This is a genomic window from Pseudomonas sp. C5pp, from assembly GCF_000814065.1.
GTDB lineage: Bacteria > Pseudomonadota > Gammaproteobacteria > Pseudomonadales > Pseudomonadaceae > Aquipseudomonas > Aquipseudomonas asiatica.
This window is the reverse complement of record NZ_JWLN01000023.1, coordinates 1-53,498: the sequence shown is the minus strand read 5'-3', so window position 1 is coordinate 53,498 and position 53,498 is coordinate 1. Positions and strand designations below refer to the sequence as shown.

The 53,498-nt window shown below is 54.6% G+C and carries 73 protein-coding genes and 2 pseudogenes (1 of these 75 running past the window's edge); 59 read left to right on the top strand and 16 right to left on the bottom strand.

Annotation, left to right across the window (positions count from 1 at the left end; all coding sequences use genetic code 11):
- The 5 genes from RR51_RS31600 to RR51_RS18740 all read left to right on the top strand — a co-directional run.
- Positions 1-89: the 3' end of a hypothetical protein gene (locus tag RR51_RS31600; protein WP_039614375.1), read on the top strand. The gene continues 643 nt to the left of window position 1, outside the view; only the last 89 of its 732 coding nucleotides appear in the window; its start codon lies off the left edge, out of view; its stop codon occupies positions 87-89.
- A gap of 11 nt (positions 90-100) precedes the next feature.
- Entirely contained in the window at positions 101-343 is a 243-nt protein-coding gene (locus RR51_RS18755) for a hypothetical protein (protein WP_023662185.1), read from the top strand.
- Between the two features lie 12 nt (positions 344-355).
- Entirely contained in the window at positions 356-871 is a 516-nt protein-coding gene (locus RR51_RS18750) for a hypothetical protein (protein WP_039614374.1), read from the top strand.
- Between the two features lie 18 nt (positions 872-889).
- Complete coding sequence (locus RR51_RS18745) at positions 890-1,342, top strand: hypothetical protein (protein ID WP_023662183.1); 453 nt, start codon at positions 890-892, stop codon at positions 1,340-1,342.
- Between the two features lie 273 nt (positions 1,343-1,615).
- Positions 1,616-2,098 carry a hypothetical protein gene (locus RR51_RS18740; RefSeq protein ID WP_223817442.1) on the top strand — a complete coding sequence of 161 codons (483 nt, stop codon included), beginning with the start codon at positions 1,616-1,618 and terminating at the stop codon, positions 2,096-2,098.
- Positions 2,099-2,182: 84 nt separating this feature from the next.
- Here the strand turns inward: RR51_RS18740 and RR51_RS31280 are convergent, their stop codons facing one another.
- Positions 2,183-2,959 (bottom strand): hypothetical protein, encoded by a 777-nt coding sequence (locus RR51_RS31280; RefSeq protein ID WP_039614372.1) that lies wholly within the window; start codon positions 2,957-2,959, stop codon positions 2,183-2,185.
- On the bottom strand, positions 2,947-3,966 hold the full coding sequence (locus tag RR51_RS18730; protein WP_023662180.1) for a hypothetical protein: 1,020 nt from the start codon (positions 3,964-3,966) through the stop codon (positions 2,947-2,949). Before RR51_RS18730 ends, RR51_RS31280 begins: the two co-directional genes overlap by 13 nt.
- A gap of 301 nt (positions 3,967-4,267) precedes the next feature.
- On the opposite strand from RR51_RS18730, the gene RR51_RS18725 reads away from it, so the two are divergent.
- Positions 4,268-4,510: a hypothetical protein gene (locus RR51_RS18725; RefSeq protein WP_039614371.1), complete on the top strand. Its 243-nt coding sequence runs from the start codon at positions 4,268-4,270 to the stop codon at positions 4,508-4,510.
- Between the two features lie 56 nt (positions 4,511-4,566).
- On the opposite strand, the gene RR51_RS18720 is transcribed toward RR51_RS18725, so the two are convergent.
- A complete protein-coding gene (locus RR51_RS18720; RefSeq protein ID WP_039614370.1) occupies positions 4,567-5,826 on the bottom strand; it encodes a hypothetical protein in 1,260 nt (419 codons plus the stop codon).
- Between the two features lie 299 nt (positions 5,827-6,125).
- Positions 6,126-7,478: a hypothetical protein gene (locus tag RR51_RS18715; protein WP_039614369.1), complete on the bottom strand. Its 1,353-nt coding sequence runs from the start codon at positions 7,476-7,478 to the stop codon at positions 6,126-6,128.
- Between the two features lie 365 nt (positions 7,479-7,843).
- Here RR51_RS18715 and RR51_RS18710 point away from each other — a divergent pair, with 365 nt between their 5' ends.
- A complete protein-coding gene (locus RR51_RS18710) occupies positions 7,844-8,611 on the top strand; it encodes a hypothetical protein (protein ID WP_039614368.1) in 768 nt (255 codons plus the stop codon).
- 148 nt (positions 8,612-8,759) lie between these two features.
- Here RR51_RS18710 and RR51_RS18705 read toward each other — a convergent pair whose 3' ends face one another.
- Positions 8,760-9,161, bottom strand: coding sequence for a hypothetical protein (locus RR51_RS18705; protein ID WP_039614367.1), 402 nt, complete (start codon positions 9,159-9,161; stop codon positions 8,760-8,762).
- 145 nt (positions 9,162-9,306) lie between these two features.
- Here RR51_RS18705 and RR51_RS18700 point away from each other — a divergent pair, with 145 nt between their 5' ends.
- From RR51_RS18700 to RR51_RS18535, 35 genes are all read left to right on the top strand, one after another.
- Entirely contained in the window at positions 9,307-9,606 is a 300-nt protein-coding gene (locus RR51_RS18700; RefSeq protein WP_177328672.1) for a hypothetical protein, read from the top strand.
- Between the two features lie 1,230 nt (positions 9,607-10,836).
- A complete protein-coding gene (locus RR51_RS18685; protein WP_039614366.1) occupies positions 10,837-11,367 on the top strand; it encodes a hypothetical protein in 531 nt (176 codons plus the stop codon).
- A 228-nt stretch (positions 11,368-11,595) separates the two neighbouring features.
- Positions 11,596-11,850, top strand: coding sequence for a hypothetical protein (locus tag RR51_RS18680; RefSeq protein ID WP_039614365.1), 255 nt, complete (start codon positions 11,596-11,598; stop codon positions 11,848-11,850).
- A gap of 163 nt (positions 11,851-12,013) precedes the next feature.
- A complete protein-coding gene (gene dnaB / locus RR51_RS18675) occupies positions 12,014-13,543 on the top strand; it encodes a replicative DNA helicase (RefSeq protein WP_039614364.1) in 1,530 nt (509 codons plus the stop codon).
- 58 nt (positions 13,544-13,601) lie between these two features.
- Entirely contained in the window at positions 13,602-14,999 is a 1,398-nt protein-coding gene (gene dnaB, locus RR51_RS18670) for a replicative DNA helicase (protein WP_004575970.1), read from the top strand.
- Between the two features lie 115 nt (positions 15,000-15,114).
- Entirely contained in the window at positions 15,115-15,369 is a 255-nt protein-coding gene (locus RR51_RS18665; protein ID WP_023662165.1) for a hypothetical protein, read from the top strand.
- A 366-nt stretch (positions 15,370-15,735) separates the two neighbouring features.
- The gene (locus tag RR51_RS31070; RefSeq protein WP_023662164.1) at positions 15,736-15,879 is read left to right on the top strand and encodes a hypothetical protein; all 144 of its coding nucleotides are present in this window, start codon (positions 15,736-15,738) and stop codon (positions 15,877-15,879) included.
- A gap of 286 nt (positions 15,880-16,165) precedes the next feature.
- The gene (locus RR51_RS30625; protein WP_152619909.1) at positions 16,166-16,363 is read left to right on the top strand and encodes a hypothetical protein; all 198 of its coding nucleotides are present in this window, start codon (positions 16,166-16,168) and stop codon (positions 16,361-16,363) included.
- A 92-nt stretch (positions 16,364-16,455) separates the two neighbouring features.
- The gene (locus RR51_RS18655) at positions 16,456-16,863 is read left to right on the top strand and encodes a hypothetical protein (RefSeq protein WP_023662162.1); all 408 of its coding nucleotides are present in this window, start codon (positions 16,456-16,458) and stop codon (positions 16,861-16,863) included.
- A gap of 141 nt (positions 16,864-17,004) precedes the next feature.
- Positions 17,005-17,223, top strand: coding sequence for a hypothetical protein (locus RR51_RS18650; RefSeq protein WP_023662161.1), 219 nt, complete (start codon positions 17,005-17,007; stop codon positions 17,221-17,223).
- Positions 17,224-17,602: 379 nt separating this feature from the next.
- Positions 17,603-17,800 (top strand): hypothetical protein, encoded by a 198-nt coding sequence (locus tag RR51_RS30620; protein WP_063977588.1) that lies wholly within the window; start codon positions 17,603-17,605, stop codon positions 17,798-17,800.
- Between the two features lie 19 nt (positions 17,801-17,819).
- On the top strand, positions 17,820-18,011 hold the full coding sequence (locus RR51_RS18640; protein WP_128637239.1) for a hypothetical protein: 192 nt from the start codon (positions 17,820-17,822) through the stop codon (positions 18,009-18,011).
- Positions 18,012-18,030: 19 nt separating this feature from the next.
- Positions 18,031-18,297 carry a hypothetical protein gene (locus tag RR51_RS18635; protein WP_039614363.1) on the top strand — a complete coding sequence of 89 codons (267 nt, stop codon included), beginning with the start codon at positions 18,031-18,033 and terminating at the stop codon, positions 18,295-18,297.
- Positions 18,298-18,309: 12 nt separating this feature from the next.
- On the top strand, positions 18,310-18,561 hold the full coding sequence (locus tag RR51_RS18630; RefSeq protein ID WP_023662156.1) for a hypothetical protein: 252 nt from the start codon (positions 18,310-18,312) through the stop codon (positions 18,559-18,561).
- An 88-nt stretch (positions 18,562-18,649) separates the two neighbouring features.
- Positions 18,650-18,913: a hypothetical protein gene (locus RR51_RS18625; RefSeq protein ID WP_172688331.1), complete on the top strand. Its 264-nt coding sequence runs from the start codon at positions 18,650-18,652 to the stop codon at positions 18,911-18,913.
- A gap of 309 nt (positions 18,914-19,222) precedes the next feature.
- A complete protein-coding gene (locus RR51_RS18615) occupies positions 19,223-19,459 on the top strand; it encodes a hypothetical protein (protein ID WP_039614361.1) in 237 nt (78 codons plus the stop codon).
- Between the two features lie 93 nt (positions 19,460-19,552).
- The gene (locus RR51_RS18610; protein WP_039614360.1) at positions 19,553-20,062 is read left to right on the top strand and encodes a hypothetical protein; all 510 of its coding nucleotides are present in this window, start codon (positions 19,553-19,555) and stop codon (positions 20,060-20,062) included.
- Positions 20,063-20,433: 371 nt separating this feature from the next.
- Positions 20,434-20,751, top strand: coding sequence for a hypothetical protein (locus tag RR51_RS18605; protein ID WP_039614359.1), 318 nt, complete (start codon positions 20,434-20,436; stop codon positions 20,749-20,751).
- Between the two features lie 57 nt (positions 20,752-20,808).
- Entirely contained in the window at positions 20,809-21,030 is a 222-nt protein-coding gene (locus RR51_RS18600) for a hypothetical protein (RefSeq protein ID WP_023383640.1), read from the top strand.
- Between the two features lie 156 nt (positions 21,031-21,186).
- Positions 21,187-21,522 carry a hypothetical protein gene (locus tag RR51_RS30615; protein WP_128637215.1) on the top strand — a complete coding sequence of 112 codons (336 nt, stop codon included), beginning with the start codon at positions 21,187-21,189 and terminating at the stop codon, positions 21,520-21,522.
- Between the two features lie 32 nt (positions 21,523-21,554).
- Positions 21,555-21,965, top strand: coding sequence for a phage protein NinX family protein (locus RR51_RS18595; RefSeq protein ID WP_023662033.1), 411 nt, complete (start codon positions 21,555-21,557; stop codon positions 21,963-21,965).
- Between the two features lie 9 nt (positions 21,966-21,974).
- A complete protein-coding gene (locus tag RR51_RS18590; RefSeq protein WP_023662034.1) occupies positions 21,975-22,265 on the top strand; it encodes a hypothetical protein in 291 nt (96 codons plus the stop codon).
- A 9-nt stretch (positions 22,266-22,274) separates the two neighbouring features.
- On the top strand, positions 22,275-22,592 hold the full coding sequence (locus tag RR51_RS18585; RefSeq protein ID WP_039614358.1) for a hypothetical protein: 318 nt from the start codon (positions 22,275-22,277) through the stop codon (positions 22,590-22,592).
- 9 nt (positions 22,593-22,601) lie between these two features.
- Positions 22,602-22,937 carry a hypothetical protein gene (locus RR51_RS30610; RefSeq protein WP_152619908.1) on the top strand — a complete coding sequence of 112 codons (336 nt, stop codon included), beginning with the start codon at positions 22,602-22,604 and terminating at the stop codon, positions 22,935-22,937.
- 39 nt (positions 22,938-22,976) lie between these two features.
- Positions 22,977-23,273 (top strand): hypothetical protein, encoded by a 297-nt coding sequence (locus RR51_RS18575; RefSeq protein ID WP_052261079.1) that lies wholly within the window; start codon positions 22,977-22,979, stop codon positions 23,271-23,273.
- A gap of 33 nt (positions 23,274-23,306) precedes the next feature.
- Positions 23,307-23,810, top strand: coding sequence for a hypothetical protein (locus tag RR51_RS18570; RefSeq protein ID WP_039614355.1), 504 nt, complete (start codon positions 23,307-23,309; stop codon positions 23,808-23,810).
- Positions 23,811-23,921: 111 nt separating this feature from the next.
- The gene (locus tag RR51_RS31275; protein WP_177328671.1) at positions 23,922-24,065 is read left to right on the top strand and encodes a hypothetical protein; all 144 of its coding nucleotides are present in this window, start codon (positions 23,922-23,924) and stop codon (positions 24,063-24,065) included.
- A gap of 10 nt (positions 24,066-24,075) precedes the next feature.
- On the top strand, positions 24,076-24,312 hold the full coding sequence (locus RR51_RS18565; RefSeq protein ID WP_039614354.1) for a hypothetical protein: 237 nt from the start codon (positions 24,076-24,078) through the stop codon (positions 24,310-24,312).
- Positions 24,313-25,052: 740 nt separating this feature from the next.
- Entirely contained in the window at positions 25,053-25,448 is a 396-nt protein-coding gene (locus RR51_RS31595; RefSeq protein WP_231115677.1) for a hypothetical protein, read from the top strand.
- Positions 25,445-26,494, top strand: coding sequence for a hypothetical protein (locus tag RR51_RS31420; RefSeq protein ID WP_039614352.1), 1,050 nt, complete (start codon positions 25,445-25,447; stop codon positions 26,492-26,494). The genes RR51_RS31595 and RR51_RS31420 overlap by 4 nt, the downstream gene beginning before the upstream one ends.
- 38 nt (positions 26,495-26,532) lie before the next feature.
- Positions 26,533-27,075 carry a hypothetical protein gene (locus tag RR51_RS30605; RefSeq protein WP_128637217.1) on the top strand — a complete coding sequence of 181 codons (543 nt, stop codon included), beginning with the start codon at positions 26,533-26,535 and terminating at the stop codon, positions 27,073-27,075.
- Positions 27,076-27,077: 2 nt separating this feature from the next.
- Positions 27,078-27,305, top strand: coding sequence for a hypothetical protein (locus tag RR51_RS30600; protein WP_128637219.1), 228 nt, complete (start codon positions 27,078-27,080; stop codon positions 27,303-27,305).
- Entirely contained in the window at positions 27,302-27,499 is a 198-nt protein-coding gene (locus RR51_RS31270; RefSeq protein ID WP_039614351.1) for a hypothetical protein, read from the top strand. Before RR51_RS30600 ends, RR51_RS31270 begins: the two co-directional genes overlap by 4 nt.
- Positions 27,500-27,507: 8 nt before the next feature.
- On the top strand, positions 27,508-27,894 hold the full coding sequence (locus RR51_RS18540) for a hypothetical protein (protein WP_023662039.1): 387 nt from the start codon (positions 27,508-27,510) through the stop codon (positions 27,892-27,894).
- A gap of 407 nt (positions 27,895-28,301) precedes the next feature.
- Positions 28,302-28,820: a hypothetical protein gene (locus RR51_RS18535; RefSeq protein ID WP_039614350.1), complete on the top strand. Its 519-nt coding sequence runs from the start codon at positions 28,302-28,304 to the stop codon at positions 28,818-28,820.
- 74 nt (positions 28,821-28,894) lie between these two features.
- Here the strand turns inward: RR51_RS18535 and RR51_RS18530 are convergent, their stop codons facing one another.
- Positions 28,895-29,455, bottom strand: coding sequence for a hypothetical protein (locus RR51_RS18530; protein WP_031324879.1), 561 nt, complete (start codon positions 29,453-29,455; stop codon positions 28,895-28,897).
- A 278-nt stretch (positions 29,456-29,733) separates the two neighbouring features.
- Here RR51_RS18530 and RR51_RS18525 point away from each other — a divergent pair, with 278 nt between their 5' ends.
- From RR51_RS18525 to RR51_RS31590, 3 genes are all read left to right on the top strand, one after another.
- Entirely contained in the window at positions 29,734-30,477 is a 744-nt protein-coding gene (locus tag RR51_RS18525) for a hypothetical protein (RefSeq protein ID WP_023662042.1), read from the top strand.
- Positions 30,478-30,798: 321 nt separating this feature from the next.
- Positions 30,799-31,173, top strand: coding sequence for a hypothetical protein (locus tag RR51_RS30595; RefSeq protein WP_023662043.1), 375 nt, complete (start codon positions 30,799-30,801; stop codon positions 31,171-31,173).
- A gap of 536 nt (positions 31,174-31,709) precedes the next feature.
- On the top strand, positions 31,710-32,306 hold the full coding sequence (locus RR51_RS31590) for an HNH endonuclease (RefSeq protein ID WP_223817450.1): 597 nt from the start codon (positions 31,710-31,712) through the stop codon (positions 32,304-32,306).
- Between the two features lie 342 nt (positions 32,307-32,648).
- Here RR51_RS31590 and RR51_RS18515 read toward each other — a convergent pair whose 3' ends face one another.
- Positions 32,649-33,074 carry a hypothetical protein gene (locus RR51_RS18515; RefSeq protein ID WP_039614349.1) on the bottom strand — a complete coding sequence of 142 codons (426 nt, stop codon included), beginning with the start codon at positions 33,072-33,074 and terminating at the stop codon, positions 32,649-32,651.
- Positions 33,075-33,301: 227 nt separating this feature from the next.
- On the bottom strand, positions 33,302-33,631 hold the full coding sequence (locus RR51_RS18510) for a DUF6388 family protein (protein ID WP_023662045.1): 330 nt from the start codon (positions 33,629-33,631) through the stop codon (positions 33,302-33,304).
- A gap of 278 nt (positions 33,632-33,909) precedes the next feature.
- On the opposite strand from RR51_RS18510, the gene RR51_RS18505 reads away from it, so the two are divergent.
- Both RR51_RS18505 and RR51_RS18500 read left to right on the top strand, forming a co-directional pair.
- A complete protein-coding gene (locus RR51_RS18505) occupies positions 33,910-34,140 on the top strand; it encodes a hypothetical protein (RefSeq protein WP_023662046.1) in 231 nt (76 codons plus the stop codon).
- A 90-nt stretch (positions 34,141-34,230) separates the two neighbouring features.
- Positions 34,231-34,701, top strand: a complete 471-nt coding sequence (locus RR51_RS18500) for a hypothetical protein (RefSeq protein ID WP_023662047.1) — start codon at positions 34,231-34,233, stop codon at positions 34,699-34,701.
- A gap of 174 nt (positions 34,702-34,875) precedes the next feature.
- On the opposite strand, the gene RR51_RS18495 is transcribed toward RR51_RS18500, so the two are convergent.
- Positions 34,876-35,856 (bottom strand): IS5 family transposase, encoded by a 981-nt coding sequence (locus RR51_RS18495; RefSeq protein WP_039614348.1) that lies wholly within the window; start codon positions 35,854-35,856, stop codon positions 34,876-34,878.
- A gap of 218 nt (positions 35,857-36,074) precedes the next feature.
- Here RR51_RS18495 and RR51_RS18490 point away from each other — a divergent pair, with 218 nt between their 5' ends.
- A complete protein-coding gene (locus tag RR51_RS18490; protein ID WP_023662048.1) occupies positions 36,075-36,326 on the top strand; it encodes a hypothetical protein in 252 nt (83 codons plus the stop codon).
- Between the two features lie 135 nt (positions 36,327-36,461).
- On the opposite strand, the gene RR51_RS18485 is transcribed toward RR51_RS18490, so the two are convergent.
- Positions 36,462-36,743: a hypothetical protein gene (locus RR51_RS18485; protein ID WP_023662049.1), complete on the bottom strand. Its 282-nt coding sequence runs from the start codon at positions 36,741-36,743 to the stop codon at positions 36,462-36,464.
- Positions 36,744-37,117: 374 nt separating this feature from the next.
- Here RR51_RS18485 and RR51_RS18480 point away from each other — a divergent pair, with 374 nt between their 5' ends.
- Positions 37,118-37,402, top strand: a complete 285-nt coding sequence (locus RR51_RS18480) for a hypothetical protein (protein WP_004577594.1) — start codon at positions 37,118-37,120, stop codon at positions 37,400-37,402.
- 194 nt (positions 37,403-37,596) lie between these two features.
- Here RR51_RS18480 and RR51_RS18475 read toward each other — a convergent pair whose 3' ends face one another.
- The 3 genes from RR51_RS18475 to RR51_RS18465 form a co-directional block, all read right to left on the bottom strand.
- On the bottom strand, positions 37,597-37,779 hold the full coding sequence (locus RR51_RS18475) for a hypothetical protein (RefSeq protein WP_004577593.1): 183 nt from the start codon (positions 37,777-37,779) through the stop codon (positions 37,597-37,599).
- Positions 37,780-37,817: 38 nt separating this feature from the next.
- Entirely contained in the window at positions 37,818-38,003 is a 186-nt protein-coding gene (locus tag RR51_RS18470; protein WP_023662050.1) for a hypothetical protein, read from the bottom strand.
- 128 nt (positions 38,004-38,131) lie between these two features.
- A complete protein-coding gene (locus RR51_RS18465; protein WP_039614347.1) occupies positions 38,132-38,776 on the bottom strand; it encodes a hypothetical protein in 645 nt (214 codons plus the stop codon).
- Between the two features lie 139 nt (positions 38,777-38,915).
- On the opposite strand from RR51_RS18465, the gene RR51_RS18460 reads away from it, so the two are divergent.
- The 5 genes from RR51_RS18460 to RR51_RS30590 all read left to right on the top strand — a co-directional run bounded on the left by RR51_RS18460 (position 38,916) and on the right by RR51_RS30590 (position 44,326).
- The gene (locus tag RR51_RS18460; protein ID WP_023662056.1) at positions 38,916-39,188 is read left to right on the top strand and encodes a hypothetical protein; all 273 of its coding nucleotides are present in this window, start codon (positions 38,916-38,918) and stop codon (positions 39,186-39,188) included.
- Positions 39,189-39,450: 262 nt separating this feature from the next.
- On the top strand, positions 39,451-39,750 hold the full coding sequence (locus RR51_RS18455) for a hypothetical protein (protein ID WP_023662057.1): 300 nt from the start codon (positions 39,451-39,453) through the stop codon (positions 39,748-39,750).
- A 472-nt stretch (positions 39,751-40,222) separates the two neighbouring features.
- Positions 40,223-41,644, top strand: coding sequence for a group II intron reverse transcriptase/maturase (gene ltrA / locus RR51_RS18450; protein WP_010952386.1), 1,422 nt, complete (start codon positions 40,223-40,225; stop codon positions 41,642-41,644).
- Positions 41,645-42,011: 367 nt separating this feature from the next.
- Positions 42,012-42,416, top strand: a complete 405-nt coding sequence (locus RR51_RS31585; protein WP_004577588.1) for a hypothetical protein — start codon at positions 42,012-42,014, stop codon at positions 42,414-42,416.
- Between the two features lie 959 nt (positions 42,417-43,375).
- Positions 43,376-44,326 (top strand): hypothetical protein, encoded by a 951-nt coding sequence (locus tag RR51_RS30590; protein WP_152619907.1) that lies wholly within the window; start codon positions 43,376-43,378, stop codon positions 44,324-44,326.
- Positions 44,327-44,353: 27 nt separating this feature from the next.
- On the opposite strand, the gene RR51_RS31415 is transcribed toward RR51_RS30590, so the two are convergent.
- Both RR51_RS31415 and RR51_RS31995 read right to left on the bottom strand, forming a co-directional pair.
- Positions 44,354-45,352: a TnsD family Tn7-like transposition protein gene (locus RR51_RS31415; RefSeq protein ID WP_152619906.1), complete on the bottom strand. Its 999-nt coding sequence runs from the start codon at positions 45,350-45,352 to the stop codon at positions 44,354-44,356.
- 153 nt (positions 45,353-45,505) lie between these two features.
- Positions 45,506-45,634: pseudogene (locus RR51_RS31995) on the bottom strand (TniQ family protein); the annotation flags it as partial.
- Positions 45,635-46,616: 982 nt separating this feature from the next.
- Here RR51_RS31995 and RR51_RS18430 point away from each other — a divergent pair.
- From RR51_RS18430 to RR51_RS29455, 5 genes are all read left to right on the top strand, one after another.
- Positions 46,617-47,579, top strand: a complete 963-nt coding sequence (locus RR51_RS18430) for a hypothetical protein (protein ID WP_039614345.1) — start codon at positions 46,617-46,619, stop codon at positions 47,577-47,579.
- A complete protein-coding gene (locus RR51_RS31580) occupies positions 47,576-49,585 on the top strand; it encodes a hypothetical protein (RefSeq protein WP_039614344.1) in 2,010 nt (669 codons plus the stop codon). The genes RR51_RS18430 and RR51_RS31580 overlap by 4 nt, the downstream gene beginning before the upstream one ends.
- Entirely contained in the window at positions 49,582-50,913 is a 1,332-nt protein-coding gene (locus RR51_RS29460; protein ID WP_039614343.1) for a hypothetical protein, read from the top strand. Before RR51_RS31580 ends, RR51_RS29460 begins: the two co-directional genes overlap by 4 nt.
- 263 nt (positions 50,914-51,176) lie before the next feature.
- Positions 51,177-52,475, top strand: a complete 1,299-nt coding sequence (locus tag RR51_RS18415; protein ID WP_039614342.1) for a HEPN/Toprim-associated domain-containing protein — start codon at positions 51,177-51,179, stop codon at positions 52,473-52,475.
- A 192-nt stretch (positions 52,476-52,667) separates the two neighbouring features.
- On the top strand, positions 52,668-53,144 hold the full coding sequence (locus tag RR51_RS29455) for a DUF488 domain-containing protein (protein WP_082044723.1): 477 nt from the start codon (positions 52,668-52,670) through the stop codon (positions 53,142-53,144).
- Here RR51_RS29455 and RR51_RS18410 read toward each other — a convergent pair.
- Positions 53,101-53,498: pseudogene (locus RR51_RS18410) on the bottom strand (hypothetical protein); the annotation flags it as partial. The gene RR51_RS29455 and the pseudogene RR51_RS18410 overlap by 44 nt on opposite strands.

Sequence of the window (53,498 nt, the reverse complement as noted above, 5' to 3'; positions counted from 1 at the left end):
CAAATATCGCCAAGTACGAGGCATTCAGTGCTGAGCATGGCAATGACAAGCTCATGACCGAGCGCGTTCCTATGACCCCATTCTGGTAGGGATATCGACCGTGACCACCAAGCTCAGTGAGCCGATGAAAACCGTACTGATGAAGCTGGGGACCGGCTGGGGCTGGGATGACTTCGGCGTGCATGGCCCATTGTCCTACGCTGCGCGGGTGCGTACCTGCGAAGCGCTGCGAAAGCGAGGGCTGGTGTCATTCGCGCACGGTGACTACGACCTGACGGCAGCCGGCGAGGCGCTGGCCAAGCAACTTAATGACCGGGCCAAAGCCGCCCAGGTCGCGCACTAGGGAAAATGAGCCATGAACTATTTGGATCGAGCGACCGACGAAGCGGGGTATCCGGTAATGGGGTTTGAGGCCTTCTACCAGCAAGGCATTTCCTGCTTTGTATGGGGCCTGCCAAAGCCATTGGTGCGTAAGGCTTTCCAGCGCGTCTGTGCCGATCAGAAAGCACAAGGCCGCGTGGTGGCGATGTGGCAGGTGCGTGCGTTCGTATACGGCCTTTCAGGGCGCTTTGAAGGCGGGCAACGTGAACGCAAAGCGCCAGCAGGGTATCAGTGGCCAACGCCGCCTGATGCGTCTTGGGAGCTGATCGTGTGCATCTATCCAGGCGGCTCATTCGACCTCGATCTGTTGCACCCGGTCAGTTGCCGCTTCTGGTCAGAGGACAACGGATTCTTCGACGTACCAACCGAAGCCCGTTCGCTGATGAATCGCGAGTGGTTTGAGTCGATGGGCTTCGATGTGATGACCATGCAACCAGCGATGCTAGTGCAGATTGCCGACTCAAAAACGCCTCACCTGAAACCGGTGTGAGATTCAAGGAAGGTCACGATGAGAACCGTTGAGAAGATGGTACGCATGCCGGTCTGCATCGGCCAGGAACCACTGGTGGGAAACTACTACACCGTCGAGTGCAAGCTTTGCGGTTGGGTCGGTAGTTCGGAAGTGCTGACCGACGACTGCCAATGCACCCAGGATGAGGGCGACCGGCTCTGCTTGGGTGATACCGACGAAATCGGCACAGACCGCTTGCTCGAAATCGTCCAGGCCATGGACCGGCGCCATGGTGAGTCGCAAAAGGCTTACCAACAGCTTATCGAGCACACCAACGAAACCGAGCAGCACCTGGACAAGGCCGCCGAGCTGCTTAAGGAAATAGTCCAGAGTGGCCAAGCCTACCGCGAGTGCACCGACAAGGGGAGCGCGACCGGCCGGCGGGTCGCGGCCGTGCTTGGCTACGTCGCCCAGTTCCAACCAGATCCGCACCCGGTCGAGCCGGATTAAATGCCCGTGACCGAGCCCCAATGGCGCGAGTTTCGCCCCAGTAGTTGGACTCGCAGTGACTTGGCCGGTGTCGCGCAACCGCACGGCGCAGACGACCAGCCCGAGGCGGCTTATTGGCTGGCTTGGGCGCCGTACATAACAGGTGATCGAAGTGACCCAGGCCATCCCGATCAGGTGATGCGCCGGCGCTTCAAAACCAAGGAAGCGGCCATGGCTCACGTCGACAAGACCTGGCCCAAGGGCCGCTGGCAACTGAACTGTTAGCGGAATCGCATGGCCGCTGGCTTAGCACTGCTGACTTTTGACACCCATTCTCAAACTGGAAAAAGTATGTCACCACTTCGAAATCTTGCCGTGTACGGTTGTATCGCTCTGTCGCTGGCAGGGTGCAATGACAAAAAGATCAACGTGACCATCCCAATGGGCGCTGTCATCTACGCAAAACTCTATCACCTCGGTGATCCTGCGCTTGGCACTGTTCTGCCGACCGAGTACCGCGCAGGTGGGGCTGGCAAGGTGGATTATGATTTTTCTCAGGTCCTGGCCGGCGGCGACTGCGCTCTGGGCATCCCCCTCGAATGGAACAACAGCATGAAGAAGCATGTGGCTGCGACCGCCACACTGTCGTGCGACGGAGTTGAGCAGCGAGAGCTGAAAGGCTATGTGGTCGACAAAGATGGGAAGCAAGGCCTGGACGGCGTTGCGTTGGGCGGTGTGGTCTCGTTCGTGGTGACCGAATCCGTTTCCGTGAAGTAATGAGGATCACGGATTGATCGAACTAGGGGAGGGCAATGGCGCCCGACTTGAACGTCGAGCGCGAATTGTGCGGGGCGATTCGCTTTAAGCGGTCACCTGAAGGCCGAAGGACTCTGCAATACGGCCGACAATGGTCGGGAGGTCACCCTGGATCTTGAGTGCTTTGAAGTCGAGATCCTCGGTAGCCAGGCGGTCTAGGAACAGCTGCATGTCCGCGGTGATGCTTTCGGGCAGCTCGATCACTTCGCCGGTCAGCAGACTGGTCAGGGCCAGGACATCGTTCCGGTGCTTTCTGATGTCCTTACTGTCTGCCCCGCCTTCACCGTTTTCTTTGCGCTGAGACAAGTCGAGCCAGGCTTTAGCCTTGAAGGGGATAAGGCGATCGGCGCCGATATAGGTCAGCTCCTCACCCTGCTGGCGGCCGGACAGTAGGAACTGGTAATAGTCCTCGTTCAGCAAAATGGCGCTTAAGCTCGAAACCGATTCGTCTGTTGGGATGGGGGTCAGCGTCGCGTTCTCTTCGTGCTCCAGGCCTTCCGGCGCCCGCGAGAATAGTTCGATCATGACGGGGTAGGAGGGATCTGTAGGTTTTTGGAACCGATAGAAAATGGGTTCTGGACGCTCGCCGCCTCTCTGCTTGATCTCGTAACCGCCACTTTTTATGAACGCCCAGAACCTTGCAACAAAGTCGGCATTCAGTGCTTCGATTACCAAGACAACGTCCAGGTCCTTAGTGACCCTGAAATCCTCGCCCGCGTCCTCCATTGCGAGAGCTGAGGCAACGCCTCCGATCAGGACGTAGCTATCACGAAAATCATGGAAGTGTTTGCCGAAGACATCCAGGCCTATTACGCTAACCAATTGACTTGCTCCTTGAGTTCATCCAACGCAATCTGAATGCGTTCGTCAGGGTTTTCATCCAAGCTCAGATACAGCGATGCCGCATCTGCTATGTAGTGTCTTTCGGTGAGCGACGGATACGTCCAGATCTCCACCCACTCCTCGATCCCGTCCAACGAATCTATGACTTTGAACGCATCAAGCGCCAGCATGTCGTTGAACACTTTCTTGGTCATTCCCCACACGGCCTGTTTAGGCTCCGCCAGCATCGTGTATTTGGCCAGGGCAGTTTCCCCGGCGAGACACACACCGGGCGCCATGGGGAGAGTGTTGCGGGTTATGCCAACTCTCTTTCTGACGGGGGACCGTAGGTATTGCTTGGCCTTTCGGAACACCTCAGCTGGTGTCCCGTTGAAGGCGTAGGTCTTCCAGTGAAGGTCGCTCTTTGCAGGGGTGATCACCTCAAGGGAGGTCAGCTGTTCCACCGCCTTCGAGAGTGTTACCCGGCTGTAATTGAGACCGCCCAGGAGGGCGTTCGTCGTAAAATAGGCTTCGTCGGTTTTGCCGGCATACAGGCATGAGAGCAGCATGGCTTGGGCTGCCGGGAGGAGGGCGGCCACCTCGCTTTGCTCTCGACGCAGGCGGAAGCTTTCGCGCAGGTCCAGCGCCATTTCTGGTATGAACATCTGAAAGCTGGGCTGGATGAAGTTGACCTGATGCGTGATCAGGCTGCGGCGGTCTTGAACCGACAATGATCTGCAGACGTAGACGACCACCTGTTTGGTGGCCTTGTGCACGAGCTCGATGTGCTTCTGCAGCTTCACGATGCCCGGATAAGCAACCTCATCACGCGAGACCAGCAGCATCATATTGAGCGCCGAGCTTTTCCCCATCGGCATGCTCAATTCGTAGGTCTTGTAGCTATCCCGGATGGTGTAGGGGACCCGGAGTGGCACCGGCGTCAGGTGCGCTGTCACACCTAGAACGGACTCGATGTAGGCCTTAGCTTCGTCTTGTAAATTCGGCATATCCTGGCTCCGTGTTAACCACTTTTTTTCACTGTAAACCACAGAGGTTTACAAGTCAAAAAAGTGGTTTACAAGCCAGTGTTTATGGGGGTTAAAAGGATTCCATTCTGCCTATGCTGCAACTGATGCAGCGCGCATCTCAGTATGCGCTGCGCACTGCACAGTGTGAAGCGCATACTGGGCGTTTCAGCCGCCATGGCTTGGCCTGCTGACTTTTCCTACAGCCGTGACGGAGCCGTCTGATCGACACCAATGACTCAGCAGGGGAAGGTCTGGTTTTTACCGAGCAATGGACAGGAAAATGGCTATACCAACCACCAGCGATCTGAAGCTGCCTCTCAGCTTGCACCTGGATCAGAACACCCTTGACGCGATCGAGCGCTTCAGGGACGCACGTGCGGAACACTTGAAGTATGCGCACGATGAGACGGCTACCAGCGCAGAATTGTTTCTGGCGCTACAGCGAGCTGAGTTCGACCTGGCCACGGCGGTTGACAGGCTTTTGGTCGAACACTCCAGCATGTCGAACTGTCGGGGCTTCTAGGGCTTCGTTCTGACCGGCTCGTAGGGTGGCATGGAGGGCGGGGAGGCCTACCCGCCTCAGCCTGGAGAGCAATATTCCACCGAGATCCACAGCTCATTCACCAAGATGTTTGCCTTGGTAATGTCATGGCCAAAGACTCTGTTTTCCTTGATGGCAGGTCGATTGCTGAACTCCCCGAAACGATCGTTGCTGATGATGTAAGCGTTCGGGGAATATGCCAATTCGATGATCATTTCATCGGCGCTGCGGCCTCTGCCGACGCGGTACGTCTCTACTGACGCTGGGAAGGTGCGTTGAATGTCCTCCCACGAAACCTGAAGCTTTCTCGTGATGCCTGGGTCAAAGACCAGAATGATCTCACTGCCAGGCCAGTTTGAAAGCAGTGCCGGAACGAGTGCACTCAAAGCGTTCAGTCCGATGAACTGTTGATTCTTGCCCCGGCCACGATTGCATAGGTTGCTCCCGTCAATGATCAGCCGCTCGATGACCCGACTATCGCGCTGCCGGAGCGACGCCATTCGCTGCTCCCATTTTGCGAGCTCACGCTCAAGGTCCTCAACATCGCTGGTTTTGTGCCTGACGACCTGGGCAATGTCATCTGTTCCGAAATAGTTACTACAAGCCCCCTTAACTTTCGCGGCCTCCTCTGACCGTGGTGGTGCGTTTCGGTGGTCATCTCGGAAAATGATCGCTTGGGCCAGCTTCTCCTTGGCCACAATCAGACGCTCGCGATATTTGAGGCACTGTGCCTGCGGCACACGAATATGCTCTTCAAACCTGGCAATTTTGGCTGCAAGACTTTCAACGGCTGGCTGCAGTCTTGCGATCTGCGAACTGTAGGTGGCGTAGTCGGAATCGGTTTCGAGCCAGTCCAGGGTAGAGTGGAACTGAACATCGTATCGAAGCCTCTGTACCAGATGCTGCTGGGTGGCTATCTCTCCATTTTCGCAAATCAATGCATCCAACCGTGCAGCTTTCTCGGCTAGCTTGGCTTCCTCTGCCTCGGACATTTTTTGGGGGGGAGGAACCCGCCCCGTTACAGCGTCGAATGCTTGCCCGAGCAACGAGCGGTGCGCACGATAGACTGCCTCGTGGACTGTGGCACGATCGATCAGGGTTAATCCACCCAATTCGGAACTCTCCCGTTCGAGCTCCTCTAGTTTCACCTCGGCATTTTTGAGCGCCAACTTGGCCTGAGCTTCATCAAAGCGAGACAAGTGGCCGTAGAGTTCGTACTGCTCCCGCAAGCCCACTTCAGCCGCGGCAAGGGCGGCGACAGCAGCTTCGTACTGCGCACTGTAGGGGTTGTGATCCATTGCGTTTCCAAATGATGGAGTTCTGCGTACAACCGATGCGCACCGTGGCACCTGCCTCTTAACGCAGTTGAGCGGCCACTTTAAGGGGAAGCGGTTGGAGAGTGAAGAGCAATGGGCCGCGACGGTGGGCCTTCGGCGATCTGAGAGACGCAACCGGGGACGCCACGCATAGGCACACCCCGGCATTCCACTGGCGCATTTTCTGCTGGGGCACGTACGCGAGGCGGGTCATTGGGGTGTCGCTTCCACGCCGAGATCCGTGCCCGCCACTCACATGCTAGTTTATGTAGCTATTAGAGTCAGTTCTTAAGGCCATCCATCGAGGCGTGCAGCATTTTTTCAACCATATCTAAAATTAGGGTGCAGATACCTTTTATGTTGAACTCAGGCAGTCTCTCAACCCAATAAGACAGCGCCGCGAATCCCGCGTGACCAATGTCAAGGTCATCCTCTTTACAGAAAAGCGCGCTCTTCAGCATTGGCCCATCAGCCATGCTGCCAACCTGGATTACTATCAAAAAAATTCCTGTAGTAGGTGCATTGCCGGCAAAAAACCGGAATTTATGGCTTGAGTGTTCACCTCCTGTTAGCTCGAAAATATACTTGCAGTGCCCATGGCGAGTTATACATCCGAAGGCGGCTGTGCACTCCTCAACTGTCTTTGGATAAATGACAATTGGTAGTGATTTAACTAAGTGCAGGAGGTCTTTGGTCATGATTTTCGATAGGGGTACCCGCCCCTTCATGAATGACCTAAGTGCCCGACTTGAAATGTGCTCAGGCAAATACTCTACGATGGGGTACGCCAAAGCGTTTAGCGTGGCAATTAAGCCCTCAGTTTCGGGAGACCAATAATGTCTGGTTTCGTCAATAAGTTTATATTGGTCAACGTCATTTGGCTCCTCATCTTCGTCCTGGAGGAACAGCCAATGTATCCAGCGATGATCGTCATTTTCCTCGCTATAGCAGTACGCTTTGCCTATGGCCGGCATGGGTACCTGCCAGCTTTCTTTGGTTACCCAGTCGGTATCAAGACGAAAATATTCGTCTGGGCTTAAAGAGATTGATGGTAATGAGGGTGATATCGCCAAGTGTTTTTCAAGTAGATGATCTCTGCTTTTGTCATGAGGGGAGGATTCTACAAGGATGCCTTGGCGTTCAGAAACCATCTTGCCAATAATGTTCAGTAGGGACTCTACTGACGCTGGCTTTCTCAATAGTTCGAAATCCTCCCAGTAAATTATTGATTGCTCGTGCGCCTGAACCTTGCTAGCGCCGAAAGTGGCGTCAGTATCGGTCACAATTTCCTTGAGTTGGCCATCAGGATCAATTAGCTGAAGGATGCCCTTCAGGGGAACGACACTCAGTAGCTCTTCGTCAATGCATAATTGGTCTGGAATGCCTTTGAGGAAAGGGTTTGATGCCCAAGCTTCGTATAGAAAATTAGCTATCGAGATTTTATCATTGTGTTTGAAGAACCTCTGGTGATAGAGGTCAAGGCCCGGAACATTCAGCGTCAGCGCAATTACTGGAATCAATGCAAGGCCTTCTGCTTCTGAAGGGTTTAGGCCTTCACTTACCCAGAACGCTTCACGCTCTTCGCTCACAAAAAGATATTTATGCTGAACTATGGTGAAATGATGAGTGAGCATGTCAGCCTCTGGATGGCACTGAAATATTTTCGGCTTGAGCAGTAAAGTTTCAGCTCATGAATTTCGGTTTATGTTACACCAATAATTGGATTCTGCAACTTCTCTAAGATCCGGTCACTTAGCTATGCCTATCCACTCACGGGCGCGATTTAATATTTTAAATTTATAGATTCTACTGGCGTATCTATACTTGATGGGTAGAAGTGTTCCCCTGCGGTGGCGCCTCGCACTTCTCCGAGAGGGGTATGTGAGCCGTTTTGGGCTTGATTGCTGGATGGCGGTGGCTCCCCCAGAGCACAAAGCGGCGTAGGAATCCCCTGAATGGTTGTAATACTAGGAAGTGACGGCACTCGAAAGGATGAGCGATGAATCAGTATAAAATTGTTGAGCGAGAAGTAGCGCGAGCCGAGGCTCTGATTGCTGGTTACCTTGGTTTTTACGCAGGCAGCATTGACCTGGCCTACTTCAACGCAGCCTCACTCAAGCGGGTAACCCCAGAGTTCAAGCGTTGTGTGCAGGTCATCCAGGATCTCGCTGCCATGCCGGTGGTGAGTCAATCTGCGAGACGCAACATGGTGACCGCAGTGGACCGATTGGCCGACCTGGTTCGGGCACCTCAAATGAAGCCTTCAACTCGTACCCTCTGGGCTATTGAGGATTGGATTCGTCGCACCCCGCTGGCCGTGGTGCGCCATCTGGCCGCGATTGTAGGGCCTGTGGCAGCGGGTATCTGGGGAACCATCGATAGTAGTGCAGAAGCGGATGTAGGCGTGGCGATTGCTGCGGCCCTGGTGATGCTGTCTTTCGGCTGCAGCCTGAGCCATCTCCGCGACCCAGATCACTCTATTCAGAAGGGGGTGCTGGCGTTCCTTGGAGCCGGTGCCTTGATCCTCGTGACGAAGGGCGTCCTGCTCACATTCTTTGCTTTCGCAGTCATCTCCGCGGGCTTCTTCATTCGAGATGTCGCAGTGTGGTGCCGCAGATCGAAGTCGGGCGCTGGAGCTGGAAATCGTGGTGGTGATGAGCTGTTTGAGGGCAATGACAGCCTCTATACGCCGGAGGAGCTCTACGACATTGGTGGTGGGCCTGGGCCTGCACTTAGTGAGTACGGCCTTGCCAAGGACGATGATTGAGCCCGTCACCTTCGACACAGGGCGGTTGCGCCGTGAAGTTGAGGTCTAGGGCCTAGGCTAGGCCTGGCAGCTACTTGAGGGGCAATGGCTTCAATGACGCTCGGCCTCGACTTACAGGCTGGGACTAGGCCGAGCAGATGATACGGTTTTACTTACCTTCGCCGTTTGCCCGGGCGAACTGCGCAATGTCCAGTGCCGACCCATCGTAGAGGTCGATCGGCGTGTAACACCACTCGACGAACCATTCCTGGACCTGCCGGCGGGTGAGGGGGCCATACGATCGCTGGATTTTGTTGAGGCTGACGAGCCCGCAGATAGGATTGATGATCCAAAAGCCAATGTGCTTGGCGCTGAGGAAATAGGTTGCGGCGTAGAAAATGGCTGACGCGGTGTTCCCGTACAGCTCACGGATCTGAAGCATCGGGTAAAAGAACACAGCTGACGTGACCAGTGCGCAGATAGCCACAAGGAGCCACTGATTCCACAGCTTTAAGGCCATAAAGCCTGTAACCCACCATTGCTGTCGCTTGTCCAAATCGTCCCATTTCATTCTGTTTGGTGTCCTTATGCAGGGGCCTGAGGGCTGTAGAAATGTAAGGCAATGGGCCTTGATGTTCGTTTTCGATACTAAATGACTTATCTGTACGCGTTATATGTTATTTTCTCGCCATGCAAACCATGTCGGGAGATCAATGGTGACTTCAGCAAAACACACCCGCAGACGTGCGGTTTTTTGGGGGGTAGCTTTGCTGGCCCTGGTCGGCGGGCCGTTGGCTTATAAGGGCCTTGGGTTGAACAATCTGAGGACCAGTTTTTCCTCGGCGACGAGCGAGGAAATTCAGGCGGCGGCCCGTGATTCCAAATGCGCGACTCGGCTCCTGGTGGATGCCAATCGGAGTGCGCAAGACATCCGGGTCAGGGATCTGGATTGGGTCAAGGAGCGCTGTGCATTAGTTGAGCGCCAGGCAGCGGCGTTCGAGGGAACGGCACAATGAGTAGCTCCAAAACCGCGGCCTGCCGGCGGACCTCCAAAATTCAGATTCGGCGCAACTATGTGGTGGGCGCCGTCTGCCTTCTCGCGTTTCTCGCTTCGTCGTTCGCATATCAATTGCCAGGCCTTACCGCTAAGGCCGCTTCCTTTGTGGTTGGGTACTGGGCGGCACTGCCGTTTGTACACCTGGCTACAGGGCATGGGTTCGGCTTCAAGAAGAAACGGGCAGCACCTTGCGGCGGCGCTTGCGTAGATGTCCACGAGCGCTGTGATGCTCAACGCGAGGATGAGGAGGCTTCCCAGGAGCAAGCTGACGGTGCTCCGCATACCGGTCCGGCAATCTCGCGTTCACCGTCCGTCCAGTCCCAGTAATCAGTACAGGTCGAATCGAGATGAAACGAAAATTCAAGAATGGTGATTCTGGCTGGAAGACAAACTGGCTCGGAGTTTGTGAGCGACCTCGGTTTTTCACAATCCACACACTCAAAGCGCTCGCAATGATAGTTGTATTCACGATTCTCAGCTTATTGCGCTCAGCAGCGGTTTTAGTGCTGGTTGCCCTGCTAGTCTCCTTGGTTGGCAAATTATTCACTCCTCTTGAGCTATTGGACGCTCAAAGTCGTGCGGTCCTGGGTGGGCCGCGAGACTATTTTGTACTGACAATTATGGGCCTGATTTGGCATGGACTGGTGTGTGATTCATTCGCTGCATTTCGGAAGTGGCGGCAGCAGCGGAGTCGAAATGAAATTAAAATGAGCTGATTTCTGGGGCTGCTCATAAACCGAAATCATATTTAGGAATATGGTAAATTTCCTATGCTTGTCGAAAAATGGAAAGCTCTTGATCCGACAGTTAGGGATCATCTTATCACCGTACCTATAGTGCTACTGTTGTTGGCCTTGGTTATATGGGCTGTCTACCATTACGCTCCGGAGAAAGTTACGCGGCCTGCTGGAGAGGTGAAGTCTCTTGTGCTGCATGACTCTGCTTTCTCGACCATTACGACCCTGGAAACAACTGATGGCTGGTATCAGCTTGAAGGGGCAGTCTCGGGGGGCTAAGGGCGATAACGTGAGTATTCAAGCTCAGGGCGCATACAGGAAAGCGTGCATTGCATCCCAGGATAGCAAGGCGTGTTACGATATTCGCTGAGTAAAATTTAAATAGTAATGCCCAATCAGTGAAATCAAGAGACCGATAGCTCCATTAAGCAAGACCGAGGAATTTAGGTTACATGAACGTCCAGGAGAAATTGCGCCACTACGAAGCCACGCTCATCGCTGCCCCGCGGCGAATTTTGGCCGGTAAACATGACTGGAAAAATGACATCACAAGTGACGCTGGGGTTTACGTGATCTGGGAGGCCGGTATTGCACGATACGTCGGTGAGACATCGGCACTACGCGCCCGAATGGGCGACCTTACCTCGTTTAAAAACCACTCATTTGCGAAGGGCACTTGTGTGCGCTTCAATATTGACGCCAGCGACAAAGAGGGTCTAGTCAAAGCGTATTCGAGTAACTACGAACTGTCCTTCTGCGCAATTCCATTAGGTCGCAAGGAAGTTGAGGAGTACCTGATCTTGCGCTGGCGCTCTAGTCTATGGAATAAGGTGACATCACGGCTGCTCGATGGGCACCAATACAATTGGGTTGTTCCTGCAGCATCCACCTCCGAGAATGAAGCCGGCGGTACAACTGCCATCCAGGCGCTGCAAAGCAATCAGACGAAAGAGCTCGATACTGAGCTGGCGGAAGAGCTTTAGGGCTTACCCCGTGCTCTGTATTCCGGGGTGTCCGGCCGACCTGATGGTTTCGCAGGAATAATAGAAAATCAGTAAATTATGAGTTGTTTTCTGGCTTTAGGCATTGAATTGACATTCGATACGGCTTTCATGATTATAGGTACGTGTTACGATTTTTTCGGTTGTATCACGCCGCTAAGGATGTGAGTTCAGCCGCAGTAGCCCCGAGTCCCTCTCTGGAGATTTTCAATGTTGAACCCAACAACGAATGCCGAACCCGTAGACCAGACCTTCGATGGTGCTGGTCTGAAGGCCGCGTTGCAGGAGTTCGGCGACAAGATCCAGGCCGCTACTGGCCGTTCACTGCTGCCGCTTGAGCTCAAAGCATTCCGCGCCCAGGTCGCTACTTGCATCGCTCATCGGCAGCCACGGGTGGTTCAGTTGGGCCTTTGCGACTTTCAGACCCGCAGTGGGCGGGCTGAGTTGATTGAGGTCAAGTTCTAACCAGAATGGCCACCCAGCGCAAGGTAGTTGCGTTCATGGCACCCAAACAACGAACATCGTGCCCGAAACCCAGCTGTCAGCTCGCACCAGAGCCTCTATGAGGTACTGCTCGCAGCTGTCGGCCCGGTCCACCCCCAGCATTTCCATTAGTAAGGCCTGAGGCTTGAAAGACCATTTCCATCTAGCGGCTGAATACGAACAGACCCCGAGCCGGGAGCTGCCGCATTCTGTTGAAGCCGAGCAGGCCATTCTAGGGGGATTGCTGAATGACCCGCGTGCTTGGGTTCGAGTCTCTGACCTGGTCGTCGAATCTGACTTCTTCCGCTCTGACCACAGGCTCATTTTCAAGGCTATTGCCAGGTTGCTTGAAGAGGGCCGGGCGCTTGATGTCGTCACGGTACAGGAGGCCTTGGAACGTGCAGGTGAGCTCTCGAATGCAGGTGGCTTGGCCTATCTGAAAGAGCTTTCCGATAACACCCCGTCCGTCGCCAACATCGCCTCCTTTGCCCGCGTAGTCAGCGAGCGTTCGCAGTTCCGGAAGATCATCGGTGTGTGCGAGGAGATCGAGCAGAGCGCCAACTCCCCAGCCGGTCGCTCCGTGGAAGATCTGGTGCATGATGCCGAAGCGAAAATGCTGTCTGTGGCCGGTCAACGGCCGAAGGAGGGCGGTCCGGTTGGCATCGAAACCCTGCTCAGAAAGGCCGTCGAGAAGATCGAAACCGCCCATGAGTCAGGGCTTGAGTCCTTGGGCCTATCGACAGGTTTCGTCGACCTCGATAGCAAACTGAGCCTGTTGCGTCCTGCTGACCTGGTCATCGTGGCCGGCCGGCCATCCATGGGCAAAACCACTTTTGCCATGAACATTGTGGAAGAGGCCGTTCTGCGGTCGGATAAAGTGGTCGTGGTCTACTCCATGGAGATGCCAGGCGATGCACTGCTAACGCGCATGCTCTCCTCGATGGGTAGCATTGACCAGTCGCGAGTCCGATCCGGGAAGCTGTTGAACGAGGACTGGACCAAGCTGACCAAGGCTGCCAACGCGCTCAACAAAAACGATCGCTTCTTCATTGACGACACGCCGGCGCTGAGCCCATCGGAGATGCGTAGCCGCACGCGGAGACTTCGACGTGTGCACGGCGAGATAGGACTGATCATGGTGGACTACCTGCAGCTGATGCAGATCCCCGGATACGGCGGTCTCAATCGGACCAACGAGATTTCGGCCATCTCCAGGTCACTCAAGGCTTTGGCCAAGGAATTTGATTGCCCCGTGATTGCACTCTCGCAGCTCAATCGCTCGGTGGAACAGCGCAAGGACAAGCGACCTGTGAATTCCGACCTGCGCGAGTCCGGCGCTATCGAGCAAGACGCAGACGTGATCATGTTTGTGTATCGAGATGAGGTGTACAACCCCGACTCCCGTTTTGCTGGTACCGCAGAGATCATCATCGGCAAGCAGCGAGAAGGCCCGACCGGTTTCGTCCGGCTTGGTTTCGAGGGTCGATACACACGCTTCGTTAATTTGGAGCCGGGTACGCACGACTTCACTGAACAAGAGATGGGGGTAGAGAGGATTGACCCTAACCCACGCCTTGGCCGCATGCCCGTCCAGAAGCTCGCAGAAGGGGCGGCGAACAAAGTCGAGAGCAAGGGTAGGGGGCGGCGCCGAAAAGGCGCGAGAAAGCCGCCATAAAGCCCGCTGACGCCTCTCCACTCGCAAGCGCCCTCAACTTACTGAACAAGATGCCCACATGAACGAAGACTACGCTTCAGAGCAGCTCGACCTACAGACTTCCTCGCTGAAGGTGCCACCGCACTCTATCGAGGCAGAGCAATCCGTGCTCGGTGGTCTCATGCTCGATAACAATGCCTGGGAGCGCGTGCTCGATCAGGTCTCCGACGGCGATTTCTACCGGCACGATCACCGGCTTATTTTCCGCGCCATTCACAAGCTGGCGGACCTGAACGAGCCATTCGATATCGTCACGCTGCATGAGCGCCTGGACAAGGAAGGGCTGAGCAGCCAGGTTGGCGGGCTGGCCTATCTGGCAGAGCTGGCCAAGAACACCCCTTCGGTGGCCAACATCAAAGCCTATGCTGCGATCATCAGGGAGCGGGCGACCCTGCGCCAGCTGATCAGCATCAGCACGGACATCGCAGACAGTGCCTTCAACCCTGAAGGCAGGAACGCTTCGGAGATCCTCGACGAGGCCGAACGGCAGATTTTCCAGATTGCTGAAGCCCGGCCAAAAACCGGCGGGCCGGTTGGTGTCAAAGACCTCCTGACGATGGCCATCGATCGCATCGACACGCTATTCAACTCTGACAGCGACATCACCGGCGTGTCGACCGGCTTCACCGATCTGGACGAGAAGACCAGCGGCCTGCAGGCGGCCGACCTCATCATCGTGGCCGGCCGGCCGTCGATGGGTAAGACTACCTTCGCCATGAACCTGGTGGAAAACGCTGTGCTGCGGTCCGAGAAAGCGGTGCTCGTGTTCTCCCTCGAAATGCCAGGTGAATCGCTGATCATGCGTATGCTGTCATCGCTCGGCCGCATCGACCAAACCAAGGTGCGTTCCGGCCAGCTGGATGACGATGACTGGCCGCGATTGACCTCGGCGGTGAATCTGCTCAACAACCGCAAACTGTTCATCGACGACACCGCCGGTATCAGTCCCTCGGAGATGCGTGCACGGACCCGGCGCCTGGCCCGCGAGCACGGTGAGATTGGCATGATCATGGTCGACTACCTGCAGTTGATGCAGATCCCGGGCTCCGCCGGCGACAACCGGACCAATGAGATTTCCGAGATCTCCCGTTCCCTCAAGGCCCTGGCCAAGGAATTCAACTGCCCAGTGATCGCCTTGTCGCAGCTGAACCGCTCCCTGGAGCAGCGGCCGAACAAGCGCCCAGTGAACTCCGACTTGCGTGAGTCCGGTGCGATCGAGCAGGACGCCGACGTGATCATGTTCGTGTACCGGGATGAGGTGTATCACCCCGAGACCGAGCACAAGGGTGTGGCGGAAATCATCATCGGCAAGCAGCGTAACGGCCCCATCGGCTTCGTGCGCCTGGCGTTCATTGGCAAGTACACCCGCTTCGAGAATCTCGCGCCGGGCATGTACAACTTCGACGATGATGAGTAGTGAGTGGCGATAGCCTGCGCCGGTAGGATTGGGATGTCGTTATGCAGAGCAGATTTCATGCTCGGTGTTGAGCATCTCCAGGATACGAAGCCTACATCCTCCTGGAGATGCCAACATGAATCAGCTGCCCGTATCCGAACTCACCTGGCCACAACAGGTCGCCCTAAACGACTACACCCTGTTCGCCCAACGCCTGCCCATTGAGGGCGCCGACAAGGCCGAGCATTGGCTTGAGCGCAAGCGCAAAGATTTCCTCGCTTGCATCATGCACATCAACGAACAGGCCAGTTACACCGCCTTCCTTGCCCGCCTAATCAAGGAAACTCCATCGCCCGCCGCCCGGGCTGCTAAACTGGCCTCTCGCCAGTGAGGCCGCGGTTGCTGGTCCTGGTCTTGATCAAAGGAAAACCCCGGCTGACTGATGTTCAGGGGCTTTTCCGGTTAGCCATCACCGCACGCAGCTCTGACGAGTGCGCATGTTGCGTGGTCAGCTTTCAGTAAATGCTCCACACACCCCGGCCAAGGCTGGGGTTTTTCCGTTTGGCGGCCCACACTAACTGCTTCCTTCTAACCAAACAGTCCGGTCACCAGCCCGCCTCATGCCAGCTGCGCTTGCAGTAAAGCCATTTGTACTTTGCAGTATTATGCGTACGCGTTATGATTTTGCAAGTCAGCCCTGGGCGGCGCATTACCGGCCGGGCGATCCGAGATCGAAGCCAATGAACAGGAAATTGTGATGTTCAAGAAGAAACCAACGAAAGAGCTTAGTGCAGAGGACGAACGCTTTTATCGTTCTGCAAGCCACGTCATGGCGATGGTTTGGATGGTAGGTGCATTGACTGCGGTCTTCACTGGGATGGCCGAGTCTGCAAATGTCTAGAAATCCCAAGAATTTACGAGTGATAACGGGCGGTAAGCCGTCGGGGCAGTCCCTCGACACAGCTGAACGCCGCAAGCAGTTAGGCCGGATACGGACTTGCTCGCGTTTTTTCTTTGAGCCCCCTTTTCTCGGGCCGCGCATGGCTCTTGCGGTAGCTGCTGCTATGGCGGTCGGAGCCCTCTCCGTGGCGGCCGTAGGCACGGGCTGGACTTCGATGCTGGCGTCGTGCGCAACATTTGCGGCAGTGCTTCGCTTCGGAAAAGCAGCAAAGACATGGGGAGCTAGGATGGATGCCTTCCTGGCTGAGTATGACCCGCTGGACAAAGAAGCATACAGACGGTTGCAGGCTATTACTGAGAAGGAAGGGTTATCGCCGTGCTTGCTGGATGAGTGGTTAAGCAGCGAATACGCTGCCATTGATTCTGCTGATGGAGTTCAACCCGCATCGGCACGCAGGGGTCGCTTTCTGCGAAAAAAGATTTAGGAACAATCGCGGTACCGCCCAAGCCCAGCCACCCGCTGAGCCGAGGCCGTAGAGGACACCGTACCCCTGACACCTGAACCAAGGACAGACTCATGAACGAATCACCATTTGCGACTCACCGCGCCATATTGGTCGACGGTAACTACTCAGCTGCTGGGTTTCTCCAGTCTTTCGCTATGGCCATGTACGCCGGCGCCGCTTTCCCGATGGATGCCAATGGGTTGCGTAACCTGGATGACAAGCACATGCAGATATTCCAGGACATGGCGGCTTCCTACCGTCGCCATGGTGAAGGCGATCCGGATTTCGTCGACGTGTGCAAGGCGATCCAAGCGAAGCGTGCCGCTTATGGCTTGCGCATCAAGGCTAAATTGGACGAGATCCGCGCATGCGACCCAGACCAGTTCGAAGGTGGTCGTCGTGAACATTCTCAATCGGTGGACTTCTACGAGCGCGAGCATCAGCTGAACATCGAACGGCGCTGGATCGACCGGACCTAGGAAAACCCGGCAGCCCACAGGGGCTGCATTGGAGAGTCGCCCGGAGTACCGATCACCCGCGATAGCCAGGCTGTCAGAAGGTAATCAAACGTCAGACCGGGCGGCTCTACCAATGTAGCAACGAGCCAAAGGAATCGCGCCATGCGTAGCAAGGATCAAGAGTTTACAGTCGGTAAAGGCCAGCAGATGTGGGGCGGCAAGTCCCATTACCCGGATCTTGTTCGTTTGGTTATTCCGAAGGACCAAGCTCTGGCTCTGGCTCAGAAGATTCTGCGTGAGCTGGAGCACGCGAAGCCAGACCAAACCCACTTGGGCGAAATCGCACTGTTCGGCCAGCTTGAAGACTTTGACGACGAGTAACGGGAAAACGCCATGCAAAAAGCTGACTGGCAAATCGTACAAATCTGGCCGGATTTCGTCGTTGAGGTGAACTGCAACGGCGGTGGCCATCGCCGGGTGTACCACGATGGTCGCATTGAGCTGATCGACTAAGGAAAACTCCATGAAATCGGGTATCCAAACATTCCAGTGCCTCCTAATCTATCTGTTTTTCTTGGGCGTAATGACCGCATGCCTTGTGACGGCTGTTCCAGCCCTGATCTACCAAGGGGTAGGGTTGTGGTACGTGCTCTTTACTTCTATCACCTGGATCATCCTATGTCTGCTCTCAATCAACTGTTACAAAGCAGTCTCAGCGTGTGCCAAGAAACGATTCGACTAACTGTTAACGGAATTCGCCATGAAGTATTGGATTGCTCAATGCGAGTCCTGTGGGACCGTTAAGCGTGCTCAAAAATCAAAGCCGACCAGCTGCACGGAAGAGATCCGCACGGGCGAGCGTTCGATTCGTCGTTGCGGGAATGAACTCACCAACCATCAGGACATCACCGCAAAGGTCGAGGCTGCGAAAGCAGCTCAGGCCCATGCAGCCGGGTAACAAGGAAAACGACGCTCAGATGATCGACGATCCAAACGTTACGAAAATAGTCAACCGGGCGATTCTTGAGCATATGGCACAGGTGTTTGGGCCAGACTCGACAGCCGCAGCTGTGCTTGCGGAAGCTGCAGAGCTTGAACGCGATGGACACGAGGTCGTGTTTTATCGTCGCGGTCGTGAGCTGTGGGTTGACCCCAAGACTAACCACTGATTTGTTCGAGGAAAAGAGCATGCAGATCAAAGTTAGAGAGGGGGACGTATTCCCCCTGAATCGGCCTCAACAGGTCTGGTGGGGGGATAGCCCCGACGTGATGCAAGTCGCCCGTTTCGCGGGTCAGGAAATGATGGCCATCACCGACGATGCCGGCGCTTTCGAGTTGGATTATTTGGGCCACATTGGTAGCGGGTTTGCCAGCATCGAGGACGCCAATGCGGCAGCGCCTGAGTTCGCTCGGGCCGTGCTGGAGCGGCTACGCAATCTCATTCAGGACGTGTAGGAAAACGTGACCATGGCACAACTGATCGAGGCGCTGCGCTCGACCGCCGCGAAGTGGCGAGCAGGCAACCAGGAACACCGTGAAGGCGTCGTGCTGGTGTGGGACGGCGACGTGTACGGCTGGAAGGATCAACTGCGCGACCCGGCCAGCGAGCGCCCAGGTGCGTACGCCGTGGACAAGGCCGGGGTGGTCTTCAAGGCCGAGGGCGGCGACGACTACAACGGTGCAAAAGCGTGGGTCGCGGTTGACCCTGATGCGCAATAGGAAACCGCCGCCGATCATCAGCCCGCCGAGTGCGGGCTTTGGCAGTACCAGGAGGCGCGTTTTGCGGCTCAATTCATGGAGATAGGGAATGGGTATTTTGGGTGGCAAGGTAGCGTCCGTACACGTTTGGACTGAAGGGGACCGTTCAGTCGGCCTCGATGGCGAGGGCGCAGAAATCCATGCGGCGGGTGATTTCTTGATCGACCTCGATGCCCTGGCTCCTGAGGATCGCCAAGCAACACTTGAGGCGTTCCGGCAGAAGATCATCGAAGCCTTCTCGCTGGCTTGGGATAAACCAGCCAAGGCAATTTTTGACATTGAGTTGGCCGACGATACGCAGGCCGCCAGTTAAGGGAAAACGTCGCCCAGGTACGCCCAAGCCCAGCCATCGATCTGGGCAGCGGCAGTAGAGGGGCACGGTAAGCGTGCCAAGGATCGAGTAGGAGAAGATAAATGACCAGCCCAGCACAGAAAGTCCCAGTTCTCGGTGCCAACTACTTGCCCAGGAACCCCGCTTCGGATGACCTCAAAGAGCGCCCCGAGGGTGAACCAGTAAGCTTTTTCGATCCGAAGGGTGACTCTTGCGGGTTTGAGAGGCTTCAGGCTCTAACCGATGCTATGGCCATGAAGCTCAACCATTCGAAGTAGCAGGGAAAACGCCATGTTGAGTCTCGTTACAGATCAGCGCCCAGGAGAGCCGGAATTGCTTGCCACGGTGAAGCACCAGGCTTTCGAAATCCGCTCGCTCGCCGGCAACGTGCTGGCAACGGTGACAGCGCCGGTATCCGGTTGGACGCATGAGCAGCTGCTGGAAGTTGCCACGCAGCATGAAGCGATTACCCGTGACGGCGCCGATGGCTACCTTGGCGCCCACTGGGTTGGTAGCACCGAAATCTGACCAAGGAAAATCCCGCTGCACAGCACGGCCCTTGATTGGGCCTTTTGCAGTACCAGGGTGCGAGTTTCGCGCCCGCGAAATCAAGGAATGCCGATGGACCGCGAAAAACCAGACTATCAAGAAGTCTTCCCCCAGGTGCTGCAATCCGCATCGTGGGAGAAGCGTGCCACGACCATGTTTGCCGGTGCCCAGGATCAACTGCCGGTGTTCGGTCAGTATGTGCGGACTGGGCCAGGCCCGGTGCCGCTGGTGAACCAGATCGGCTACGTGGTCCAGATCCGCCGTCGTCAGGGCATTTTCGGGTCCGATATCTACCTGCTGCGTCACTGCAACGGCGAGCTGGTCCAGCATTCCAACAACATGTACCTGCCACTGACCCCGGAAGAAATTGAAGCAGTGCTGCCTTGCTTTGGCAGTGTGAAACCGAGCGCTGAAGGCGAAAACCCGGTCTACGGCATTGGCGACCCAACCACACGCACAGCCGGGTTCCTGATCGAGCCACCCGAGGGCTTCGAGCTGCGCGGCGGCGAGGGGGCACGTATGCGCATGACCACCATCGGCGCCGATGGCGGCAAGACCGTCACTGACACCGTTTTCTTGTAGGAAATCACGGTACCGCCCAAGCCCAGCCCCTGCTGGGCAGCGGCAGTAGAGGGGCACGGCAAGCGTGCCCAGGATCGAGCAGGGAATGAAATGAGTCTAGGCGGGGCAATATTTTTTACGGCAGTTCTCGCGGTATTACTCGGATGGTGTGCTTCTGCATGTCGGGAAACTGAGGGGGCCTGGAAATTATGGCTGTTGTTCTTTGTGGTGACTGTTGGGCTGACGTGGTTCATCTACTTTTGCTCTGTCATGGCTGATCAACAGTAACTGTTCGAGGAAATCGCCGCGACACCCCCAGCCCCGCCAGTCGGGGCTAAGCCAGTGAAAGGGTGCCGAAGCTTTGGCATCCACCACCACATGAGGTAGTACCGATGATAGCGATTCTTCAGTTGTTGATTTTTGTGCTCCTGCTCCCGTACATCCTATTTGGCGTAGTGCTCGCCAAGATAGCGGAAGCGGTCTGCACGGTCTTCCAGCCTGTGCTTCTGCTACTTGCGGTGTGGATTGCTTCGCTCGGTGTCTTTCTCGTTCCGAGCATGATGCCAAACGACCGGCCTTGGCTGTCGCTGGTTGATTCCATCGCACAAAGCCATGTGTTGGGCGTACCAACACCGTTTGGCATTCTCGGGGTGGCAGTGTGTGTTTTGATTGTGTCCGTTATCGCAAGACAACGGCGCCCTGCGAACTGATCACAGTAATCTAGGAATTCAGGATGGCCATTAACGATAACGCTGGCGGAGGCTGCGATGAACGTTGACTACTTCGCTTGGGTGTTCAGACGTTCTCTGGTAGTGACTTTGCTGTACGTCATTGCCTGCCTGGTCGGCTGGCTGCTGTTCGGGGTCGGAAACGGCTGGAGCGCGATTGTTGTTTCGAGCCTGACCTGGGTGATGTTTTTCTGGTTGTACGCCAAAGACCCTCGCACTGAGCGGACGCACTACAACGAAACCCGAGAACGAGACGAATAGGAAATATCGAGTACAACCAACGCCTCGGCCAGTGGCGGGGCTCGGTTAGTAGAAGCGCCAGATCGGCCAGCGCAGAAAATCCAGACATGCGTTGGACTGATACCGTAACAGAGGCGCGCTTTTGGCGCGTCCATAGAGCATGAGGAAGCATTGTTTATGGGACAGGCAAAAAACCGTGGTTCTCGGGAGCAACGAATAGCAGAGGCTCAAGACAGTCGAAAGATGACTAGCAGACTGCATGCGATCATCAATGAAACGCGCATGGAAAGCGTGATTTTGCCTAAATTTCCCTGCGCAGAATGTGGTACCTGGATTACGCCAGACCCCTCGAAAAATGAAGAGCTTGTTGTTCCTGTGCGTCATGGCGTCCAGTTCGGTGAGTGCCAGCATTGTAATGCTCGGCATTTGGTTGTTTCAGCCTCAAATAAACAGGATTGCATAGCTCTTGAACCAATTCTTGCAAGCATGAAGCGCTCAATGAGTTGGGTTTGATCCAAGCACTGAACGTCTAGGAAAACGAGGCCATGACCACTACTGTGGAAGCAAAAGCTGCCGAATTGGCTGGGGCAGCCTTGGATTGGGCTGTGGCTAAGGCCAATGGTGAGAAACTGGTTGAGGTTGAAGGCAAGCACTCCGTAATCACCGGTTTCCGCCTGAATCCTATCCGTGTTCCAGGGGGTTACACGCCGTCCACCGATTGGAATCAGGGCGGCTCGCTCATCTTTGAGTACCGCGTGAATTTGATCGAGGTAAGCGAGGACTGCTGGGAGGCTTGGGTTTCTGGCCAAGAAGATCAACGCTACCAGGGTGGCGATAGCCCTCTGGTTGCCATCTGCCGCGCAGTCGTGGCTTCGCAACTGGGCGATACCGTTATGCTTCCAGAAGCACTTTTAGACGCAGAGACGCCAGCAATCAAATCACCTGCCCAGGCATAGGAAACCGACATGGAAGCCTGGGTAGCACATCAGCAATACATCCGCAGGTTCAACATGGCTATGGTCGCCCTGCTGGTGATTGGTTTGGTTCTGGCCGGGGCTGTTGGCGGCCCGCGGATGGTGGGAATCTTCTTCTTGGTTGAACTGGTGGCCGGTGGGCTGCTCGTTGGCATGGCCAACGTCGCATTACTGCTCGGTACGCCTCCTATCAACGCCACAGAAGAAGAGATTCGGGCGGCGGCCGTGGCCGGTCCCAAGTGGCTGAAGCGCCTAGTCGCCAAGCTGGATGTTCAGGCGTAGGGAAACTGTATGCCTTGGTTACAAGCGAAGGACGTCACAACCGATCCAGTTGAAGGCGAAGTCAGAAGCGCTGTTGCAGCCTACAAAATGGCCTTGGTGATGACCCATCATCAGAACTGGGCACATCGCCTGGCCTGCTGGGCGCAAGATCAGGAAGCGCTTCGGCGTGAGGCTATTCTGAACAGCACGAAGAAACGTGCTCAAGAAGTGCTTGGCAAGTCACCGGAGCATCGCGTGGTGCTAGAGAATATCGTGAAGTCGCAGCCGAGAGATATTGCTGAAAAAGACAATCTGCTTTCGCTTATGACCGGCAGCTTAAAAATATAGGAAACCAGCATGGCGAGTAAGAATTTGATGCGGCTGGGCCTCGCTGAAGCTAATTTCGGTTTTCCTTTTGAACCGCTGTATTGCGCGATGGACGATGGTATCGACTGCCCCGGTGGTTGCTGGCATTTGTTCGAGGATTTTCCCTCCTTCGACCCACTTACGCTTTCCTGGCGGAACGAAGGCAATGCTTGGGAGATCGGTGTAGACGACTCTGAAGACCTGCATGATACGCCCGCGTTTCAGCGCTGGGTGAAACCCGGTCATTCGCTTGTACGTATTGTGAAGGTTGCTAGCGCAGATCCTCAATATCATCCGCTCGCATACATGGCTCGGGTATTTTCCTGATTATATACTTTGTCAAAGGCACCTAAAAGAATGTCGCCTATGCATACCCAAGAACATGTGGCCATTGAGTTGCGTGTGGATGAGCTTTACGGCGTAGCTGCTGCCCGCTCACCTACCTATGAGACAGTGATTCATCGGGAATTTTGCGAGTCAATGCTTGAGTCGTTCCCGTATCAAGAGGGCGATATAGAGAAGTGGGCTTTTGAGTATGCGAGAGAAAAGTACGGTTACCTCACGCCGGAGGAAATAGCGGAAGAAGACTCAGAAAATAGTGAAGATGGAATATGCTCTCACGGGCTTGATTTCTGGACATGCCCAAGAGGATGCTTTGGTTGAGTCTTAAAACATCCAATTTATCGGAGCACGAGCATGGCCACTGAAACTAATGTAAGCGAGCGGATCAAGCGGGCCGAAAAGCGTGTCAATGAGCAGTTGAGCTATGGCGGAATTTTCTCCAGCACTGGGCCTCTCGGTAGCACTTTGGAATATCGCTACCATGACGGAGACTTGGATGATGAAATCGGCCAGATGCGACGCATTGCGGACGCGTTGGGTAACCTCGCTGATGCACTTGAATCTGAAGCAGCTAAGGAGTTGGCTGTGAAAGAAAGTGAAGAAGTTCAAGTGATAATGCTCCCGCTGCGAAAAATCGCAATGGGCGGTGTCTCATCGTTAATAGCTGGCGCTTATATGTTCTGGCTAGAGAGTGACGTAAGATCAAATCCCGCAGGCCGTGCAACAGTTGACCTGGTTAATGGACTTGCTGGTACTTACTTGGGCTTGACGTTCATGGTGCTGGGTGGCTCGGCGCTGCTCCTGGCTGGTCTATCTGCCAATGATCGTAGAAAGTCCGCTACGGAAAACGGAAAATGATACTGGCACGTAAAAAATAAAATGTCGCAAATTATATTAATTTGATTGGAAGTGTGTGCGGGGTTCAGTGATTCTAGGCACCTCATGGCGCAACTGTGAAGGAAAAGTCTGATGCGATATATGCTTTGCGTTGTTCAGCATTACTTAACCGGGAAACTCACCATCACGCATGCGGTTTATGCCCTTCGCAAGATGCCGTTGGCTGTCACCAGTAAAGGCAAAACATGGGTCGTCGACCCTGATTTCAAAGGTTGAGAACAATTCCATGTTGAATCTAATTACCGATCAGCGCGAAGGCGAGCCGGATTTGTTGACATCGGTCAAGCATGCGAATTTTGAAGTCCGCTCACTCGCCGGCGTCGTGCTCAAAACAATTACCGCCCCTGAAGGAGGGTGGACTCACGAACAGTTGGTTGCTGTTGCGGTAGCAAATGAGCAGATCACCCGCGACGGCGCCGATGGATACCTCGGAGGGCAGTGGATTGGCAGTACCGAACTCTGACGAAGGACAAGACAGGGCCAGCCATAAGCCGAAAGTGGTTAGATTGATTTTGACTACTTGCGCGGGACTGCTAGTCGGGGTGTGCTGGGTGATTTGGGGCATCCCTTACCTTGTAGCAAATATGTCCCCATAAAACATTTCATCGCTACACCATGTGCAAGGCCGCACACTCAACAAAGGATCCCTGCAATGAGAGAAGCCCCGAATGTTAAGGCCATTTGGTCGCTGAGCCTAAGCGTTGCTTGTCCCGCATGCTCGCACGACTTTGATGTGTTGGAAACGCACGACCTGGCTGCTGATGGTATTGAAACCTGCGAGCACGACACGGAAGCCAGTCGGAATGTAGAGCTGTGTTGCCCTGAGTGTCAGCATGAGTTTTATGCAGACTTGGCGTACTGACCGAAGCAAGGGGAAGTACCTTTGTTGCCAGTTCAATCGCCCGCATGTAACGTATGCATACGTGTTATGAATCCATTGAGCATGAGGATGATATGAGTATGGACTGCAGTGCTGAAGCAGCATCAGCCACGAGCCTGACTGTAGAGCGTTCTGTGGTAACAAAGCTAGTCATCACGGGAGCCGTGAACCTTGACCCGATCACAGTTTTCTTGGAAGACCTTGGCGTTAGGGCCTCGCCACAAGATCACAACCCAGACTACATTTCCGGTCAGGGGAATCTGACTATCGCTTGTGCGGGAGAGAGCTGGACAGCCTACTGGGGAGGAATGGGTCAGAGGACAGTGACCCAATTCGTCGCCAAATGCGCTGACGAGTACGTCCTGAATTGCCTGAGCCGCGGCCTGAGCAGCACACGCTTCAGCGCAAAGGCTCTCAGACAGCTTTCAGTGAAGTGCATCATCGATCGCCGGCGGGAGCGCAGTGGTACCGATTGGGAGCTGGGGTATCTCAGCGCAGAGGAAGCCCGTTCGCTGTATAGGCGCCTTGATGAGCTCCGCGATGTTGATTCATTGCGGGAGTGCTGGAACCATTCCGAACTCTTGTCCCTTCTGTTCGGTGATGAGTGGCATTACCCCGTTGACCGCGCAACAGAAGACAATCCGGACTACCTGTACCTGCTCCGGATCGTCCAAGCCGTCCAGCAAGCGCTCACACAACCGGTCGAGGTAGCAGCATGAGTCGTCACGGACAACTGGCTAGCCTGCCGCCCTTCGCTAATCTGGTCATTCGGAAGCTGCAGCGCTTCGACGAGTGCGCCAGCGACGGCCAGGGAGCCGACATCGGTAACCACTGGTTTGATGTGCTCACTAAGCTGGGGTTGCTCAAGCGAGTTCAGCGAAGCCCTGGCCTGTGGGAGTTAACAGACCAAGGGGAGCAGCTGCTGGAGCCGCAATCACAGGCCCTGGGCAGCGAGGATCCAATCCGTGTTCAAGCGGATGAGGAGGAGGGCCTTCGACTGGAGTGGTTACTGGAAGGGGGCATCGCGGCTCTGGAGCATGCTGGCCAGGTCTTGCTGATTGCCCATGACACGATTACGGACGAGGAGGGTGGAGGTGAGGTCTATCTGAAGGCTCCATCTGTTTCGTCCGCTGAACAACGCGACATGGCCCGGGTGTACGACGTAATCGGCGTGCACCATGGGCAGTCTCTGAGTGTGCTTCTGACAAACTTGGAAAACATCAAGCGCTTCTCGGACTACCTGGGGGCCGTGGAGCGCGAGTTTTTCATGGTTCCAGGTGAACCGTCAGAAGAGGCCGAAGATACAGACGCTGCTGTCGACGACGAGTGCTTGCTGAGCAAGTTCCCGGCGACCAGCGTTGGGCATTACGTTGATCAGTTTCGTGAAGCGCTGGTCACGATCGGGGCCTTGCAGAGGAGCAAGCTCAGTTCGGATGACATTGACGCGCTCAAAGCTGAGTGCGGCTCGTTAAGGGCCCAACTGGCTGAGTTGCCTGCGTATATGGCTGCGCTCGAAAAATACCAGGCTGACGACGGCGAATTCGTCCGCCTGGCTGATGTGCATGCGGCACTGTCCGCCTGCGCTGGTCGGACCGAGGCAACTGGGTATCGCCTGCTGGCGCCAGGCGAGACGATGCAAGCAGATGACCAGTTCTTGGGGGATGACGCTACAACATGGCGCCAGCTGGCCGACTGCCCCGTTTTTATTGGCATGCATTATAAACGCGGGTTGCTACCCGTGCGCCGGGTAGTCCCTCCGGTGTAAGTCGTCGCCTACCTTCACCCGGCTCCGCCGGTTTTTTTTTGTCGATTCTGATCCGCGCCAATGGCCTGGTACTGCTCACCATCCTCCTGCAGCAGGGCGGCGGATCTTCATGCTGGGTGTGGCTCATCCCTCAAGCGTTAGGACAACATCGAGGTAATGCCATGCCCAGTTTTATCGCCATCAAAGCTAACTGTACCGTTCCTGAGGAAACGCATGTCCAAGCCGTGCTGAAGGAGCACGGTCGTACAGGCTTGCTATACCCGCGGATTATCGAAGATGTGGCCCGCTCTGTTCGGCAGTACTTTGAACCTATCCCGTTGGGTTCTGATGCTGTGAGTGTGTTTTCAAACGAAGTAGAGCCGCTATCGGCCCGGAGAGGCGCTGCAGCGTCACTCGGCAAGGCTCTTGAGGGACTTCAAGAATCAGCAGTACGAGGCCCCGTAAGAACGGCTCGCATCAAATGTGAGTTGGCAGCGCAATTTGGCAAGTCACACGGGGAGTTGAGCGACCGTTACTGCGAAGTAAGCGAGCTGCTCCATAAGGGTGGTGTGAATGTTTACTCCGGCAATAAATGGATCTGACAATGAAAAACTGGATGCGCCCACTCTGCATCATGGTATCGCAAGAGCTGCGTGATCTGCCTGTAGGGCTTCCACTGAATGCTACTGCAGACGGCTGGGAAGCACTGGGCCGTGCGATTACTGAAGAGAGCCTCCGTCTGGAGATTAGTGGACTTGTCTACTACCCGCGTTCTGCGACGGCTGCTTTCACGGCGATTAGCTGCGGGAAATCGGACGGAAATACACCATGACCAACTACGACACAGTTAAAACTCACATCGACATGATTCGTGCTGGCGATACAGTTCAACATAACGGCGAATTACGCACCGTTTGCAAATCGGATCTCAAATACGGTGGTTTTATGGGTACTTCACTGTTCGGTGACAGCTATCGATTGGGTACTGTGCCCGTTCAGCTGGTCCGATTCCGTCACGCTGTCTAACGAGAAGAATGAGCGCTCTGCGCTTGATTGGAACCAAGACTAAATTGAGGGGTGAATTTCATATGCAATACAAAGTGTCCTACTTGCTTGGTGACAAAATGCGTGATGCCATTATGGCGCAGAAAGAACTGGATGAATGCCGAACTCGTTGTGAGGTTGTCGAGGCTGTCGCGGTCAGCGATCAGGAGGCAGCTCCCGCGGACTCTAATTCTCAGGACCAAGCGAACGATGATTGGACTGAGTTCACCCACGGCGGCAAGCGTTGGGCGTTCGACTCGGATCAGTTGGCCTTGTGGGAAGAAGAGGAGCAGGATTTTCATTTCCATGCGTACCATGGGCTTGTTGATCCCACCATTGAGTCGGTCACCGGCTTCATTAAACGTCAAGGTTATTGACACTAGCCCCCGTGCACGCCAGCAGCGCTCGGCGTGTCGGGATTCGACATCAAAGCGATACCTACCCGGCTTCGGCCGGGTTTTTTGTGCCCAGTATTTTGGCTACCCAGTTAACGCTCTTGTTGGAGTCGACCCCGTGGTACCAGCCCTATCAAGAGCCGTGTAAACGTGCTTCACTCCCACTCTCGCTGGTCTGCTCACCGAGCACTGGGGTATCGTCGTGATCGGCGAGCCGCAGAGCCTGAGAGTGATGACATCCAAGAGCGCTACCAGGATGCCCGCCTGTACGAACTCCACCCAACCATGATCAGCAACGGAGGCTTGGTTGCGTTCAGCGTTAAGGTGCGTGCTATGTCCGAATTGCGAAAGCTACCCTGGGTGGCTAAGCCGATCTCTAAGGAAAAAATGTGGAACTGACGACCGCTGCGGTAGCAGTCACTGAAACCTCCTACTCAGTCATATGCGAAATGCTCAGGCCCGGGTTTGACAGCCTGACTGGTACCAAAATCGAACTGACGCATGAGCCGAGTGACGGGGAATCTCTGATTGAGGCTCGTTGCAAACAGGATGTGGAGAGTGAACGGAAAACGCTCGTTCTCAGGCTCCATTTCTTACACGGCGCCAGACAGATGCTTATTCCGAATATCTTCATGCCAGAGACGATGAGACATCAGCGTCTTGGCAAGAGGTTAATCGGGGCGTTGTACCAAGTTGCAGTCGCACACGATTACACGCTGTTTGTCGTCGATATGGTTCCATCCTTTTATGATCGGTTGACATTGCGAGGCGCTGTGCCGATCGATCCTGAAACGGTCCAGATCACTGCGACCACGGATCTAATAGGCGATGTCGGAAGCCCAAAGCTCAGTGCCGGTGAAGATGACCAGCACTTCGATATCTTTGCGCTTATGAGAGGTTCGTCTTGAACCTTTTTCTGCTGCATTGGGCACTGCTCTCCAGCGACTCGAACTGAACGGCGGTCAGTTGGCGCAGAGGGTAGTCAGCCCTGACGGTATGGACTGGGCCCTGCGTCATTGCTGGCTTTTATTGCCGGCCACTCTGGGGTGCTCATCACTTCCTGGGTCAGTCGCATGTGCTCCGGTTCCGGTACCAGGTGCTGCCATCTCTGCTGTTCGGCGGACAGGTCATAGCGGCGAAGATCGCGCAGCAGGTGGACACCAGCAGCAGCGAGGCGGGCTTCTGCTTTAGTCCAGAAGCCCTTAGAACTTTTGACCTCATGCACGGTGGCCAATGGCATGCTGTGGACTCGGCTGAGGCACCACAGCGCCGCCATACCGAGGCCTTGGTTGCGGTGACTGCCAAGGACCTGATAGTTGCTGATGTACAGTCGGTCGTTCAGCGGGCTAATACCATAAGCGACGTGGCCGATGCGGAGGCCACGATGCTCGATAGCCGCAGTGATGTTGAGCCCAGGAAACACAAAATGGTCGCGTGCGGACTCGCTGTGCAGGTGCACCAACTGCAAGCCGATCGCCCGCGCATCGAGTCGTGCCGCCTGGCGGCGTTGAAGGAACTCGCGAAATCTCGCAATCAAAGGCATGGTCAGCTCCAAGGGGGCGATACATGTGGGGCAGGGCAGTTCCCATCCTGGACCACGGGTAGATATTGGTGTGCCATTTGACCGCCCTCTGTCAGCGTTCGCATGAAGTGCCAGGGCAGGCATAAATGTCCGCAATCTGCAGTGAGGAATCAACGCCAACTTGTGAGAGATAAGCTGGGCGCCATGGCTCTAAGGTAAAAGTAGAGCGTTGCATGTCGTTGAAAATAGTTGCCCTATAGTTTAATCTTTTCAGCATCCAAACCCCTTAGGAGCCGATCATGGATGTTGCGAATTCGCGTGCTGCTTACATCGAGCAACGCCGGCAGAATGAAGACGAGCGCAAAGCCCGTGCTGCTGAAAAGCTCAAGAATCATCGTTATACGTGTTTGGTGAACCAGGACGACGCAGAGATCTGGCGATGCAAAGCCGAGGGCACTACGGCTTATGCCTTCGACATCATGATGACTCGCTTCGGTATCGCGGTAGTCGGCGATATTGGTCACCTAACGTTCGGTGTCGGTTTGAGCTATGGCATGAAATTCCTGGCCGGCGATGACGTCACCTACTACCTGCACACCAAGCTGAACGAGTCCCACAAGAAGAAGGTGTTCAGCCAGGACCTGTTCCGGCAGGTGTTAGTGTCGTGCATCTGCCGTGAGCTGCACAATGACTGTTCTGAGGCGATTTGGGATACCCTGCCGGCATGGGCGCAGGACTCGGACTTGGTTCGAGGCGCGCACTGGGCTGAATTCCGCGCTCTGACCGCCACGCATCGCCGAGACATGTCGAATGGAGATGATCGCTGGATGCACTGGGACGATCTCTTCGACCAAGCCGAGGATATTGGCTTCACCGAAGAAGCCCATAGCTTCATGAAGGACAACTCCGCGGTGCTGTGCCTGGGAGACGAGTGGTACGAGCATCGCATAACTGAGACGTGCGACAGCCTCTATGCGCAACTGTACATGATCAACCATGCGGCCAAGGCAATCATGTCCCAGACGGATCAGCCTGCGGCTTGAGGGCACCAAGCATGACAACTGTTACCAAAGCACAGCTTGACCTGATCTATCGCAGTACGCACAGCGACTACAAGGGTGTGTCTGCAGATGGTGTTCGTATGATTCTGGTTTGTCGTGGCGCGACTTGTCTTGTCCCTCTGGAGGACCTAACCCCAGAGGAAGTTGCGCAACGCCTTCCGAAACACAAAAAGTAATTAAAGCTTGCTGAAACCAGATCTCTTGTGATCCTGATTCCAGCAGGGCCGAGCATTCCTTTGTAAAAACGCCCGCACAAACGTGTGAGAATGATCCATAGAAAACAGCCAAGGGCGGAAATCGAACATGGTAACCCACTACGAAATTGGCCCGGACCAAGTTGCCTGTGGTCGAAACAATCACAATCTGGTTTCGATCACGAAGCCCAATGGGGTCACCTGCAAAACCTGCCGGTCGACCGAAGCGCATCGTGCAGCACTAGCTGCAGCGCCGGCAGAAATGGCAGAGCCAAAAGCGGCTGTTGGGCTGCAGATCATCAAAAGTATTCGCGCTGCAGTGCGCCACGACGCTGGGCTGCGTCAAAGCAGATTGTCGTGGAAAGAAGCATGGCGGCTGCGACTCACAATGTTGGGGCCGGGTAACCGGCTGCCTCGGGGCTTCGAACAGCAGCCGTTCACCAAGCTGTTCAGACCGCTGCAGGATGAGTTGCCCCAGTACTAGCTTGGCTCGTAGTAAATCACCACCCTGTGCACGCCCCAAGCCCCGGTCTCCCGGGGCTTGTCCATTAAAAGGACCGAGCAGGCCGGTGAGCTATGAGCCAGACTGGACTGCGTCCATGCACTTGAGCAGCCATGATCAGTTGTGAGCTCGAAGGGAGAGTTCCGGTGTCCAAGTCATCACCCCGACAGTTTCGAGGCACTGACAGTCTCGCCGCGGAACAGCGCTCACGCGATGCAGTCAGTCCATTCCTGGAGGCCTGCGGCTTCAGTGTAATTGCAGACCAGCGAATCCCCACTGGCTCAGCATCCCAGCAGCTTGTCACGTTCCTCAACAATGATGGTGAGGAGGTCAAAGCCCGGGTTCGCCTATGCTGGCGCCGAGATGGTCGCAACTCGAATGAGCAGAGATATTCAGCTGCTCAGCTGACGGCCCACCTTCGGCCTGGTGGCTGGGATGCCACATTGGAGCATGTGGTGGGGAGAGACCTAGCCCTTGGCGTCAGTCACAACCTCCTGTTTCAGCGTGAAGGTGAGGTCGTGGTCTATGCCGCCCTGATCCCTACAGATGCGTTGCACCAGATCTGGAATCGGCAGCGGGAGGTGAGCGATGAGCTCTTGCGCATGGGGCTGAAAGGTCGCATCAGGAAGAACCATGCCCAAAACGGAACAAGCCCAACGCTGTGGCTTCAAGATGATCGGTTGCCAGATACCCACCAGGTAGCCGATGTATTGTGGGAATGGCCAGGGGTTGTTGATCTCGCGAAGCTGGCTGTGGCGGGTCAGATACCGCCAGCCCTTGACGACACATTAGACGATTGCCCAGTGCCGGATTATTCGGCTCTAGGGCGTGACCTCGGGGAGAGGGTGAGCAATATCCGGTCACACGTGAAGCGAGATCCTAAGGTGCGACTTGCGGTGCTGGAGCGGGCTCAGTACCGATGTGAAAGATGCGCCGAGAGTCGGACATTCCCCGGCTTCCTGGACGTGCACCACGTGCTGGGTGCGGACGTGTCGGATCGCTTCTACAACTGCGTGGCGCTATGCCCGAACTGCCATCGAGAAGCTCACTATGGTGAGAACCGAGATGAACTGAACGCGCAGCTTTTGGCGTACGCCCTTCAGTTCCGAGCGTGAGCTCACTCTGCCGATGGTCGTGACGCCATTCTAGGACCTCCAATATCAAGCAGGTCCAATCATGAGAGCAGCACCAGAAGCAATTTTTCGGCAGGTGGATGAGGAGCAAGTCGTGTTCTGGGTCTCAGTCGACGGGCGTTCCTATCGAGCGTGGGGCATGTTCAGGGGGCGGCATATCGACGCCCGGGAACGTTCCCGGTCTGCGGCGGTAGAGGGGTGGCTTCGAAAGGCTAATTTCGCTGCAGATAGGTGAGGGCTGGGCAGAGGGGCGCCGGGTGGACGTTATCCGGCGGCCTCATCCCTGACTACGCACTCAGGGGGCGCGACGTGGGGCTGCGCAGCTTAATCGAAGGTGGGTAGCCCGGCATGTTCGATGAACCTTTCCAACACCGCTCGTTCGTCATTCGATGTGCAGGTTCCGCCGTGTGAAGCCTTGCCACGCAGATCGACTTCCCAGCCGGCGTACCAGGCGTCCTCTGGCCCCACATACACCGCCGAACGTCCGTCAGGGAACTGGTCTGCAGTTAGGTCAACGATCAGCGAATTCACCACGAACCACATGTGAGGCTTGCCGTCTCGCATAGCGCTAACGGTTTCCGCTTCCAGGCCCCCAGGTATGCTGTTGAGGTAGTCGCCGAGCAGTTCGGACGTCACCGCGCAGCAGGCATGTGGAAAACCTGCCATGTGCCGCGGGAGAATGCCCAAGGCTTTCTGTTCCTCGATCGATGCGCGAAAGTCATGCGCGATCTTGTGTACGTCAATCACCATGTTGTGAACCATCGTCATGATAGGAGAGAGGTCGCCGCTTCTGAGGCGCCCACAAAAAAGCCCCGGAAAAATCCGAGGCTCTTCACTTTCCTAGCCGTAACGCCATGAAAGGAGCAGCTGAGGTGAAACCACGAAGCGGCTGTTACGAACCGCAACCTGGAATCCCCCGCGCATCGAGCGCCAACTTACCTCACCAGAGAATCCGGTTCAACGAAATATCGTTTGGACTACTCAGTAATTCGGTTGAGGTCCTTGTACTCTTCCCAGGATGACCCAAGCGCTTCAGCCATTTGGCGATGGCGCTCGATCCGCCATTCTTGAGCTTGCTGAGGAGATTGGGCGACCAGATGAATGACAAATTCATCCAGCTCAACGCCCCGCTTCTTAGCCGCCTCGGCGAATACCTGCAACCGTTGCTGGCTACGATATTCCTCTACCGTCATCCCACTGCCCTTGATCACCTCTGCGCTGACCGCCTCAATCTCTCTCATAGCCTGCGGGTTCTCAGCAAAGAACTTGTCGCGAGCTGCGGTGTACCGGTCTTCGAAGGTCAGCATGCCACTCTCCCTGTTTTGTGAGTTATACGCTGCGAGCCATCGGATGGCGCAGGTGCGTAATTGGAGCGCAAGTTTACCGTGAAATGGAGTCATAGGTGACGGCCACCCGGTGTCACCGGGGGCAAAAACAGAACGGGTACCTGGCCCCATTCCGCCAACATGGAATGCCCGCTATTGGCTGTGGGAAATCCGTTGTCGCCAGTTACACTTCATACTGAACCACAACCTAACCAGGTCGAAGATAGGCGTACGGTACGCGCCAACAACGGGAGAACGAGATGAGCGGAGACGAGCAGTACAGCCAGCTTGATCAGGATCTGGATGCTTTCGGCGATAAATGGTCAGTCGAGAACTCGATCATTTGGTGCCAAGAGTGTCAGTCCAGTCAGGCTGTAGATCAAGCAGCTGATGCATTCGTCCATAGGGCGGGATGTTCGAACGAGACGGAAAATGCTCAGCATCCTTGGCATGAGCTCAAAGCCCTGCTGCGAGATCTGCCCCATCTTTGAAAACAAGACAGGTAGGCAACTTCGACCTCTGTGCCGGCCAGATGCTGGGGTCGAAGGCATCTAATGTGATTTTGGTGTGTGAAGGATTTCATGAAAGCAATTGTCCTCGCAGCTATGGCTGCACTAGCGGTTAATGCCTCGGCGGCAGAGTCAATCGTCATTAGTACTGAGCTTACTCGCAATGGCGATATTGTAGATGCTTATAGCGTGACAACTCAAAGTGGTGTCCGAAAGGCTTACAGAAATATTGAGTACAAGAAGTACAGGAAGCTAATCAATCCGAATAAGGCGCGACTTGCTAATCTGGAGCTCGGCTCCACCGCTTATTTCACGCCTTATGTTGCTAGTGATGGAACTGTCCGCTTAACAATGGACGTTAACTACGTGCACTTGGCGGATATGGGGACCGACAAAGCTGGTGGTCTTGTTGTTGACTATCCTCGGACTGATGGTTACAGGCTTTCTATAACTGATGTGATTCCTAGTGGTGGAAAGCGCGAATATAAAGACAACGATAATGGTGACGAATACGTATACACCGTTTCAGTTGATAAACAATGAGTTTGTGCACTACCCGCACCCATGCTAAGGATGGTCTGAAGTAGTCCTGTATTTTCAATCGACTTCAGCCGTCGCCGATTTTGAAAGCAGCAAACCAATCAAAAACGATCAGATCACCCGCTCATTTCAGTGTTTCTAGCCGCCGCGATAACCTGGCTGCGGTCATTTTCCACGTTACAGGCGCACCTCTCCTGCATTCGCCAGCAAATGTCGTCGCGCCATCCACAGGTTCGACAGCGCGAACAGCGTTACTAGTTGTGCGGTGTTCTTCACCAGCCCACGGAAGCGCACCTTGGTGTAGCCAAACTGCCGCTTAATTACCCGAAACGGATGTTCGACCTTGGCACGCACCTGAGCCTTGGCTTTCTCTATCTTGCGCGTGGCTTTGTACAGCGCGCTGCGCTTACTCAGCTTCATGTACGTACTACGACGGGCCGCGATCTGCCAGATCACCTCACGGCCTTCATGTTCCGGGCGCTTCTCCACGCCGGTATAACCTGCATCGGCCCCCACCATGTTTTCTTCGCCGTGCAACAGTTTGTCGACCTGGGTAACGTCTGCAACGTTAGCTGCCGTCCCCACCACGCTGTGCACCAGGCCGGACTCGTCATCAACGCCGATATGCGCCTTCATACCGAAGTAATACTGGTTTCCCTTCTTGGTCTGGTGCATTTCCGGGTCACGCTTGCCGTCCTTGTTCTTGGTCGAACTTGGCGCATTGATCAGCGTGGCATCGACGATAGTGCCTTGGCGCAACGACAAACCTCGGTCACCCAGGTAGCCATTGATCACAGCCAGGATGCCGGCAGCCAGTTCGTGTTTCTCCAGCAGGCGGCGGAAGTTGAGGATGGTGGTTTCGTCCGGAATGCGCTCCAGGCTCAGCCCAGCAAACTGCCGCAGGATGGTGGTCTCGTACAGCGCTTCCTCCATCGCTGGATCGCTGTAGCCAAACCAGTTTTGCATCAGATGTACGCGCAGCATCGCCATCAATGGATAGGCCGGACGACCGCCTTCACCCTTGGGGTAATGCGGATCAATCAAAGCAACTAAACCTTGCCACGGCACTACCTGACCCATCTCGATCAAGAACAGCTCTTTGCGGGTCTGTTTGCGCTTGCCGGCGTACTCGGCGTCGGCGAAGGTCATCTGCTTCATCGGGAAACTCGGCGGGTTGAGTCCGGGCATTTTGCCAAATTAGGAAGTCTTCTTCAGAGTGTCCCTAAGTAAGCTTCATCGTCTGGCTGCTGACTTCCCTGCTACGGGAAGCTCACTGACGAGAATGGGAGGCCGCCGTGTGGGGTGGCGCTGAGCCAGGGATTGGCTGGAGCTCCAAGTCATCGCATACTGTTTTTATATCCAGTACAGGAGGCAGCATGTTGTGGGATGATGAACCTTTGCCGGAGGTTCCTGCCGATATTCTAGCCCGGGTTGGTCAAGGCACCGACTCGGGTGATATCGGCGACCGCGAGCGTTCTGCGTTGCAGTGGGTAATCGCTATCAACCAGCGGCTTTACCGCCGAGCCTGGGAGCTTGAGCGAAAGGTAGAGGAGCTGGAGGCGCATGGGCAGGCCATGAGGGAGCAAATTGTGGGGGCTGGTACAACTTACGCGACGGCTGGGATATGAGCCTTCGACCAAGCAGCCGCGTTTAGTAGCCTATCCCTGTTGTGAGCGTGGTCGCTCAACGCGCCATGCCTGGCGCACTCAAAAAAATACCCTGGCCTGAGGCCAGGGTATGGTGGAGCGTTTTCCTCAAAATGCTCAGCTCAGCATGTCACTCTGGATGATGTAGATCTCAGGAAGATCATCCGCGTTTGGGGCGTCGTTCTGCAACACTTCACAGTCTCGAAGCTCCCGTTTGAAGGTCTCCTGAGCTATGGCCTCATCATCTGCCAGCACCAGATAGGCAGTGTCGTCGTCATCACCACAAACTCGACCTGTTATGAGCCAGGCATTCCGGCCAGTTCCGATGAAGTGTTTTCGCTCAACCGCAACATGGGTTGTGCTGGTCAGATGTGGCGCTAGTGCTTGCTCAGTTGTCATGATGGATTCCTCATGGGTATGCATGGTCCTGAGTAATGCGTCACAGTAATTGCTACGCCTTGCAGCCTGATCAAGTCATCATCAGCACTCGTACCGGAGGCGGTTTTAGGTATTGGCGCTAGCCGGCTATGGTCCGAATCTGGCCCGGGCTACTGGGTATCACTGAAAATGAACTTGAAGTGGTTTCGAGGGCCGTGGCTGAAGTTCCGCTCGCTCGAAGTTGAAGTGATGGGGGGCGGCTTTTGAGCCAGGCTGCATCGGGGCACCGTACGGGCTTGAGTTCGCGCACGCTCTGGGGGTTTCCTTGATAGGCACAAGTGCCTAGAATGCAGCTATTAGGCACATGTGCCTATTCTCAACCGTTTGGAGGTAAGATGGACGACGAAGGGCGTGAAGCCAACCGGCAAGCGTTTCTGGCGCTGCTGAAAAAGTATGACGTCAAACAACGCGAGAGCGCGATGCTCATCAACGCCGTCACCAAGCGGCCTTGCTCCGATCGCGCTGTTCGATCCTGGCTCAACGATCCGACCAAGAAATCTTCCCGGCCTTGCCCAACCTGGGCGGTGAATGCGCTTCGAGACGGGATCGTGTACATGCAACAGTTGATGGAGCGTCGAAAGCAGGCTGCAAAGCTCGACACTGAAGAGGCACAGGCCTAGATAGGCACGTGTGCCTATTTTCATGCCAGTAGGCACGCGTGCCTACCTTTGCTTGGCGGCCGTATAACGCCGCACAGTAAGCTTCCCTAAGCCCGAAGATATGGGCGACCCGGCTCAGTCTGTAGGAAGCATAACGAAAAAAGCCCCCAGCAAGCCGGGGGCGGTGGTGCATGCTCAAACCTCATAGCTGAGGCTCAGTCATACGGGGTTTTCGCCGTGGGAGGCAGGCCACGCTCTGAGCGGAATTCCTTGGCCATTTCAGCACGACGCATGTCGGAGAGGATGTCGAACTCGCGCTCGTATTCTGGATTGACGCTGCCTGTAACTGCGTAGGCAGCTTCGACCTTCTGTGCTTGTGCTTCGATTGCGTTGGTCATGGTGTTCTTCCCATAGGTTAGATAGATGAGGTGAGGGATCAGTCTGCTTCAGGCAATCGTTCATTCAGTTCCTTGAGCGTCTGGTCATACTGCTCAACCAGGTCGCTGTATTCCTTCGACTCCCAGGGTTCAAGGCCGCCGGCGGATAGGACTTGCAAGCAATAGTCTTTCTGTCCTTGGACGGACCGGATCTGGTCCGCGATCAGGTGTTGATAGTGGTTCATGGTGACTCCACGGAGCTTGGTTGGCGGTGTACCTGGTGATGGCGCACATGAACTACGAAGCTGGGTAATAAAAACCCCGGGCGAGCCCGGGGTGTGGTGGTGCGTTTGCCTAAGTGAGCCTGAGAGTGTTATGCGCCATCAGCGGCTTGGTCTCGATGGCGAAGCAGGCGTACCGCATAGGTGTCGCTGATTACGTCGTCAACTTCGGCCGCGAATCGGCTGGCGCCCGATTCAACAACTTCGGGCGACCAGTCAGGAGTGAATCGCGCAGTTGTTGTGCTCAGTACGTTATTGCCCTCGCTGTAGTACTGAGCGATCAGGCGTCTGGCACCTTCATCTCCGGCTTCGAGAAAGGCGATCGCCTCCTTGATGCCAACCGCAGTTCGGTACTCTTTTTTGGCCACTGCTGATGTGCAGTTAAAGCTCAGCCCATCAACGATCAGCCAGCCCATAGCACCCAACCGATCAGCGATGAGTGTTTTCAGTGCGTCGTTTTCGACACCTGTAGCCTCAGTCGGGGCCTGCTCACTTGGTAGGTGTTTTGCGTCGATCCGCTTCGCCAGGTCCTCGGTCACGACGAAATGCGTGTCGCCAAGGGTACGCACAATTCCTCGCCCCCGAATTGGTGATGCCAGGCGATCGAGGAGGGGCCTGGTGTCGCGGATTTCTACGCCCTCTCCAGTTTCTGCGATGCGTACGACGCATGCCATTTCGACGACGGTTCGTGCTAGCTCTGGGGTCAAGCAGGTCGATACTTTCACGAGTGTTGCCATGGGTTTTCTCCTGAGGAATTAAACATCGTCCTCAGGGATGAATTACATGGTGGAACAAGGTCGCTGGCACCCATTACACGCGTGCGTGAACCATCCCCATGGGCAAGTTCAACCAGATTTCCCTTCTGAGGAGTGCCCCATGAGCAGCACCAAAACAGTCCCTGTCGCCGATTACCGTCGCGCTTTCGATCGTCTTTTTCGTAAGGTGAATGACTACCATGCCTGCTGCAGCGCCGATGAGGTAACCAATTGGAAAGAGGTTGCCCAGCGAGTGCTGGCCGAGGTGTCGAACATCTCGTGCTCACGTGCAAAGCCCGATGATCTTGAAAACATGGCCAAAGCGATTGGGAAGATTCAGGGCTACCTGGCGGCCGCGGACGCGCGTATTAAGGCTTACAGCCGCGAGGCGTGATTCTTTCCAGCGGCCATCGCATGGCCTGGCACCGGGTCTGGCACCTAACGCTACACCACCCCGTACTGCTCAAGCAGTCCGGGGTTTTTTACGCCTACGCTCACGCTCAATTAGGCTGCCAGAACTGATTGAGGGCCTTATTGCAGCGGCGGTTCATTGTGCTGGCGCCGAGCCCGGGGCCGCTTGCCGCTTAGAACCGCTTATCAGGTGTTGTTGGCCATCTCCCAGGACACGGTCAACCTGATACTTGAGGAGCAATCCAATGCAAACCATGCCCGAGACTATCGCTTTGCTACGCAACAGAGCGCCAATTTCTGTAGGTGCCAGCCAGTTCAACGGAAAGCCAGTTTTCAAAGCCTACTCGAAGAGCGAGGACCGCTACTATGAGCTGAGGGGAGACGCTTCAACTGGCGATCACTACGCCGCATTGGTTGCTGAGTATGGCGACGTGATCAGCAAGCTCGCCGAAGATCATGATGTCGAGCAATGCACCCGCTGCTTCGCCGATCTTGAGGTTTTCCAGGTAGGTCTTTGCGACGATTGCCAGGCCTTAGCCCTTTGAACCGACAACGCTAGACCCACCCGGCCATAGGCCGGGTTTTTTTGTGTGCGCCAGGCATGGCGCGTTGCGCGTATGCGCAACCCGCTTGGTTGTGGTGGCCAAGTGGGTGACTTGGAGGTGAAAGTCCTCTACACACCCGGCAAGGGGAAGTGTTAGCCGGAGGCAAGGGTGTCGCGGGTGACCGCGAATCTGAAGGAAGCCCGAGGCAAAATGCTGGCCTGACGAACAGGAAGCGGATAGAGGCGGCACAGCGGGGTGAGGTGGCACAAATCGCCAAAGCCCAATACTTGCACGGAACGCTGTGACGTAGATCCGACAGGCATAAGCAGGAAGGTCGCGCGAATTACCCTGGGAGATCTGTACGTTTGCCATTGTGCTACCGCGCGTCGAAAGGCGACGGGATGAGCGTGCAGAAGTCAGCCGAAGCCGTAGTAAGTGGCGGTTAACCGCGCCACCAAGGGCCGAACAGGTTATGCCGCCAGTAGGCGTCGCCGTCTCGTTGGTAACCGTAATGCAGAAATTTCCCACAGCGGAAACTGTCATCCCGAGCTCCGGCCAGAAGCCGAGGGTGACGCCTGACAGTGCAAAGGTATCGACGGCGTCCGTGACGTGGACGAACGCGGAGCCGGACACGCTGATGGAGCGGGTGCTTGCACCGGCCAACCTCAGACGTGCGTATCAACGCGTGGTCAGCAACAAGGGAGCACCGGGTGCCGATGGCATGACGGTCGCTGACTTGGCGGGCTACGTGAGACAGTATTGGCCAACCCTCAAGGTCAGGTTACTGGCCGGTGAATACCAGCCCCAAGCAGTGCGAGCGGTTGAAATTCCCAAGCCGCAGGGCGGCACACGGCAACTGGGAATCCCCAGCGTCGTGGATCGCCTGATCCAGCAAGCACTGCAGCAGCAGCTCACACCTATCTTCGACCCACTGTTCTCGGACTACAGCTATGGTTTTCGTCCGGGCAGAAGTACGCATCAAGCCATCGAGATGGCCCGTGCTCATGTGACAGCGGGACACCGCTGGTGCGTGGAACTCGATCTGGAGAAGTTTTTCGATCGGGTCAATCACGACATCCTCATGGCCTGCATCGAACGTCGGATCAGAGACAAGTGCGTACTCAGGCTTATCCGCCGCTACCTTGAAGCCGGGATCATGTCGGGCGGTGTCGTCAGCCCACGGCAGGAGGGGACGCCGCAAGGCGGCCCGCTCTCGCCGTTGCTGTCGAATATCCTGCTCGACGAACTCGACCGCGAGCTGGAGCGGCGGGGCCATCGCTTCGTACGTTATGCCGATGATGCGAACATCTATGTACGCAGTCCCCGGGCCGGCGAACGGGTGTTGGTCAGCGTCGAGCGCTTCCTGAGAGAACGTCTGAAGCTGACGGTGAACAGGAAGAAAAGCCAAGTGGCAAGGGCGTGGAAGTGCGACTACCTAGGCTATGGGATGAGCTGGCACCAGCAGCCAAGACTGCGCGTGGCAAGGATGAGCCTAGACCGCTTACGCGACCGGCTCAGAATGCTGCTGCGCAGCGTACGGGCTCGCAAAATGGCGACTGTCATCGAGCGGATCAACCCCGTCCTGAGAGGCTGGGCTAGCTACTTCAAGCTCAGCCAGAGCAAGCGGCCGCTTGAGGAACTGGATGGTTGGGTCAGGCACAAACTCCGCTGCGTCATCTGGCGTCAATGGAAACAGCCTCCCACGAGGCTGAGAAACTTGATGCGCCTGGGGTTGAGCGAGGAGCGTGCCAACAAGTCAGCCTTCAATGGCCGAGGTCCATGGTGGAATTCGGGAGCGCAACATATGAACTACGCGCTGCCAAAGAAACTGTGGGACCGGCTCGGGCTGGTCTCGATACTGGATACGATTAACCGGCTTAGCCGCGTAACCTGAACCGCCGTGTACGGAACCGTACGCACGGTGGTGTGAGAGGACGGCGGGTGTGAATCCGCCTCCTACTCGATCTTGAGAATGGTGACGGGGAGCCTCAGGTTGATAAGTGTTGTCCTATAGTTTAAAAATGGAGCCTTCCATTGTGCTTGCGTGGATGAGGGTGGGGCCAAAGAGTTGACCCGCGGTCGCAGCGATGTGCGCTGGTGCAGCCGCCTAGCTGATGAAGAACAATTCACCCTCGGTCGCTATGCGATTTGCCTTTGCGACTAGTGCAGCAGCACCTGCAGATTGGGATTTGTCCAAGGCCATCATAATTGACTGACTCTGCCAGCATGCCGTCTACCCATACATTTTCGGGTGCAAGAATTTGGACAACGAAGTTCAACTGCAACAACCGCTTTTGAGCCCGAACGATTTCAAGGCCGCGTACAAGGCAGGCGGCTGGAATGGTCGTATGCTCGCCATTCGCTGGAAAAAAACCGCTTTCTCGATCAGCAGGTTGGTCAACGACCTAGACCGTAGTCCGCACTGGGATGACGCGGTCCGCGGCTTGCCCGAAGTTCAGCTGCAACAACCGCTGTTGACCCCTGATGAATTCAAGGGTGCGTACAAGGCCCGCGGCTGGAATGGCCGCAAGCTTGCAATTCGCTGGAAAAAAACCGCTGTGTGGATCAGCAAAATTGCCAGCGATCCAGATCGTGACCTGCACTGGGATGATGCGGTCCGCGGCTTGCCAGTAATTGTGATTCCGAAGAAATCCAAGGCTAAGTAGGCGGGACCTTGCCAGGGGTCCCGCAGCGTTCTGGGGTGTTTGCGTTGTTCTCCTGGGAGCTACGTGGACTGAGACGTATGTAGCGTTGTTCCACATCTCCCTAGGTCATGCAACGCAAGCCTCAGGAGATTGCAAATGGGAACACTCAACTCGACCCCTACTGGTCCGGAAATGCCTCTCAATCTGTGGGCGGGAATTCAAGGGCAGAGGCTGCGTCGTGCTCAAGCACGGCATGAGCGAATGGTGGCGAAAGCGATCAAGGACAACGTTTCTAGCCGCCGTCTCAAACAATTGGTCATGCGCTATGACCGGATCCTTCTCGCTGCCGTAAAGCTCGTGCCTAGGTAGCCCTGAAGTATCACTCTCACCAGAAGCCTCAGCCATGCTGAGGTTTTTTTTTACCCGCAGCCCGCGCCGGCAGCCTGAGCAAAAGCCTTTCGCTAATGCATGGAGATGGCGGAGCGGGCTATCATTCTGGTTTATTGGTTTACGATACATAACGCGTACGTGTAATATTTTCTGTCTCTACCCAGGATCCCGTAGATTTAGGGAATTAAATCTGTCGCACGTGAATTAAAGCTGTCGCAGGTAACCCTGTTCGGGACCAATCCGGGTTGGCGGGGTGCAGTGATGCACCCCATTGTCCCGACTTGGAATTGCGCCTCAGAATGTAATTGACACGCGTGTCACCCTGTATAGGCTTGTAGTCGAGGACTGCAACTGCGCATCCGTTGGGACTGGGTACCAGCAAGGCCCCCCACAATTTCGGCAGCAGAGAATGCTGGTTTCTCTGAAGTAGTGACGACCGGCAAAGCCGGTCGGATTCTGAACCCAAGGTCGCAAGGCTGGGAGTTAAAGGATCGCTGCGACTACTCCTCGAACCTTCCGAAAAGGCACCTTTGGGTGCCTTTGTTACACCTGATATCTGGCGTTGGTTGCTCAACCGCAACCTTTGAACGATGACGCGGGATCAGTCGCTGAGGGCCAACCCATCAATGCTGTTGTGTATCCAACCTGATGAATCTCTGCGCTCATATGTTGACCGCAATTTACTCGTGAATTTTATGGATTGGAGGGTAGACAGGTTACGCTGGCTTTCTGAAGGGGAGATTACTCACCAAGCAGTTAGGGTGATCGCTTCAACGATGGGTTGGGAAGGATGCTATGGCTTCAACCGCCTGCTGCACGAACACACCCAATTGCCCCTTCAGTTTGTTATCAGGGATACCCGGGATATCAGTTATTCTCGAACGGCGTATCTCAAACCCCGAATGGCGATTACTAATTCCGACTTGCACGCCTACTGCCCGGAATGCGTCAGGCAGGACGTGCAGGATTTGGGCTTTTCCTACTGGCGACGAAATTTCCCTGATCATGTGAGCGTGTGTGCCACGCACAATGTGGTGCTGCTGTCCACTTGCCCATATTGCGATCAACCTTTCTCATCAAAAGGCCACAATCTCGATGTGATGTGGAGAAAGTGTTCTGGGCGACACCTCGGTAACGCAGAGAGCGTAATGAACTTGGATGAAGATGCTCTCAAACATGCTCGCTTCGTAGAAGCACTATGCGCTTATGAATTCTCTATTTCAATCCATTCTGCAGTGGCCATTCTCTCCGATAAGTTGTGCAGCCTCAAGAAACTGACGAAGCGGATGAAATCTGAGCGGAAAGCCATGATTGATTTTCTCGATCGGATTTCAATTAATTTGGAAGAAAAAGGCTTCGATAGTCCTGTTATAAATTCGGAATTTCTTCCCGAAGAAATTTTGAAGATCGTGGTTTATGCCTATGAGACTTTCGATAGGTTTGTAGTTGATTTGTACGAGCATGATAAGAATTTAATTCCTATTGAGTCTCTATGGCGTAATTATGGGAATGGTAGGTATGCGACCACTTGTCGGGAATAGCTGACTGAGCGTCGCTGCACTTGCATGTTAAGTCTTGGTCGATTGGGTAACACTTTCTAATAGCTTTCGTGCTTCTGGGTAGCGATTTCTTTTTTCTAGGCACCTATGCAGAGTCGGCACCAACGCGAAAATATGATCAGCTCTAACAGGCAGGTTCGTCGCCGAAGTTTTTCCTCTTTGAATACTCAATTCAATTGATTCGCATAGTTGCCGGTCGCGTGCACTCCAATCAATTATTTGATTGTTGCCTACGCGACCACTTGGCATCCGCTTTGTTTGAGCCATCAACCAAACATTATCGTTCCGGTATAGCCATTGATAGACCTTGGGGAGCATTAATCTCAGGATTTTCGGACTGGCGTCTGGATTCATGCCGATGGCGCTCACCCACGCCGCACGGTGATCGTGTAGCGATAGATTCCTGCGCTGAGTTGTCCAAGCAGCCATCATGTGAGGATCAGCTCTTAGGATCCTGTTTATCGTAGAAACCGAAACGCCATATCGTTCCGCTATGGAATTTTTCTCCACTCCATTGCGCAAGCAACTCAAGATTTGGTCCCGAAGCTCGGGTTTCAGCTTTTTAGGCTTCAGTTTTTTAAAGGCTCTGTCCCTGATTTCCTGACCTTTAAATTGGTTTGCTGGTTTATCGTCTACTGCTCGTCTTCCGTGGTCTGGAGAATGTTTATCCTGATCACCTGCAGACTGAAATCTATTTAACGAACCCAAGAACGGCCCAAACTCGCCGAATATATAAGTGATCATAATCAGATGTTTGAGCGGATGGGAGTTAACGCGCGGTGTGCGGATCAGACTCTGTATAAAAGTTTTAGCTTTCTGTGGAGTGGTCGGAAGCGAGGCCAGTGGAAGATACGGTTGCAGTTGTGAAACGAACGAAGCTAGGTCTGCTTCGGCATCAAAGCAAGCTTCTGTATTTACGGAGAGGTGACGAATAGCTTCGTTATAAACAGCCGTGACATTTTCTGGACGAAACTGCACAGAGATGCCTAGCTTGGCTAACTCACTCACTGAGTGTCCTAGGCGCTTGAGGATTTGCACGACTGTCGGGCATACAGGCTGCTCTGCAACGCTCGCTATTAGGTCCTCGGCAGGTAATACCCAGTGCGCAGAGTCCGACCACTGCCGGTTGGCCGAGCAAATCCTGATTAGAGTTCCGTGCTTAGGGCATAACGTGACGCCTGGATACTGATGGGACAGGTGCCAGTAGGCGACCCCATGATTGATACGGTCTTCCCTTAAACATTCGAGGCATGCTTTCAATGGGTGCTCTGCGCCAAAGCGACCGGTCACCAGACCCAGGCGATATTTTAAGGTGCCTAAAGAATTGTTTGAAACTGTATGAAAGACGTCGTCAATTCTTTCCTTGGATTGAAAAGGAAAAAAAGCGGCAATATCGTATGTTCTGTAATGATGTTAGCTGGGCTGCCCCATACTTCTTTAGCTTTTTGCGGCAAAGAGTTTAGTTTGCTAGGGAAGTCATGGTGCACACTACTTGATCCCTCACCAAATAGCCATGCAGTGGTGCTAGCCTTAGTAACTTGGCACATGAAACGATGCTGACGACAACAAATGCTGAAAAAGGTCTCATCCGGTAGCCATCGAACGATAGGGACAGATGCATTTGCAGAATCGGCCATTTGCCTCACCAAACGCTTGTCGTTTTCAACATTTTATTTGGTTGGGGCTAATTCCTTAAATTATCAGTCGAGATAAGGGCGTGAAGATATATACCCGTTGATGGGCGTCAGGCGCACGGCTGCTCTAGATAATGATCCGAGCTGGACAATTTTGAAGCCAGTTCCAACCCTGAGAGGGGTGACTTTTCAGTTGTCACCCTGTTAACCACGGCGGTAACATATCCCGCTAAGCGAAGCGCTTTAAGATGTGCACACAGACACGTGTGTCCCCAGCGCCATCCATTGCAGATGCCTGACTAACTGCGCCCTAGATTCTTAACACGTATCAATAATAAGGAAGTATTAAATGAAATCTGACTAGTTTATTAACGCTAGAAGTCAGATAGACAAAGGCCCAAGTGCGACCTTGGGCCTCTGTGGATAAGTCAGAATTTAGCGACCTGACCTTTCCATTGTCTATTCCGAACATGCGGGACGTCAAGTCCTGCAGGACTTCGTTCATCCACAAGAAGGTGAGCGTTATCCACAACCCGGCACTCTTGGGTCTGCCCGGGAGGCAAGGGCTACAGGGGCATCCAGCAAATTATCCCCAGGCTGGATGACAATCCTGGGTCCGTAGACATTGGACTGAATTGATGACTTTGCAGGAGAGATTTGCCCTCATCAGGAGCCGACAAGCTCACTTCACATGGGGCGATATCTACACGCCTTCGATTTTGGCGGTTCCACGAGAAGCCCCTAAGGGCTCTCGTATCAGCAGAATGAATAGCCGGAAGCTCGGCCGTGCGATTCACTCGCTGTCCACCCCAGAAGCGGTGTTCGCACAGCTCGCGCTCTTCCATCCTCAGCTGCTCGATATTCACGAGCAGAAGATGCTGTGGCCATATCACGCCCCGCATCCATTGCACGGGCATCCACTCACCAAAGGACATTTTTCTCATCCTGTCACTGGGACGATGGAAATTGCCAAGCAAATTGGCTTCAAGCATCACCAGGTGGTGATTACCACTAAAGCTGGTAGCCGACAGAGAATGCCCTTTCCCTATCAGGGGGACCTTTTACTGTATTTGATGGGTTCAGATGGGAAACCCTACGCGGTCAATTGGACAGTGAAGGATCAAGCTCACGCCTTCAGCGAGAGGCGCTACTCAGCAGCCAAGACCCCTAATCAGCAAAAAAAGGACCGTGATCATGCTGAGCTACGCACAGCCCTAGAGCAACTGCATTACGCAAGCGGCGGTATCAGGACCGTGCAAATGTCTTTGGATCGTCTGGACCCGATCGTCGTGGGCAATCTCGATCTGCTATTTCCGATGCATGGCTTGCCGCTGACCCACGAACCCGAGCTGCTCAGGGAGTTTAGCGCTGAGATTGAGGGCGCTGTGCATGCTGGGGCCTTGATCCACCCCATCATTTACCGGTATGCAGCCCGATGGGGTAAGCGTGACCAGTTTATTGCGAGGGTCTACCAAGACATCTGGGACCGAAAGCTGCCAGTAAATTTCTTCAAGCCGATTCTGATCGACCATCCTCTCGATACCGACGGTGGTGATCTGCTGGCAGCCTACGGCAAATTTTTCTTGGAGATTGAGCCGTGATCACGGGCGCTAGGTTATTTGCGCCTGAAGGTTATCGTAGCCTTGTCAAAGGCCACTATTACCATTTCCTGAACAGTGATGCGGTCCACAACCGGGTGCGCTTGGTGGAGTTCAGTGATCTAGGGAAAGACGTGCGCACCACCTTGATCACCCTCACAAGGTTCGAGTTCGAAGAAGCGCTCGAAGCGGGTGCGCTGCTGGCGTCAGGGGAGACGGACAAATTCCCGCCATGGCTAGAACCGATTAAGGGGATCGCAATTTCAGATCGTGAAACGAAGCGGGTTTCTGCTAAGGAAACCTACGACCAAAAGGTCAACCGCCGTTTTCTGGCTATCTCAGGCCTGTTGGTTCGTCTCCAGGAGGTTCTAGCCAGTGACGATCCGGACGCTGTAATTAACGCTCACGCCAAAAGCCAGTCGCCTCAGCAAAATACAGCTCGCTTAAGGTTGTGGTTCTACACCTACATTACTTTTGGACAAAACAAGTGGGCTCTCATGCCTCCCCTGCACCGCATTGGTAAGTGGGACAGGGAGGGGCCCGGGAAAGTACGCAGGCTGGGAAGGCCATCACCCAATGGCAAAGAGTGGGGTTACCGAGCCGATAGCGCCATGAGGGAAAGAATACTTGCTGCGTATCTTAGATTCCGTTCCGCTGACAAAACCCATAACCAAGTTTACCGAAAAATTCTTACTGAGGAATTTGGTTGCGTTTCCGTTGAACGAAATGGAGCAGCATTTTTCATCAATCGTAAAGGGCACCCATTTCCAACTTTTGATCAGGTGCGATACTGCATCGAACAACAAGTTAGCGCTAAAGAAAAATCTATTGGCGTAAGAGGTAAACAAAAGACCCGCGACCAGAGCGGCAGTTTGGGCAGTTTCTCAGAACGATTGACGAATCTAAATCAACAGGTCGAGTTTGATGGTTACTACATAGTTGAAAAACTATCCGGCCTGACAGAGGGTAGCCCCGTTGACGGATTTTGCGTCGTTCGTGCCGTGTGTGGACTGTCCGGAATGGTGGTTGGCATTGGATTTGCCGAAGGTAAAGAAACCAAAGAAGCTTATCGGATGTGTCTGTTTTCCATGGCTGTAGACAAAGTATGGTTTTGTGGTCTTTTCGGAGTAACTATCAAACCGGGGTGGTGGCCCTGCGAAGGCTTGGCAGGTGGGCTGGTGTTTGATCGAGGTCCTGCAGCAGCCCTGGACACGGAGCCTGAGATCCACTGGCTAGGCACACTTGAAAATACGCCGGTTTTTTCTGGCCAGTCTAAAGCTACGGTTGAGTCATCGCACCCGCGAGCAAAATCCGACCTCGATCAACCCACCTATGTCCATAGCACACTGAATTTTGTCCAAATGGCCCGCAGGGAGATTCACCAAGTCCTGAAAGACAACCGGTCGTCTGACGCAAGTGGCCGCATGGAAACCGAAATGTATTGGTGCGGAATAAAGCCCACCCCGCTGGGTATCTGGAATTATTGGGACAGCCGCTTCCGTAATTCTGCAATCGGGATGCAGCAAGAGGTTGCCATAAAGAGCTTCCTGTCTGTGCACCCGGCCGTTGTACGTCAAGACGCAGTTTATCTGTACGGGCGCAAGTATAGGTCTGTTGATTTGATCAACACCGGGATATTTGATCGAGTTGCTAGGAGCAGCGTTATTGAAGTTGATGTATATGTACTGACTATGTGCGTTCGGCATATATGGATTGAGGTAGGAGGCACACTGTTCGAACTGGACTTTGTAACGACGCAAAGGACCGTTGACGGTGATCGGGACATATCATTACGTGATCTTCAGTCACTAGATGCGTTAAGGCGAAAGTCTCAAACTGCGCTTCGTAATGAGATACCGGCAATTCATCAATTTCACGATGATAGATTCAAAGAAGATACCGGTGAAGAGTGTAAAGGTGGCGTGAGACGAATTGGTCGACCACCTAAATCGGCATCGGCGCAGCGAGATACAGATGACTATGATCGATTCCGAGGTAAAGCCAAATGAATGAGGCCGTTGCGAGTTGGTTCGACGGCTGCCAAACGGCTGATCAGGTCCGCCAGATCATCACGCGTCGACCTGAGCCATTGGAAAGTCTGTACGAAATCGAACCTCGGTTGGCGGCGGAGGTGCTGTCTCAAGCATTGCGTGAATCTTTCATTCCCAACGCATTTACGATTGAGTTCATCCAGGAGATGGTGGGGCGAGCAGCGCTGCATGCGCGAGCATTGTTCTCTTCTGAGCGCGAGTACGCCCGAGGGCTCTATGAAGCACCTGCAGTCGATGCTGTGCCGGTCTGTTTTACAGGGCTTGCAGGGGTTGGGAAGAGCCAGACGATTGCTGCGCTGCGCAAGGTTTTGCCTGGCCCCGTTGATCTGTCCTGCGATCACTTCCAGGGTGATCTACCGTTGCGGTCGCATTGGTACGCAAGCGCCCGAGGTACCACCAATGCTAAGGCCCTTCTTCGAGAGTTCATTGAGGTGCCTCTGTCGCGACTGACCGTTGCTGAGCTGCTGAGTGAATGCCGGCGTAGGGCGAATCGTGATGGGGTATCGTTAGTCATCCTGGATGAAATGCAGTACATCCAAAAGGGGCTTGGTGCAGCGAAGGTTACAGATATCCTCTTGAACATGGCTGGTATCGGTCCGCCAATGGTCTACGTGTGCAATTACAGCTTGGGTCACAAGTTGTTTGAGAGAAACAATGAGGATCAGCAGCGCTTGCTGACCGATCCAAGAATCATGCTTCCCGACGAGCCTGGCAGTTCCGACTGGAAAGCTTTCATTGATGAATGTGTTCGTGTGGGCAATGGCGCGATTTGTGGTAATCAGGGCGATTTGGCACGGGAAATTTACCGTTGCACCTTCGGTATCAAGCGCCTAGCGGTGGAGTTGTTGAAGCAGGCGTACATTGAGTGCCGCAGTGCAGGTCGTCATGCGGCCTCCGTTCAAGACATCGGCCAGGCTTACCGCTCAGCGGCGTACACGTCCAGTGCCAAACAAGTCGAACACCTTCAAAAATTGGCTCTGGGTGGCCGAGTGTCCAAACAGCATCTAGACCTGCGGTGTCCGTTTGATCTGCCAGCCGCGTTCACGTCCAACGTAGTGAAGTTTGCGCGAGCTGAACGGCAGGAGCGAGTCGCCCAGAAGGTTTTCGACTCATCGCTCACTGCATCGGAACGAACTGTGAAAAAGCAACTGGATGCCTCAGCGAATGCTCTGCAGAAGCCGAATGCCCGTCCGCGGCGGCCTCCGGTTGAGGAGCTCTCCGAGGAAGATCAGGCCAAAGCTTTCTATGCTTGGATGGAGGACGATAAGGACCCCAAACCCAGGTGATGGTGTGGCGAAGAATTCCGTTCCCTGGTCCAATGATTGCTGGCCTGTAAACCTATTTTTTTCACTGTTAACTATGGTGGTTTACAGTGAAAAAAACAGGTTTACACGCGTGAGTTAGCGAGGGGCAGGTACAGCAGGATAACGCACCTGAGCTCGGATGCATCTCCGACGCCGCTGAAATGTGCTATCACGTGCCAGCACAACTAGTCCAGATTCGCGTCATGCACTGGCGGTAGAGAGTTAACTCCAAGTACAAAGATCCTATGAGCACACCAATCACGCTGTCAGTAGGCAACCTCGATCTCACATACAATACGGGCTACATGGGCATGGATCACGGGATGCTTTATCAAGAGTGTGACCGTCGGCACCGTCGGCATGAGAGCATCGACTACGACTACGCTCATAGCCCTGAAAGTCTGGAGCAAATGGAGCTGTGTTTTTGCCGGACACTTGGTTCGATGGTGTCACGGTTGGAGCTGCTCGGATACACATTGGCGGCGGTGAGGTCGGAATACGAAAATCAGGTCGTGCTCGACAGAGACCAGTTCGATGAATACCTGCCAAGTGAGCGTCGATCCGACCGTTTGACTTTCGATCAATTTATCGACTTCATCAAAGCGTATGCATTGCGAGATCTAAAAAGCGACTATGTCGCCAGCTACGATTCCGATCATGCACAGGGCCGGGGCCGCTTTGCGGCTGATCCAGCGGCATCTCTACTCCCGACGGGAGTGTTTGATCGAGACATCGGAGGCTACTCCGAGCGCAGCCATTTCGGCTCAATGTTAGGCTTCCTGAGCCCATATGCAACTCTGCGAATCCTTGCCGAAAACCCCGCTAATCTAGGTGAAGATGTCGTCTGGGATTACGGCAATTTTGTGGATGCGGGGTGGGCTAAAAATGAGGATTTCATTGGGAACGCACGTCGGACCCAGACCTATTTGATAGCGACTGAAGGCACTTCTGATACCCACATTCTGAAGCGGGGTCTGGCGCTGCTCCGCCCGGATATCGAGGATTTTTTTCGATTCATTGACATCGAGGAGCGTCACCCTTTTTCCGGTACAGGTAATCTGTCCAAGTTCGCCGAGGGACTGGTCAAAATTGATGTTCACAATCGCGTGGTCTTCCTGTTCGATAACGACGCCGAAGGAGTGGATACCTATAAAAATCTACTCAAACGCTTTCAATTCCCAGTGAACATGAAAGCTATGGTTCTTCCTGACTTGGAGGAGCTGCGCGAGTTTCCGGCGAAAGGCCCGTGTGGTGTTGCCAACGCTGACATCAACGGCTGCGCGGCCGCTATCGAGTGCTATCTTGATCTCAATCTTAAGGGGCGACCTCCAGCGCAGGTGACCTGGACGAATTACAAGGAGTCGTTAGGTATTTATCAGGGCGCCCTGGATTTCAAAGATAGCTACGCAAAGGCATTTTATGAAACCACTCACGAGGATGTTGAATCAGGTGTGTATGACGCGAGTAAGCTCCGATCCGTGATAGCGGCGCTTCTTGAGGAATGCACTGGTCTGGCTGCTGCGATGCTCTATTCGAAGTCCTAGACCCAATAGCCTCTCGGCGAAGGCGCTTGCACCTAACGCGGACCGAGATGATTTCTGACTCCCACCATCCGCTCGTCGCTACCTCTTGGAGATGGCCATCCATCCAATGCCCATGGGGTACAGCAAGGCCAGAATGGTATAGTCTCTGATTAATTTGCAGAACAGCCGCAGGAAGCCGCTGGGAGATTTCACATGGCGATCTACACCGCAGGCTATGAAGGGTTGTCAATCGACGCCTTCATCGCTCGTCTTAAGCAAGCTCAGATCGACAAGGTTCTGGACGTTCGCGAGTACCCTCTGTCCAGAAAGCCTGGTTTCTCCAAGAAGGCTTTTGCCCAGTGCTTGGCTGATGCAGGAATTGCCTACGAGCATTCCCCTCCCTTGGGTTGCCCAAAACCGATTCGAAACCGCTATAAGGTCGATGGCGATTGGGGGGTCTATGCGCGCGACTTCAGGGCTTACATCCGTACCCGGATGGACCTTCTGGAGAACCTGACAGCTGATGCCTCAAGCCAGCGCATTTGTATGGTTTGCTACGAAGCTGACGCGAATTTTTGTCACCGCAGCCTTATCGCCGAGGCTGCGAGTGAATTGGATTCATCCCTGGAAACGCGGCATCTGCCTCTCAAAATAGAGAAATTTGCTGATTTGCTTCGGGCGGTTGCTTAGGTGGATAGATGAGACTGATAATCAGCCACTGTTGCGGAAATCGATGAATCGTTCCCATTAGAAGCATAAGATCTTTTCCTGGTAACTCGACTTCCAGCTTCTGTCGAAACGGCGCTTCCCAGCCGTTAGGCCCATGAGCTCGGCGCATGTTTCTGTACAGCTGGCTTGCCTCCCAGTCTACGATCTTGTGCTTATAAATCTTTACCTCACCATCAAGTACCGACTCATAGCTGTAGTAGAAATCGAAGGGCACCTTCTCTAGGCGCTTGATGCTGGCTTTGACATCGTCCTGATCGAATAAACCGGGCTGGCGCTGCAGTCTCTCCAGTTTTTCAAGCTCCTCATCAGTCCAGC

What these genes read in the sequence shown, in the direction of transcription:
- RR51_RS18745 (WP_023662183.1), top strand. Translation starts at nt 890, where the DNA reads ATGAGAACCGTTGAGAAGATGGTACGCATGCCGGTCTGCATCGGCCAG.
- RR51_RS18465 (WP_039614347.1), bottom strand. Translation starts at nt 38,776, where the DNA reads ATGGCAACACTCGTGAAAGTATCGACCTGCTTGACCCCAGAGCTAGCA.
- RR51_RS18525 (WP_023662042.1), top strand. Translation starts at nt 29,734, where the DNA reads ATGGATGTTGCGAATTCGCGTGCTGCTTACATCGAGCAACGCCGGCAG.
- RR51_RS18490 (WP_023662048.1), top strand. Translation starts at nt 36,075, where the DNA reads ATGTTGTGGGATGATGAACCTTTGCCGGAGGTTCCTGCCGATATTCTA.
- RR51_RS18665 (WP_023662165.1), top strand. Translation starts at nt 15,115, where the DNA reads ATGAATCAGCTGCCCGTATCCGAACTCACCTGGCCACAACAGGTCGCC.
- RR51_RS18430 (WP_039614345.1), top strand. Translation starts at nt 46,617, where the DNA reads ATGACTTTGCAGGAGAGATTTGCCCTCATCAGGAGCCGACAAGCTCAC.
- RR51_RS18625 (WP_172688331.1), top strand. Translation starts at nt 18,650, where the DNA reads ATGGGTATTTTGGGTGGCAAGGTAGCGTCCGTACACGTTTGGACTGAA.
- RR51_RS18565 (WP_039614354.1), top strand. Translation starts at nt 24,076, where the DNA reads ATGTTGAATCTAATTACCGATCAGCGCGAAGGCGAGCCGGATTTGTTG.
- RR51_RS18640 (WP_128637239.1), top strand. Translation starts at nt 17,820, where the DNA reads ATGATCGACGATCCAAACGTTACGAAAATAGTCAACCGGGCGATTCTT.
- RR51_RS18530 (WP_031324879.1), bottom strand. Translation starts at nt 29,455, where the DNA reads ATGCCTTTGATTGCGAGATTTCGCGAGTTCCTTCAACGCCGCCAGGCG.
- RR51_RS18715 (WP_039614369.1), bottom strand. Translation starts at nt 7,478, where the DNA reads ATGCTCACTCATCATTTCACCATAGTTCAGCATAAATATCTTTTTGTG.
- RR51_RS30590 (WP_152619907.1), top strand. Translation starts at nt 43,376, where the DNA reads ATGACGCGGGATCAGTCGCTGAGGGCCAACCCATCAATGCTGTTGTGT.
- RR51_RS18605 (WP_039614359.1), top strand. Translation starts at nt 20,434, where the DNA reads ATGATAGCGATTCTTCAGTTGTTGATTTTTGTGCTCCTGCTCCCGTAC.
- RR51_RS18725 (WP_039614371.1), top strand. Translation starts at nt 4,268, where the DNA reads ATGGCTATACCAACCACCAGCGATCTGAAGCTGCCTCTCAGCTTGCAC.
- RR51_RS30620 (WP_063977588.1), top strand. Translation starts at nt 17,603, where the DNA reads ATGAAGTATTGGATTGCTCAATGCGAGTCCTGTGGGACCGTTAAGCGT.
- RR51_RS18540 (WP_023662039.1), top strand. Translation starts at nt 27,508, where the DNA reads ATGAGCGCTCTGCGCTTGATTGGAACCAAGACTAAATTGAGGGGTGAA.
- RR51_RS18730 (WP_023662180.1), bottom strand. Translation starts at nt 3,966, where the DNA reads ATGCCGAATTTACAAGACGAAGCTAAGGCCTACATCGAGTCCGTTCTA.
- RR51_RS18680 (WP_039614365.1), top strand. Translation starts at nt 11,596, where the DNA reads ATGTTGAACCCAACAACGAATGCCGAACCCGTAGACCAGACCTTCGAT.
- RR51_RS18415 (WP_039614342.1), top strand. Translation starts at nt 51,177, where the DNA reads ATGAGCACACCAATCACGCTGTCAGTAGGCAACCTCGATCTCACATAC.
- ltrA (WP_010952386.1), top strand. Translation starts at nt 40,223, where the DNA reads ATGCCGCCAGTAGGCGTCGCCGTCTCGTTGGTAACCGTAATGCAGAAA.
- RR51_RS31420 (WP_039614352.1), top strand. Translation starts at nt 25,445, where the DNA reads ATGAGTCGTCACGGACAACTGGCTAGCCTGCCGCCCTTCGCTAATCTG.
- RR51_RS18710 (WP_039614368.1), top strand. Translation starts at nt 7,844, where the DNA reads ATGAATCAGTATAAAATTGTTGAGCGAGAAGTAGCGCGAGCCGAGGCT.
- RR51_RS18455 (WP_023662057.1), top strand. Translation starts at nt 39,451, where the DNA reads ATGCAAACCATGCCCGAGACTATCGCTTTGCTACGCAACAGAGCGCCA.
- RR51_RS18630 (WP_023662156.1), top strand. Translation starts at nt 18,310, where the DNA reads ATGGCACAACTGATCGAGGCGCTGCGCTCGACCGCCGCGAAGTGGCGA.
- RR51_RS18705 (WP_039614367.1), bottom strand. Translation starts at nt 9,161, where the DNA reads ATGAAATGGGACGATTTGGACAAGCGACAGCAATGGTGGGTTACAGGC.
- RR51_RS31275 (WP_177328671.1), top strand. Translation starts at nt 23,922, where the DNA reads ATGCGATATATGCTTTGCGTTGTTCAGCATTACTTAACCGGGAAACTC.
- RR51_RS18485 (WP_023662049.1), bottom strand. Translation starts at nt 36,743, where the DNA reads ATGACAACTGAGCAAGCACTAGCGCCACATCTGACCAGCACAACCCAT.
- RR51_RS18635 (WP_039614363.1), top strand. Translation starts at nt 18,031, where the DNA reads ATGCAGATCAAAGTTAGAGAGGGGGACGTATTCCCCCTGAATCGGCCT.
- RR51_RS18480 (WP_004577594.1), top strand. Translation starts at nt 37,118, where the DNA reads ATGGACGACGAAGGGCGTGAAGCCAACCGGCAAGCGTTTCTGGCGCTG.
- RR51_RS18720 (WP_039614370.1), bottom strand. Translation starts at nt 5,826, where the DNA reads ATGGATCACAACCCCTACAGTGCGCAGTACGAAGCTGCTGTCGCCGCC.
- RR51_RS18750 (WP_039614374.1), top strand. Translation starts at nt 356, where the DNA reads ATGAACTATTTGGATCGAGCGACCGACGAAGCGGGGTATCCGGTAATG.
- RR51_RS30615 (WP_128637215.1), top strand. Translation starts at nt 21,187, where the DNA reads ATGGGACAGGCAAAAAACCGTGGTTCTCGGGAGCAACGAATAGCAGAG.
- RR51_RS18470 (WP_023662050.1), bottom strand. Translation starts at nt 38,003, where the DNA reads ATGAACCACTATCAACACCTGATCGCGGACCAGATCCGGTCCGTCCAA.
- RR51_RS18460 (WP_023662056.1), top strand. Translation starts at nt 38,916, where the DNA reads ATGAGCAGCACCAAAACAGTCCCTGTCGCCGATTACCGTCGCGCTTTC.
- RR51_RS18510 (WP_023662045.1), bottom strand. Translation starts at nt 33,631, where the DNA reads ATGCTGACCTTCGAAGACCGGTACACCGCAGCTCGCGACAAGTTCTTT.
- RR51_RS30600 (WP_128637219.1), top strand. Translation starts at nt 27,078, where the DNA reads ATGAAAAACTGGATGCGCCCACTCTGCATCATGGTATCGCAAGAGCTG.
- RR51_RS18500 (WP_023662047.1), top strand. Translation starts at nt 34,231, where the DNA reads ATGAAAGCAATTGTCCTCGCAGCTATGGCTGCACTAGCGGTTAATGCC.
- RR51_RS30610 (WP_152619908.1), top strand. Translation starts at nt 22,602, where the DNA reads ATGGCGAGTAAGAATTTGATGCGGCTGGGCCTCGCTGAAGCTAATTTC.
- RR51_RS18685 (WP_039614366.1), top strand. Translation starts at nt 10,837, where the DNA reads ATGAACGTCCAGGAGAAATTGCGCCACTACGAAGCCACGCTCATCGCT.
- RR51_RS29455 (WP_082044723.1), top strand. Translation starts at nt 52,668, where the DNA reads ATGGCGATCTACACCGCAGGCTATGAAGGGTTGTCAATCGACGCCTTC.
- RR51_RS18505 (WP_023662046.1), top strand. Translation starts at nt 33,910, where the DNA reads ATGAGCGGAGACGAGCAGTACAGCCAGCTTGATCAGGATCTGGATGCT.
- RR51_RS29460 (WP_039614343.1), top strand. Translation starts at nt 49,582, where the DNA reads ATGAATGAGGCCGTTGCGAGTTGGTTCGACGGCTGCCAAACGGCTGAT.
- RR51_RS18475 (WP_004577593.1), bottom strand. Translation starts at nt 37,779, where the DNA reads ATGACCAACGCAATCGAAGCACAAGCACAGAAGGTCGAAGCTGCCTAC.
- RR51_RS18655 (WP_023662162.1), top strand. Translation starts at nt 16,456, where the DNA reads ATGAACGAATCACCATTTGCGACTCACCGCGCCATATTGGTCGACGGT.
- dnaB (WP_004575970.1), top strand. Translation starts at nt 13,602, where the DNA reads ATGAACGAAGACTACGCTTCAGAGCAGCTCGACCTACAGACTTCCTCG.
- RR51_RS18650 (WP_023662161.1), top strand. Translation starts at nt 17,005, where the DNA reads ATGCGTAGCAAGGATCAAGAGTTTACAGTCGGTAAAGGCCAGCAGATG.
- RR51_RS18585 (WP_039614358.1), top strand. Translation starts at nt 22,275, where the DNA reads ATGCCTTGGTTACAAGCGAAGGACGTCACAACCGATCCAGTTGAAGGC.
- RR51_RS31070 (WP_023662164.1), top strand. Translation starts at nt 15,736, where the DNA reads ATGTTCAAGAAGAAACCAACGAAAGAGCTTAGTGCAGAGGACGAACGC.
- RR51_RS18595 (WP_023662033.1), top strand. Translation starts at nt 21,555, where the DNA reads ATGACCACTACTGTGGAAGCAAAAGCTGCCGAATTGGCTGGGGCAGCC.
- RR51_RS30595 (WP_023662043.1), top strand. Translation starts at nt 30,799, where the DNA reads ATGGTAACCCACTACGAAATTGGCCCGGACCAAGTTGCCTGTGGTCGA.
- RR51_RS18495 (WP_039614348.1), bottom strand. Translation starts at nt 35,856, where the DNA reads ATGAAGCAGATGACCTTCGCCGACGCCGAGTACGCCGGCAAGCGCAAA.
- RR51_RS18590 (WP_023662034.1), top strand. Translation starts at nt 21,975, where the DNA reads ATGGAAGCCTGGGTAGCACATCAGCAATACATCCGCAGGTTCAACATG.
- RR51_RS30625 (WP_152619909.1), top strand. Translation starts at nt 16,166, where the DNA reads ATGGATGCCTTCCTGGCTGAGTATGACCCGCTGGACAAAGAAGCATAC.
- RR51_RS18610 (WP_039614360.1), top strand. Translation starts at nt 19,553, where the DNA reads ATGGACCGCGAAAAACCAGACTATCAAGAAGTCTTCCCCCAGGTGCTG.
- RR51_RS18600 (WP_023383640.1), top strand. Translation starts at nt 20,809, where the DNA reads ATGAACGTTGACTACTTCGCTTGGGTGTTCAGACGTTCTCTGGTAGTG.
- RR51_RS18575 (WP_052261079.1), top strand. Translation starts at nt 22,977, where the DNA reads ATGCATACCCAAGAACATGTGGCCATTGAGTTGCGTGTGGATGAGCTT.
- RR51_RS18515 (WP_039614349.1), bottom strand. Translation starts at nt 33,074, where the DNA reads ATGGTGATTGACGTACACAAGATCGCGCATGACTTTCGCGCATCGATC.
- RR51_RS18740 (WP_223817442.1), top strand. Translation starts at nt 1,616, where the DNA reads ATGGCCGCTGGCTTAGCACTGCTGACTTTTGACACCCATTCTCAAACT.
- RR51_RS18570 (WP_039614355.1), top strand. Translation starts at nt 23,307, where the DNA reads ATGGCCACTGAAACTAATGTAAGCGAGCGGATCAAGCGGGCCGAAAAG.
- RR51_RS18615 (WP_039614361.1), top strand. Translation starts at nt 19,223, where the DNA reads ATGTTGAGTCTCGTTACAGATCAGCGCCCAGGAGAGCCGGAATTGCTT.
- RR51_RS31270 (WP_039614351.1), top strand. Translation starts at nt 27,302, where the DNA reads ATGACCAACTACGACACAGTTAAAACTCACATCGACATGATTCGTGCT.